General features: G+C 70.8%; 56 protein-coding genes, 4 pseudogenes and 2 riboswitches (1 of these 62 only partly in view). Of the genes and pseudogenes, 24 read left to right on the top strand and 36 right to left on the bottom strand.

What is annotated here, in order from left to right:
* From argG to GA0115234_RS37165, 3 genes are all read left to right on the top strand, one after another.
* Positions 1-205, top strand: the end of a protein-coding gene (gene argG, locus GA0115234_RS37175; protein ID WP_093550593.1) for an argininosuccinate synthase. Its footprint begins 1244 nt before the window's first position; only the last 205 of its 1449 coding nucleotides appear in the window; its start codon lies beyond the left edge, outside the window; it ends in the stop codon at positions 203-205.
* 216 nt (positions 206-421) lie between these two features.
* Positions 422-1795: an alkaline phosphatase gene (locus tag GA0115234_RS37170; protein WP_093550591.1), complete on the top strand. Its 1374-nt coding sequence runs from the start codon at positions 422-424 to the stop codon at positions 1793-1795.
* Positions 1796-1872: 77 nt separating this feature from the next.
* On the top strand, positions 1873-2694 hold the full coding sequence (locus GA0115234_RS37165; RefSeq protein ID WP_093550589.1) for an ECF transporter S component: 822 nt from the start codon (positions 1873-1875) through the stop codon (positions 2692-2694).
* On the opposite strand, the gene GA0115234_RS37160 is transcribed toward GA0115234_RS37165, so the two are convergent.
* Positions 2603-3844, bottom strand: a complete 1242-nt coding sequence (locus GA0115234_RS37160) for an ATP-binding protein (protein ID WP_093550587.1) — start codon at positions 3842-3844, stop codon at positions 2603-2605. The two genes, GA0115234_RS37165 and GA0115234_RS37160, sit on opposite strands and share 92 nt — an antisense overlap.
* A gap of 388 nt (positions 3845-4232) precedes the next feature.
* Between GA0115234_RS37160 and GA0115234_RS37155 the strand changes: the two genes are divergently transcribed.
* On the top strand, positions 4233-4781 hold the full coding sequence (locus tag GA0115234_RS37155; protein WP_093550585.1) for a cysteine hydrolase family protein: 549 nt from the start codon (positions 4233-4235) through the stop codon (positions 4779-4781).
* A gap of 72 nt (positions 4782-4853) precedes the next feature.
* Positions 4854-5401, top strand: a pseudogene (locus GA0115234_RS37150) (GNAT family N-acetyltransferase).
* A 69-nt stretch (positions 5402-5470) separates the two neighbouring features.
* Here the strand turns inward: GA0115234_RS37150 and GA0115234_RS37145 are convergent.
* Positions 5471-6190: a hypothetical protein gene (locus GA0115234_RS37145; RefSeq protein WP_093550583.1), complete on the bottom strand. Its 720-nt coding sequence runs from the start codon at positions 6188-6190 to the stop codon at positions 5471-5473.
* A gap of 228 nt (positions 6191-6418) precedes the next feature.
* Here GA0115234_RS37145 and GA0115234_RS37140 point away from each other — a divergent pair.
* Both GA0115234_RS37140 and GA0115234_RS37135 read left to right on the top strand, forming a co-directional pair.
* Positions 6419-8284, top strand: a pseudogene (locus tag GA0115234_RS37140) (alkyl/aryl-sulfatase).
* Positions 8285-8349: 65 nt separating this feature from the next.
* A complete protein-coding gene (locus GA0115234_RS37135) occupies positions 8350-8568 on the top strand; it encodes a hypothetical protein (RefSeq protein ID WP_093550581.1) in 219 nt (72 codons plus the stop codon).
* Between the two features lie 62 nt (positions 8569-8630).
* On the opposite strand, the gene GA0115234_RS37130 is transcribed toward GA0115234_RS37135, so the two are convergent.
* From GA0115234_RS37130 to GA0115234_RS37085, 10 genes and pseudogenes are all read right to left on the bottom strand, one after another.
* Positions 8631-8900, bottom strand: coding sequence for a hypothetical protein (locus GA0115234_RS37130; RefSeq protein ID WP_093550579.1), 270 nt, complete (start codon positions 8898-8900; stop codon positions 8631-8633).
* Entirely contained in the window at positions 8890-9372 is a 483-nt protein-coding gene (locus GA0115234_RS37125) for a DUF6114 domain-containing protein (protein ID WP_093550577.1), read from the bottom strand. The genes GA0115234_RS37130 and GA0115234_RS37125 overlap by 11 nt, the downstream gene beginning before the upstream one ends.
* 86 nt (positions 9373-9458) lie before the next feature.
* Entirely contained in the window at positions 9459-10136 is a 678-nt protein-coding gene (locus GA0115234_RS37120) for a DUF6230 family protein (protein WP_237542046.1), read from the bottom strand.
* Positions 10137-10394: 258 nt separating this feature from the next.
* Complete coding sequence (locus GA0115234_RS37115) at positions 10395-11264, bottom strand: SAM-dependent methyltransferase (protein ID WP_370804724.1); 870 nt, start codon at positions 11262-11264, stop codon at positions 10395-10397.
* 203 nt (positions 11265-11467) lie between these two features.
* Positions 11468-12571 (bottom strand): NAD(P)-dependent alcohol dehydrogenase, encoded by a 1104-nt coding sequence (locus GA0115234_RS37110; protein WP_093550571.1) that lies wholly within the window; start codon positions 12569-12571, stop codon positions 11468-11470.
* A gap of 2 nt (positions 12572-12573) precedes the next feature.
* Entirely contained in the window at positions 12574-13980 is a 1407-nt protein-coding gene (locus GA0115234_RS37105) for an aldehyde dehydrogenase family protein (RefSeq protein WP_093550569.1), read from the bottom strand.
* Positions 13981-13987: 7 nt separating this feature from the next.
* The gene (locus tag GA0115234_RS37100; RefSeq protein WP_093550638.1) at positions 13988-14764 is read right to left on the bottom strand and encodes a (5-formylfuran-3-yl)methyl phosphate synthase; all 777 of its coding nucleotides are present in this window, start codon (positions 14762-14764) and stop codon (positions 13988-13990) included.
* Positions 14765-14969: 205 nt separating this feature from the next.
* Positions 14970-15395 carry a fluoride efflux transporter CrcB gene (gene crcB / locus GA0115234_RS37095; RefSeq protein WP_093550567.1) on the bottom strand — a complete coding sequence of 142 codons (426 nt, stop codon included), beginning with the start codon at positions 15393-15395 and terminating at the stop codon, positions 14970-14972.
* Positions 15392-15739 carry a DUF190 domain-containing protein gene (locus tag GA0115234_RS37090; RefSeq protein WP_093550565.1) on the bottom strand — a complete coding sequence of 116 codons (348 nt, stop codon included), beginning with the start codon at positions 15737-15739 and terminating at the stop codon, positions 15392-15394. Before GA0115234_RS37090 ends, crcB begins: the two co-directional genes overlap by 4 nt.
* Positions 15736-16115, bottom strand: a pseudogene (locus tag GA0115234_RS37085) (CrcB family protein). Before GA0115234_RS37085 ends, GA0115234_RS37090 begins: the two are co-directional and overlap by 4 nt.
* A gap of 404 nt (positions 16116-16519) precedes the next feature.
* Between GA0115234_RS37085 and GA0115234_RS37080 the strand changes: the two are divergent.
* Genes GA0115234_RS37080 through GA0115234_RS42030 form a run of 3 tightly spaced genes read left to right on the top strand, consistent with a single transcriptional unit; the run spans position 16520 to position 18391 of the window.
* A complete protein-coding gene (locus GA0115234_RS37080; RefSeq protein WP_161275737.1) occupies positions 16520-17005 on the top strand; it encodes an inorganic diphosphatase in 486 nt (161 codons plus the stop codon).
* A 50-nt stretch (positions 17006-17055) separates the two neighbouring features.
* Positions 17056-17850, top strand: a complete 795-nt coding sequence (locus GA0115234_RS43990) for a hypothetical protein (protein WP_107405843.1) — start codon at positions 17056-17058, stop codon at positions 17848-17850.
* 4 nt (positions 17851-17854) lie between these two features.
* Complete coding sequence (locus GA0115234_RS42030; RefSeq protein WP_256088906.1) at positions 17855-18391, top strand: SixA phosphatase family protein; 537 nt, start codon at positions 17855-17857, stop codon at positions 18389-18391.
* 88 nt (positions 18392-18479) lie between these two features.
* On the opposite strand, the gene eno is transcribed toward GA0115234_RS42030, so the two are convergent.
* From eno to GA0115234_RS37055, 3 genes are read right to left on the bottom strand one after another with little or no spacing between them, the layout of a single operon-like run.
* On the bottom strand, positions 18480-19754 hold the full coding sequence (eno, locus tag GA0115234_RS37065) for a phosphopyruvate hydratase (RefSeq protein ID WP_093550558.1): 1275 nt from the start codon (positions 19752-19754) through the stop codon (positions 18480-18482).
* 50 nt (positions 19755-19804) lie between these two features.
* Complete coding sequence (locus GA0115234_RS37060; RefSeq protein ID WP_256088908.1) at positions 19805-20341, bottom strand: 2,3-bisphosphoglycerate-dependent phosphoglycerate mutase; 537 nt, start codon at positions 20339-20341, stop codon at positions 19805-19807.
* Positions 20342-20368: 27 nt separating this feature from the next.
* Positions 20369-20869 (bottom strand): inorganic diphosphatase, encoded by a 501-nt coding sequence (locus GA0115234_RS37055; RefSeq protein ID WP_093550554.1) that lies wholly within the window; start codon positions 20867-20869, stop codon positions 20369-20371.
* 633 nt (positions 20870-21502) lie between these two features.
* A riboswitch (Fluoride riboswitch) is annotated at positions 21503-21567 on the bottom strand.
* A 354-nt stretch (positions 21568-21921) separates the two neighbouring features.
* On the opposite strand from GA0115234_RS37055, the gene GA0115234_RS37045 reads away from it, so the two are divergent.
* The gene (locus tag GA0115234_RS37045; protein ID WP_093550550.1) at positions 21922-22488 is read left to right on the top strand and encodes a hypothetical protein; all 567 of its coding nucleotides are present in this window, start codon (positions 21922-21924) and stop codon (positions 22486-22488) included.
* A gap of 50 nt (positions 22489-22538) precedes the next feature.
* On the opposite strand, the gene GA0115234_RS37040 is transcribed toward GA0115234_RS37045, so the two are convergent.
* Positions 22539-23408 carry a helix-turn-helix transcriptional regulator gene (locus tag GA0115234_RS37040; RefSeq protein ID WP_141718531.1) on the bottom strand — a complete coding sequence of 290 codons (870 nt, stop codon included), beginning with the start codon at positions 23406-23408 and terminating at the stop codon, positions 22539-22541.
* Between the two features lie 56 nt (positions 23409-23464).
* Positions 23465-23941, bottom strand: coding sequence for an SRPBCC family protein (locus GA0115234_RS37035; RefSeq protein WP_093550546.1), 477 nt, complete (start codon positions 23939-23941; stop codon positions 23465-23467).
* A 44-nt stretch (positions 23942-23985) separates the two neighbouring features.
* On the opposite strand from GA0115234_RS37035, the gene GA0115234_RS37030 reads away from it, so the two are divergent.
* Positions 23986-24630 carry a TetR/AcrR family transcriptional regulator gene (locus GA0115234_RS37030; protein ID WP_093550544.1) on the top strand — a complete coding sequence of 215 codons (645 nt, stop codon included), beginning with the start codon at positions 23986-23988 and terminating at the stop codon, positions 24628-24630.
* A 171-nt stretch (positions 24631-24801) separates the two neighbouring features.
* On the opposite strand, the pseudogene GA0115234_RS42025 reads toward GA0115234_RS37030, so the two are convergent.
* Positions 24802-24942 (bottom strand): annotated as a pseudogene (locus GA0115234_RS42025) (peptidase C39 family protein); the annotation flags it as partial.
* A 289-nt stretch (positions 24943-25231) separates the two neighbouring features.
* Between GA0115234_RS42025 and GA0115234_RS44545 the strand changes: the two are divergent.
* Both GA0115234_RS44545 and GA0115234_RS42665 read left to right on the top strand, forming a co-directional pair.
* Complete coding sequence (locus tag GA0115234_RS44545; RefSeq protein WP_107405842.1) at positions 25232-25399, top strand: helix-turn-helix domain-containing protein; 168 nt, start codon at positions 25232-25234, stop codon at positions 25397-25399.
* 180 nt (positions 25400-25579) lie between these two features.
* The gene (locus tag GA0115234_RS42665; RefSeq protein WP_176729382.1) at positions 25580-25744 is read left to right on the top strand and encodes a hypothetical protein; all 165 of its coding nucleotides are present in this window, start codon (positions 25580-25582) and stop codon (positions 25742-25744) included.
* Between the two features lie 107 nt (positions 25745-25851).
* On the opposite strand, the gene GA0115234_RS37025 is transcribed toward GA0115234_RS42665, so the two are convergent.
* The 4 genes from GA0115234_RS37025 to GA0115234_RS43985 all read right to left on the bottom strand — a co-directional run bounded on the left by GA0115234_RS37025 (position 25852) and on the right by GA0115234_RS43985 (position 29747).
* Entirely contained in the window at positions 25852-26487 is a 636-nt protein-coding gene (locus tag GA0115234_RS37025; RefSeq protein ID WP_093550542.1) for a hypothetical protein, read from the bottom strand.
* Between the two features lie 724 nt (positions 26488-27211).
* Complete coding sequence (locus tag GA0115234_RS37020; protein WP_256088905.1) at positions 27212-28522, bottom strand: cytochrome P450 family protein; 1311 nt, start codon at positions 28520-28522, stop codon at positions 27212-27214.
* A 156-nt stretch (positions 28523-28678) separates the two neighbouring features.
* Positions 28679-29440 carry an SDR family oxidoreductase gene (locus GA0115234_RS37015; RefSeq protein WP_093550634.1) on the bottom strand — a complete coding sequence of 254 codons (762 nt, stop codon included), beginning with the start codon at positions 29438-29440 and terminating at the stop codon, positions 28679-28681.
* Positions 29441-29621: 181 nt separating this feature from the next.
* Positions 29622-29747, bottom strand: a complete 126-nt coding sequence (locus GA0115234_RS43985) for a hypothetical protein (protein WP_256088904.1) — start codon at positions 29745-29747, stop codon at positions 29622-29624.
* A 51-nt stretch (positions 29748-29798) separates the two neighbouring features.
* Between GA0115234_RS43985 and GA0115234_RS37010 the strand changes: the two genes are divergently transcribed.
* The 5 genes from GA0115234_RS37010 to GA0115234_RS36985 all read left to right on the top strand — a co-directional run bounded on the left by GA0115234_RS37010 (position 29799) and on the right by GA0115234_RS36985 (position 33687).
* Positions 29799-29984: a hypothetical protein gene (locus GA0115234_RS37010; RefSeq protein WP_093550540.1), complete on the top strand. Its 186-nt coding sequence runs from the start codon at positions 29799-29801 to the stop codon at positions 29982-29984.
* Positions 29985-31294: 1310 nt separating this feature from the next.
* Positions 31295-31588, top strand: a complete 294-nt coding sequence (locus tag GA0115234_RS37000) for a hypothetical protein (RefSeq protein WP_093550536.1) — start codon at positions 31295-31297, stop codon at positions 31586-31588.
* Between the two features lie 91 nt (positions 31589-31679).
* Positions 31680-32330 (top strand): response regulator transcription factor, encoded by a 651-nt coding sequence (locus GA0115234_RS36995; protein ID WP_093550534.1) that lies wholly within the window; start codon positions 31680-31682, stop codon positions 32328-32330.
* 404 nt (positions 32331-32734) lie between these two features.
* Complete coding sequence (locus GA0115234_RS44540; protein WP_365351765.1) at positions 32735-33166, top strand: hypothetical protein; 432 nt, start codon at positions 32735-32737, stop codon at positions 33164-33166.
* Between the two features lie 62 nt (positions 33167-33228).
* Complete coding sequence (locus GA0115234_RS36985; RefSeq protein WP_161275735.1) at positions 33229-33687, top strand: tyrosine-type recombinase/integrase; 459 nt, start codon at positions 33229-33231, stop codon at positions 33685-33687.
* Here the strand turns inward: GA0115234_RS36985 and GA0115234_RS36980 are convergent.
* Positions 33635-34993, bottom strand: a complete 1359-nt coding sequence (locus tag GA0115234_RS36980; protein ID WP_093550528.1) for a peptidase C39 family protein — start codon at positions 34991-34993, stop codon at positions 33635-33637. The two genes, GA0115234_RS36985 and GA0115234_RS36980, sit on opposite strands and share 53 nt — an antisense overlap.
* Before the next feature lie 175 nt (positions 34994-35168).
* On the opposite strand from GA0115234_RS36980, the gene GA0115234_RS36975 reads away from it, so the two are divergent.
* Positions 35169-35798 (top strand): uridine kinase family protein, encoded by a 630-nt coding sequence (locus tag GA0115234_RS36975; protein WP_093550632.1) that lies wholly within the window; start codon positions 35169-35171, stop codon positions 35796-35798.
* A gap of 361 nt (positions 35799-36159) precedes the next feature.
* The gene (locus GA0115234_RS36970) at positions 36160-38070 is read left to right on the top strand and encodes an AAA family ATPase (protein ID WP_176729383.1); all 1911 of its coding nucleotides are present in this window, start codon (positions 36160-36162) and stop codon (positions 38068-38070) included.
* Positions 38071-38143: 73 nt separating this feature from the next.
* On the opposite strand, the gene GA0115234_RS36965 is transcribed toward GA0115234_RS36970, so the two are convergent.
* From GA0115234_RS36965 to ribD, 10 genes are all read right to left on the bottom strand, one after another.
* On the bottom strand, positions 38144-39250 hold the full coding sequence (locus tag GA0115234_RS36965; protein ID WP_093550524.1) for a hemolysin family protein: 1107 nt from the start codon (positions 39248-39250) through the stop codon (positions 38144-38146).
* Positions 39247-40611: a hemolysin family protein gene (locus GA0115234_RS36960; RefSeq protein ID WP_093550522.1), complete on the bottom strand. Its 1365-nt coding sequence runs from the start codon at positions 40609-40611 to the stop codon at positions 39247-39249. The genes GA0115234_RS36965 and GA0115234_RS36960 overlap by 4 nt, the downstream gene beginning before the upstream one ends.
* A gap of 193 nt (positions 40612-40804) precedes the next feature.
* The gene (locus GA0115234_RS36955; protein ID WP_093550520.1) at positions 40805-41269 is read right to left on the bottom strand and encodes a PH domain-containing protein; all 465 of its coding nucleotides are present in this window, start codon (positions 41267-41269) and stop codon (positions 40805-40807) included.
* Positions 41270-41304: 35 nt separating this feature from the next.
* Entirely contained in the window at positions 41305-42153 is an 849-nt protein-coding gene (hisG, locus tag GA0115234_RS36950) for an ATP phosphoribosyltransferase (protein WP_093550519.1), read from the bottom strand.
* Positions 42154-42216: 63 nt separating this feature from the next.
* Positions 42217-42489 (bottom strand): phosphoribosyl-ATP diphosphatase, encoded by a 273-nt coding sequence (locus GA0115234_RS36945; protein WP_018524273.1) that lies wholly within the window; start codon positions 42487-42489, stop codon positions 42217-42219.
* Positions 42490-42523: 34 nt separating this feature from the next.
* Positions 42524-43009, bottom strand: coding sequence for a 6,7-dimethyl-8-ribityllumazine synthase (gene ribH, locus GA0115234_RS36940; RefSeq protein WP_093550517.1), 486 nt, complete (start codon positions 43007-43009; stop codon positions 42524-42526).
* A gap of 28 nt (positions 43010-43037) precedes the next feature.
* On the bottom strand, positions 43038-44336 hold the full coding sequence (locus GA0115234_RS36935) for a bifunctional 3,4-dihydroxy-2-butanone-4-phosphate synthase/GTP cyclohydrolase II (protein ID WP_093550515.1): 1299 nt from the start codon (positions 44334-44336) through the stop codon (positions 43038-43040).
* Positions 44333-44977: a nicotinamide mononucleotide transporter family protein gene (locus tag GA0115234_RS36930; RefSeq protein WP_093550513.1), complete on the bottom strand. Its 645-nt coding sequence runs from the start codon at positions 44975-44977 to the stop codon at positions 44333-44335. Before GA0115234_RS36930 ends, GA0115234_RS36935 begins: the two co-directional genes overlap by 4 nt.
* Positions 44974-45591, bottom strand: coding sequence for a riboflavin synthase (locus tag GA0115234_RS36925; protein ID WP_093550511.1), 618 nt, complete (start codon positions 45589-45591; stop codon positions 44974-44976). Before GA0115234_RS36925 ends, GA0115234_RS36930 begins: the two co-directional genes overlap by 4 nt.
* Positions 45592-46692, bottom strand: a complete 1101-nt coding sequence (ribD, locus tag GA0115234_RS36920; protein ID WP_093550509.1) for a bifunctional diaminohydroxyphosphoribosylaminopyrimidine deaminase/5-amino-6-(5-phosphoribosylamino)uracil reductase RibD — start codon at positions 46690-46692, stop codon at positions 45592-45594. It lies immediately after the preceding gene.
* Positions 46693-46851: 159 nt separating this feature from the next.
* Positions 46852-46982, bottom strand: a riboswitch (FMN riboswitch).
* A 268-nt stretch (positions 46983-47250) separates the two neighbouring features.
* Between ribD and GA0115234_RS36915 the strand changes: the two genes are divergently transcribed.
* Complete coding sequence (locus GA0115234_RS36915; RefSeq protein ID WP_093550507.1) at positions 47251-49572, top strand: chitinase C-terminal domain-containing protein; 2322 nt, start codon at positions 47251-47253, stop codon at positions 49570-49572.
* Positions 49573-49699: 127 nt separating this feature from the next.
* On the opposite strand, the gene GA0115234_RS36910 is transcribed toward GA0115234_RS36915, so the two are convergent.
* A complete protein-coding gene (locus GA0115234_RS36910; protein WP_093550505.1) occupies positions 49700-50890 on the bottom strand; it encodes an ROK family transcriptional regulator in 1191 nt (396 codons plus the stop codon).
* A 147-nt stretch (positions 50891-51037) separates the two neighbouring features.
* Between GA0115234_RS36910 and GA0115234_RS36905 the strand changes: the two genes are divergently transcribed.
* Positions 51038-52270, top strand: a complete 1233-nt coding sequence (locus GA0115234_RS36905) for an MFS transporter (protein WP_093550503.1) — start codon at positions 51038-51040, stop codon at positions 52268-52270.
* Positions 52271-52441: 171 nt separating this feature from the next.
* Positions 52442-53836, top strand: coding sequence for a uracil-xanthine permease family protein (locus tag GA0115234_RS36900; protein WP_093550501.1), 1395 nt, complete (start codon positions 52442-52444; stop codon positions 53834-53836).
* A 59-nt stretch (positions 53837-53895) separates the two neighbouring features.
* On the opposite strand, the gene GA0115234_RS36895 is transcribed toward GA0115234_RS36900, so the two are convergent.
* Together GA0115234_RS36895 and GA0115234_RS36890 are read right to left on the bottom strand one after the other, a co-directional pair.
* On the bottom strand, positions 53896-54828 hold the full coding sequence (locus GA0115234_RS36895) for a GNAT family N-acetyltransferase (protein ID WP_161275734.1): 933 nt from the start codon (positions 54826-54828) through the stop codon (positions 53896-53898).
* Positions 54825-56343, bottom strand: a 1519-nt coding sequence (locus GA0115234_RS36890) for a peptidase C14 (RefSeq protein ID WP_107405840.1), incomplete at its 5' end; no start/stop codon positions are given. The genes GA0115234_RS36890 and GA0115234_RS36895, both read right to left, overlap by 4 nt.

Here is a 56343-nt window from a genome sequence, read left to right as displayed (position 1 = left end):
CTCCCGCGCGCGGCTGGAGCAGTACGCGGGCCTGGGTCTGGTCGGCACCGGCCACCCGACGCCGATCGGCGCCGCCCAGGCCGCCTCGACCGGCCTGATCGGCGCCATGGACCAGGGCGGCGCCCAGGCGATCGCCTCGCGCGGCGAGACCACGGACGAGGAGACGATGCTGGACCGGGCCGCGATGGAGTCCGGCACGGACTGACACCGGCCACCGGGCGTACGCACCCGGTCGGCGGGCCCCGGCGGATTCGTTCCGCCGGGGCCCGCTGCCGTGCGGCCGGGGCCGCCGGGGCGCCGGTGGGCTCCGATGCCATGTTCCGGCAGGACGGACGCGATCTCCACGTCACCGACGGTTCACCCGCCGCTGATGAGCTGCTCTCCGTCGGTGCTCCCCGCCGACCGGATCAAGGAGATTTGCATGCCCAGACAGCGCCTGTCCCGCAGCCACCTGATAGCCACCGGTGCGGTCATCGCCGCCACCGCCACCGCCGCGGTCGCCCTCACGGCGACGGCCGGTGCGTACGGCACCAAGGAGCACGCGAAGGACGCCATCAAGGGCGGCAAGGCGAAGAACGTCATCCTGCTCATCGGTGACGGCATGGGCGACTCGGAGATCACCCTCGCCCGCGACTACACCGTGGGCGCGGCCGGCCGCCTGAACATGGACAAGTTCCCGCTGACCGGCGCCTACACGACGTACGCGGTACACGCGGACGGCACGCCGGACTACGTCACCGACTCCGCGGCCAGCGGCACCGGCTGGGCCACCGGCGTCAAGACCGTCAACGGGCGGATCTCCAAGACGCCGCGCACCGACAAGGCCGTGCCGACCATTCTGGAACTGGCGCAGAAGGGCGGCTACGCGACCGGCTCGGTGACCACCGCCGAGCTGACCGACGCCACCCCGGCCGTCCTCGCCTCGCACGTCACCGACCGCTCCTGCCAGGGCCCCGCCGACATGGCCAAGTGCCCCACCGACACCATCGCCAAGGGCGGCCCCGGCTCCATCGCCGAGCAGAGCGTGAACCACAAGGTCGACGTCCTGCTCGGCGGCGGCAAGCAGCGCTTCGACCAGAAGATCACCCAGGGCAAGTACAAGGGCCTGACCGTCACCGAGCAGGCGCGGAAGCTGGGTTACCAGGTCGTCACCGACAACTCTGCCCTGAAGAAGGTCAAGGGCGGCAAGCCGGTGCTCGGGCTCTTCGCGTCCGGCAACGTCGCGACCGAGTGGACCGGCAAGACCGCCGCGGTGGGCGGCACCGCCCCCCAGCGCTGTGTCACCTCCAACCCGGGCCGGCCCGCGGGCACCCCGAACCTCGCCGACCAGACCACCAAGGCCATCCAGCTCCTTGAGGCGAAGCAGAAGCAGAAGCACAGCAAGAAGGGCTTCTTCCTCCAGGTCGAGGGCGCGTCGATCGACAAGCAGGACCACGCGGCCGACCCGTGCGGCCAGATCGGCGAGACCGCGGCCTTCGACCGTGCGGTGAAGACGGCCCGCGCGTACGCCGCCAAGCACCCCGACACCCTCGTCGTCACCACCGCCGACCACGGTCACAGCAGCCAGATCGTGCCCCTGGAGGCCCAGCCGCCCGGCCTGTCCTCCACGCTGGTCACCGACGAGGGCCAGCAGCTCAAGGTGAACTACTCGACCAACCCGCCCGGTGAGTCGCAGGAGCACACCGGTACCGAGGTCCGGATCGCGGCGCAGGGCCCCCAGGCCTACCGGGTCCTGGGCGTCACCAACCAGACCGACCTGTTCACCACGATCCGCGAGGCGCTCCGGGTGCGCTGACCGCTCCGGTGACTCGTCCTTCGGCCCCGTCGGCCCCCGCAAGGGGTGCCGACGGGGCCGAAGCCGGACCCCGACTCGTGAGCACGTACGCCGCGGCCATTCGCCTGCGCCCCCGGGCCGGGGTCGTCATCGCCCTGGCCGCCGCGCTGGGCGTCGTCGCGTTCTTCTGGCCCTTCCTCGTCGCGCCCGGCACGTTCGGCTCGAACTGCACCCCGCTCCTGGTCTTCGGTGCGCTGCTGGTGATCGTGCTCTGTGTGGTGATCTCCGAGATCGCCGAGGGCGGCATCAACTCCAAGGCGCTCGCCATGCTGGGCGTGCCGTCCGCCGTCAACGCGGCCGTCCGTCCCCTCGGCGCAGGCACGGCCGGCACCGAGACGGTGTTCTTCATTCTCGTTCTCGCGGGCCTGGTGTACGGCTCCGGTTTCGGCTTCACCCTCGGGTGCGCCTCCCTCTTCGCCTCCGCTCTCATCACCGGCGGCGTGGGCCCGTGGATGCCGTCCCAGATGTTCGGCTGCGCCTTCGTCGGCATGCTCGCCGGGTTCCTCCCCCGGGCGACGGGTCGCAGGGAGGTCCTCATGCTGGCCGTCTACGGCTCGCTCTCCGGCTACTTGTTCGGCTTCCTCCTGAACCTCTCCTTCTGGCCGTTCTCCCTGGACTCGAACAGCTCGATCGCCTATCTGCCGGGGCTGCCGTTCACCGAGCAGTTCCAGCGCTACATCGCCTTCGACCTGGCCACGTCCCTCGGCTGGGACACCGGTCGCGCCGTCACCAATCTCGTCTGCGTCACCCTGGCCGGTCCTGCCGTTCTCACCGTCTTCCGCCGCGCCGCCCGCAAGGCCCGTTTCCAGACTCCGGTCCGCTTCGCACGTCGCGATGCGGGCCCGGACGCGGCTGCCTGACGACCCGTCCGGCGACGACCTCGGCCTGCTCCGGGTGGCCCTCCAGCCATCTGCCGATGTGGTCCCGGACCGCCTCCGCGACGCAGCCGCGCACTGCGGCGCCGCCCAGCTGTCCGTGCGTGGCGCCGTGGAACTCCGGGTGGTCCAGCTTCACCGACACCACCGCCGTCAGCCCCTCGCCGATCTGCTCGGGGCCGAGGCCGGGGTCGTCGGCCGTGAGCAGTCGCCGCTGCCGCGCGTACGAGGTGAGTGCGGCCACCACCCCGTCACGGAACCCCCGCACATGGGTGCCGCCTTCGGGGGTGGGGGCGCTGTTGGCGAAGCTCCGGATCCGCTCGTCGCCGGAGTCGCACCACCGCAGGGCCACCTCCACCGCCCCCGCCATCCGCGGGTCCTCGCAAGCGAAGCCGATGACGTCCGGCTGGACGGGATCCCCGTCCCGCGCGCCGCCGAGGAAAGCGACGAAGTCCCTTGCCCCATGCGGGAATTGAAACCTCACCGGCTGGGATTCGCCGGAGGCACGTTCGTCGGTCAGGGAGATGCGGAGGCCCTGGTTCAGGAAGGCCAGCTCCCTGAAGCGCTCCGCCAGCACGGCGAACGAGCAGGTCGCCGTGCCGAAGATGCCGGTGTCGGGCCAGAAGGTGATGCTCGTCCCGCTTCCGGTCGCCGGCCCTGCGGCCGTGAGCGGGGTGAGCGCGACGCCGCGCGCGTACTCCTGGACCCGGCGCACCCCTTCGCGCCGCACCTCCGCCGTCATGCGGCTGGACAGGGCGTTGGTGACGCAGGGCCCCATGCCGGAGAGGCTCACAACCACGGTGTGGCGGCCGCCGCGCCAGGCCCCGGGGCGGGTGCGGGTCAGCAGGGATTCGAGACCGGGCCCGTCGGTGTCCCCGGCGGCATCGTCGGCGGGGACACCCGGCCCGTCATCGGTGACCCGTACGCCGCCGTCGGACGTGAGGGTGACATCGACGGCTCCGGCACGCCCGGCCAGGACCTCGTCCACCGACCGGCCGACGACCTCGAACACCAACTGGTACAGGCCGCGTTCACTCGTCGATCCGATGTACATCCCGGGCCGCTTCCGTATGGCTTCCGCCCCCTCCAGCACCTGGATGCGGCTGGCGTCGTACCTGGTGGCATCCTCACTCACGGACTCCTCCTCCGATGATGTCCGGCAGAGCTCCCCACCCTAGGCGGATCCTGACAAACCGCCAGGTCAGGCCCGATGCGTCGAGGGCGCGGGCGGGCGGGTCGGGGCCGAAGCCGGAGGCGGCCACCCAACGGTCGCGCACCACGGCCGGAGCGCGGCCGAAGGCCCACCGAGGCCGCTCACGCCCCCTTGCCGACGGCCCCCGAGGCCACCGATCCCCGGCGCACCGCCTTCACACACCCCAACACACGATCGCCTGGCGAAAACCGTCCCCGGCGGGCACACTGCCACGTGCCGAAGGCCGCCCGCCGCCGGACCGCGTACCGCCCGAACACCGAGAATCCGGCCCGCACTTCGGAGCCGAACCGACCTCGTTCCTGGAGACCGTATGAGCACCGCCCTTCTCGTGATGGACGTCCAGCGAGCCGTCGTGGACATCGCCGACGACGGCTCCGGATACCTGCCGCGCCTGCGCAGGGCGATCGACGGCGCACGGGCGGCGGGCATTCCCGTCATCTACGTGGTCATCGCACTGCGCCCGGGGTTCCCTGAAGTCGGCCCGCGCAACAGGGCGCTCACCGCCGTCGCACGGGCCGGGCTCCATGTCGAGGGCGACCCCGGTACGGAGATCCACCCCGATGTCGCGCCCCTGCCGGGCGAGGTGGTGGTGACCAAGAGGCGGGCGAGCGCGTTCTCGGGCAGCGATCTCGACGTGGTGCTCCGGGCGCGCGGCATCGACAGCCTCGTCCTCACCGGCATCGCCACCAGCGCCGTGGTGCTGCACACCCTGTGCCAGGCCAACGACCTGGACTTCGGCCTCACCGTCCTGGCCGATGCCTGCCTGGACCTCGATGCCGAGGTCCACCGTTTCCTCACCGAGAAGCTGTTCCCGCAGTGGGCGGATGTCGTCACCGTCGACGACTGGCTCAATTCCTGACGGGGCAGGGGCCGTTGCCGCCGCCGATCGGGGAAGGCTCCCACCCGGCGGGCGCACGGTAGATTGCCCGCCATGACTGATCCCGGAGCTTTCGCCTGGCCGCCCGCCCCGATCAGGACCAAGCGCCTCGTCCTCCGCGAGTCCGAGGCCCGGGACCGTGCGGCGTTCGTCGAGCTGCTCTCCTCGCCGGAGGTGGCACCTACACGGGCGGCTCCCGACCGCGCGACGAACTCGAACGCGCCATGCCCGGGATACCCGGGCGACGCCCCGGCCTCTTCGTGATCGAGCTCGACGGGGCGATGATCGGCATCATCGAGCTCAACCGGCGCGCCCCGGAGCACCGCAGTGACGTCCGTCCGGACGGAGGGGAGGCCGAACTCGGCTACCTGCTCCTGCCGGAAACATGGGGGTGCGGTTACGCCGCCGAGGCATGCACGGCGGCACTCGGCTGGTTCGCCGACGCGGTTCCCGGCCGGCCGGTGGTTCTCGCCACCCAGACCGCCAACGACCGCTCGATGCGCCTCGCGGTGAAGCTGGGCTTCACCGAGATACGACGGTACGAGGCATGGGGCGCCGAGCAGTGGTTCGGCATGTGGTCCCCGGTCACGCCGTCCGGTTGAGACACCGCAGAGCCCGCTTCGTCGACCAGCGCCGCCGAAGAGTCCCGGCCGGCGTACCACCGCACTGCGTCACGAGTGGTAGAGCACCCGTACGACCATCGTGTCGCCGGGCAGGCCGTCCAGATAGGCGTTGAACATCCGCTTGTAGTCGAGGCCGCCGGCCTCCACCCACCGGCCTTCGAGGGTGAGCAGGGCGGGCGTGGGCAGCACGGCGGCCACATGGCGGGTCACGTAGGTCTCCCGGTCCTCGTCGAAGTGGAGGGCGGGGTCGAAGGTGAACCGTTCCTCCAGGGCGGGGTCGGCCTCGATCGCCTGGATCAGGGGCTGTTCACGGAAGGCGACGGCAGCGGCCTCCCTGGCGTGTTCGGGCTCCAGGTTCCTGACCCGCTCGGCGAAGTGGCGGAAGGGCAGCGCGGGCGGGTAGCGGTCGGCGAAGGCGTGGTACGCCGTCCAGGTGCCGGCCGCCCGGCGGGCCTCTGCGGCGCGGGGCGTGTCGAGGTCGAGGATGCCGCGCGGACCGCCGTGACAGCGGGAGAGCGGCAGGTCCACGGGGGGGGGGTTGACCCAGTCGTCGTACCGCACGAGCCGGGGGTCGTCCTCGTGGCCGGGAAGTACATCGAGGAGACAGCCCGCCCCGGAGACAAACCAGTAGCTCCACTCGCCCACCCAGTCCGGGTGGGGGCGGTCCTCACGGTCGTACCAGAAAGGGGCCATCGCCTGTTCCATCGCCTGCTTCAGCCCGTCGGGGCCGACGGGCTGAAGACAGACGGTGATGCGTTGTTTGCCCATGGTGTCCCCTTGTGTGGTGCGATGTGTGCCGGGTGCCCGCCCTGTCACGGCGGTCCGCGCGCCACCGAGGCCCGCCCCCCTGTGCCCGGGGTCCCCCGAATGGCCGAGGTGAGTGGCTCGGGTCGTGGCCTTGGGGAAGCGTGACAGGCAGCGTTCTCCGGGTACCCGTCGACGTGATGGAGCCCCACCTTGACCGATACCAGTGAGTCCAGAGCCGCGGAACCCAGCATTGTCGCGGGCAATGCCGAGGTCCGCAAGCGCTACCCCTTCGACGACACACAGGACTTTGAAGACGCGCAAAGGTGCTTCGTCGGAACGGCCGCGGAAACCACGGTACGCGGCAACGGCAACGGGGCCGGTGTATGGGACCTGGACGCGTACGGCTTCCTCGACGGGGACTGCTCGGACACCGCCAACCCCAGCCTGTGGCGGCAGGGCCGCCTGGTGGCCGGCACGGTCTGTTCGAGGTGGTCGAGGGCATCTACCAGGTCCGGGGCTTCGACCTGTCGAACATGACGATCGTCGAGGGTGACAGCGGCATCCTCGTCATCGACCCCCTCATCAGCGCGGAGACGGCCGCGGCAGCCCTCGCGCTGTACCGGCGTCATCGTGGGGACCGGCCGGTGACCGGAGTGCTGTACACGCACAGCCACGTCGACCACTTCGGCGGTGTCAGAGGGGTGGTCCGCCAGGAGGACATCGACGGCGGGGTGCCGGTCATCGCCCCCGAGGGCTTCCTGGAGCACGCGGTCAGCGAGAACGTCTACGCCGGGACGGCCATGGGCCGCCGTTCCGCCTACATGTACGGAGCCGCTCTGCCCACCGGGGCACGCGGGCAGATCGGCGCGGGGCTCGGACAGAGCACGTCCACCGGTGCCGTGGGTCTGATCCCGCCCACTCTGGACGTCACGCACACCGGGCAGAGCGAGACGGTCGACGGCATCCGGATGGTCTTCCACCTCACCCCCGGTACCGAGGCCCCGGCCGAACTCAACATCCACTTCCCCGACCACTCGGCGCTGTGCATGGCCGAGAACGCGACGCACAACCTGCACAACCTCCTCACCCTGCGCGGCGCCCAGGTCCGCAACCCCCATGTGTGGGCCCACTACCTCACCGAGGCCATCCGGTTGTTCGCCGGCGGCGTCGATGTCGCCTTCGCGTCCCACCACTGGCCGACGTGGGGGCGCGAGCGCGTCCTCGCCTTCCTGTCGGAGCAGCGAGGCCTCTACGCCTACCTGCACGACCAGACCCTGCGCCTGCTCAATCAGGGGCTGACCGCGCTGGAGATCGCCGAGACCATCCAGGTGCCACCGGCTCTGGAACGCGCCTGGCACACCCACGGCTACTACGGTTCGGTCAGCCACAACACCAAGGCTGTCTACCAGCACTACCTGGGCTGGTTCGACGGCAACCCCGCCCACCTGTGGGAACACCCCCCCTGTCGAAGCCGCCACCCGCTACGTCGAATTCATGGGCGGGGCCGACACCATCCTGCGCCGCGCCCGCGATTCCTACGACGCCGGTGATTTCCGCTGGGTCGTCCAGGTCGTCAACCACGTCCTGTTCGCCGAGCCCGACCACACCGAGGCACGGGCCCTCCATGCGGACGCGCTCGAACAGCTCGGCTACGGCAGCGAGAACGGCACCTGGCGCAACTTCTACCTCACCGGTGCTCTGGAACTGCGCAAGGGACCGGTCGGTACACCCACCGTCGCCGCCTCCCCGGACCTCCTGAGCGCCCTGACCCTCGACCAGCTCTTCGAGTCCCTCGCCATCCGGATCGACGGGCCCCGCAGCTGGCACGCCGACCTCGCGATCCGCTTCCGGGTACCCGACGCGGCCCCGGTCACCCTGCGGCTGCGCAACGGCGTCCTCATCCACACCACCGGAACAGCACCCGGCGAACGCGCCCCCGACCCCGAGATCGCCCTGACCGAGGCCGACCTGCGCGCGATCCTCATGGGCACCGCCGACCTCTCCGACCTCGCCGGCCAGGGGCGTGCCGAGATCTCCGGCGACCCCGGCACGTTCGCCGAACTTCTCGGCTACCTCACCGCCCCCGACCCCGACTTCGCCATCGTCACTCCCTGAACCACTCATCACTCCCTGAATCACTCGTCACCGGAAGGACCCCGACGCGCAAGGAGGGCACGCAGGTGGCCGACAGAACCGGCAGGGCGATGCGGCTCCCGGTGCTGCGGGGCCTTCCGGGCCCGAGCGGCCGCGACGTACGTGGCGATGTGCTCGGCGCCCTGACGACATGGGCGCTGATCGTCCCCGAGTGCGTGGCGTACGCGCAGATCGCGGGCGTGCCACCGCAGAACGCCTTCTACGCCGGACTGGCGGCCCCGGAAGCACCGACGCGGCGGGAGTGAGCACGGCGATGCCGCACATCCGGCCGCTCCGGCGGGGGACCTGACGGTCGTGGGCCCGCCGGTCACCCGGCCCACGAGCGGAGCTGCGGCCCCGAGACGGACAGGTCGCCACCGAATCGCCCGACCGGTGAAACGGTCGCGTCGGCGAAGGCGATCGTGCGGGCGGGAGCGGCCGGGTGCGCCAGCCAGGGAGGTACGGAGTCGGTGGTGACGGTGACGGTGCGGTCGTGCGGCGGCGGGGCGTCGCCCAGCGCAGTGACCGTGCCGGGCAGCTGGTGGACGTGGAGCGTCAGTACGCCGTCGCTGCCGTGGGTCCGGTTGTCAGTTGTCACGTAGGCCGTCTCCTGCCGGAACGGCGGCGGGCGCGTGGTCCGTCGATACCGGCAACGGCTCGTCGGCCACGGGTGGAAGCCAGGCGCAGGCCAGCGCGCCGCCGATCAGCCCGGAGACCAGCCCGAGGAAGAGGCCGCCGAAGTTCGCGACGGGAAACGAGATGAGGGCGAGCAGGAGGGTGGCGATTCCGGCGAATACCCGGAGCTGGGGGCGGTACCAGAGGGTGACGCCCAGGGTCACGAGCAGGACTCCGATGACCAGCGATCCGGCGCCGGAGGTGGTCGACAGGGCCAGCGGAATTCCGCCCAGGTCCAGGTTCGCGTAGGGCCAGTACAGGATGGGCAGACCTGCCGCCGAGGTGAAGAGCCCGGCCCAGAAGGGACGTTCACGACGCCAGGCTCTGAACCGGTGCCGGGCGTGAACCGCCGCAGGGCGCAGCCGGTGGTGTCCGCCGGAGATGTGCGTGGTCATGTGTCGTCCTCGTCGGAGGTGCGGCGTGCGCAGGGACCGCGCGAGGCGGATACGGGAGAACGGGTGCCGTGCTGTCCGCTGCGGGGTCAGAGGCATTCGTGGCGGCCCTGCTGGATCTGCACGTGCAGACCGGGCACATTGAACGTGCCGGCGGAGATCGCGACCGCGGTCACGTGCACATCGGTCAGGGTGGCCGACTCGGCCTGCTGCGCCAAACCGTTGGGGTCGAAGGAGCGCGCGTCCCTGTCACCCGGTGAGACCGGCCCCTTGGTGATCTCCCCCTGTGCGATACCGATGTCGATGCCGTTGAAGTTCGCCTGCCCGACCGACTCGAACGTCGCGTCGAGGAACATGTTCGACGCTTCGGCCGGACGCTCGTTGCCGCCGGTGAGCTTCAACGTCTGCGGGCCGAGTACCGGGACGTCGACCGTCACGGACTGGCACAGCCCGCTGATCGCCGCGTGTCCGGCTCCGGTGACCAGGACCGGCACGGCCTCGCCCTTCCTGGAGACGTCCACCATGCTGTAGAGGCTGAATCCACGGATGGTCAGGGCGTCGGCGGTGACCTGGAACCTCTGGCCGGAGATGAGGAACGACGCGGCCAGCGCACCCTGTGCCATGGCGATACCGAGGGCCGCACAGGCCGCGACGCTCGGTACCAGGATCACCGCGAAGCGCCGCCAACGGGTTCTACCGGCGCGGTGCGGCATCCCGTCTCCTTCGATCGCCCAGCGGGCCCGCCCGTACCGGGGCAAGACGGGCATCGTTCCGTCGTCCGGTGACGGATCCTAGGCTCGCGGGCAGCGCGATCAGCTGCACGCCGGGACCGCCGCACGGGTGACGCAACTTCTGTCGCGCCCTTCGGGCGACCGCCGAACGGGTCGCCCGATCCGGTCGATCGGCTCACCTGCCCGGCCGCCCTCGGGTGGCCGGCCGGACGGGCGAGCGCGTCAGGCGCGAGTACCGCCGTGCAGGTGCTTCGTTCCGCCGGGCGCGGCCGGCGGCCCGGTTGTCCGACGGTGTCACGGCCGGGGCTTGTTGGCGAACACCCATCGGTTGCCCGCCAGTGCGTCGTTCTGCTCGGGCAACGGGCCGCGTCCGTGATGGCGGGTGTAGTCGAAGGGCGTCCGGACCGATGTGGACCAGCCCTTGCCCGCCAGATCACCGGCGGAGTCGGGGCGCTGCTCCCGGGCGAACAGGTGGAGCAGGTCGATGCCGATCTGGTCCGCCGTCGAGGTGTAGAGCGGGCTGTCGCGGTATTCCAGCAGGTCCTTGTCGAGCTTGACCTCGAACGCCAGGGCGCTTCCTCCCGCGCTCAACCGGTCCACCGTGTCGATGAGGTGCGTCTCGGCCGCGGCGGGCAGGTAGAAGAGCAGACCCTCGGCCAGCCAGACACTCGGTACGGCCGCGTCGAAGCCTGCGGCGGCCAGCGCCCCGGCCCAGTCGTCGCGCAGATCGGCCGGGACGGGCACGCGCGCCGCCTTCGGAGCGGCCGACAGGCCGTCCAGCACCTTGTGCTTGAACGCCAGCACGCCTTCCCTGTCGATCTCGAAGACCGTGCAGCCGGCAGGCCAGTCGAGCCGGAACGCCCGCGTGTCCAACCCCGCGCCGAGCAGCACCACTTGGCGGATGCCGCCGGTGTACACCGACCGGAGGAGGAAGTCGTCGAGAACCCTCGTCCGCAGACCGAAGTAGCGCGCGAACCGCCCCCACAGCGGGTTGGCGTCCCCGTCCGGAACCTGTTGTAAACGGACGGGCCAGTCGGCGGATGCCGGTGCGGCGAGCACGAAGTGTTCCGCGTAGACGTCCCGTGCCAGGGCGTCGTCGCGGTGGGTCTCGATCGCGCGCGCCGCGGCGACCAGGAGTGCGGTCAGGCCGACACCTCCTTCCACGCCTTCCACTCCGGTGTTCACAGACGTTGTGCCGACCACAGGTGCTCCCTTGGGCGAGTTGAGACCGCGAACTGCGAGGATCGCGAATGATGGATCAGCGGCGGACGCACGGCGCCACCGCTCGGGGCGCTCCGTTCATCGAGGAGCGCTGGATGGTGCGGGGTGCCGCGGCCACCGGACGGGCAGGGCATCGGGTACCTCGTTCATCCGCTTCTCCCCTCCGGAAGCAGGACGGGTTTGACCACGCGGCCCGCGTCGCAGTCGCGTTCGGCCTCGTTGATGTCGGCGAGCGGGTACGTACGGATCAGCTCGTCGAAGGGGAACCGCCCGGCCTGCCACAGCCCGGTCAGTCGCGGGATCAGCAGGCCCGGGACCGCGTCCCCCTCGCAGATGTGGGACATGGTCCTGCCCCGGTCCAGTGCCCCCGGTTCGAGCGGCAGCGCGGTGCGGAGCCGTGCGACCAGGCCGAGGCGGCCGGTCGGGCGCAGGGCCCGGAGCGCGTCGTTGATCAGCGGGGCGGAGGCCGTGGTGTCCAGCGCGTACTGCGCACCGCCTTCGGTCAGTCGCTGGATGCGGCCGGGCAGGTCGGCCGATGCGGCGTGCAGTGGGATCGCGCCGAATCGTTCGGCGAGGGCCAGCCGTTCGGGGTGCCGGTCGACGGCCACGGTCGTCGCTCCGGAGGCGGACGCCGCCATCACCGCGGCCAGGCCCACCGCGCCCGCGCCGAAGACCGCGAGGGTGTCGCCGGGTCCGGCGCCGAAGGAGTTGAAGACGGCCCCGGCGCCGGTGAGGAAGCCGCAGCCGAGCGGCCCGAGCAGTTCGATGGGCAGCGCGGGGTCGGCCCGGACGGCGTTGCGGGCCGGAACCACCGCGTACTCGGCGAACGCGGACTGGCCGAACCACCGGGGGGCCAGTCCGCCTCCGGCCGCGTCGGTGAACCGCGCGGCGTTCTCCTCGCGTCCTCCGAAGAGGTTGAGCGAGGCGAAGGAGTCGCAGTAGGCGGGGGCGGCGGCCAGGCAGTTCCGGCAGTGCCCGCAGGAGTCGAAACTGAGCACGACGTGGTCGCCCTTGTTCAGGCCGGTGTCCGGGCCGCCCGTCTCCACCACGACCCCGGCCCCCTCGTGGCCGAGCACCGCGGGCAGGGGTGTGCGGCCCGCCGAACGCCGGACCGCGAGATCGGTCCGGCACATCCCGCAGCCCGCGATCCTGACCAGGATCTCGCCGTCGGCCGGTCCGGTGTTCAGGATCACCTCCTCTACGGCGAACCTGCTCTCGTACGAGCGCAGCACCGCCGCGCCGAACCTCATCGTCATGCCTCCTCCGGGCGGTGCACGACGAACGGCCGGAGGTTCCCGTAGAGCCCCCACGGCCCGCCCGCGACGCCGAGGCCGCTGTCCTTGATGCCCGCGAAGGGCTGGGCGAGGGAGAGTTCGGCGTGGTGGTTGATCCATGCCGTCCCGCACTCCAGCCGGTCGGCGACCGCCTCGGCCCGGTCGAGATCGGTCCCCCACACCGAGCCGCCCAGTCCGAAGCCGGTGCCGTTGGCCGCCTCGACGGCTTCGTCGAGGCTCCGGTACGGCAACACCGGCAGCACCGGCCCGAACTGCTCCTCCGTCACCACCGGACTGTCGGGAGGGACATCGGCCAGGATCGTCGGGGCGTGGAAGTAGCCCGGACGGTCCAGCCGGTGACCGCCGGCCGCGGCTCGGGCGCCGTCGGCCAGGGCCTGGGCGGTGTAGCGCTCGACCCGGGCCAGTTGGGGGGCGTTGTTGACCGGGCCCAGTTCCGTGCCCGGGTCGAGGCCCGCTCCGACGACGGCGGCCTTCGCGCGCTGGGCGAGGGCCTCGACGACGTCGGAGTAGAGCCGGGCCGGGGCGTAGACGCGCTTGACCGCCATGCAGACCTGCCCGCAGTTGCGGAACGCCGCCCAGAACAGCCGGTCCGCGATGCGCTCCACGTCCACGTCGGCCAGGAGGACGGCGGCGTCGTTGCCGCCCAGCTCCAGGGTGACGCGGCCGAGCGAGGCCGCCGCGCCCGCCGCGACGGCCCGTCCGGTGGGAACGGAACCGGTGAAGGTCACATGGCGGATCCCCGGGTGGGAGGCCAGGCGGGCCCCGAGGGGTTCATGGCCGCTGACGATCGTGAGTACGTCCTCGGGGAGGGCGGTGGCGAGGACGGATCCGAGCAGCCGGGTGGCGAGGGGGGTGAAGGGCGAGGGCTTGAGCACCACCGTGTTGCCTGCGGCGAGCGCGGGCGCCAGTTTCGCCGACGCCAGTTGGAGGGGGAAGTTCCACGGGACGATCGCGGCGACGGGCCCGAGCGGTCGCCAGCGGATCTCGCTGCGTACCGGGCGGCCGTCCGAGAGGGGCCGGGGCCCGGGGTCGAGCTCGGCGAAGTAGCGCAGGCGGGCCGCCGTGCGGGCGATCTCCGCGTACGACTCGGCCAGGGGTTTGCCCTGTTCACGGGTGAGCAGAGGAGCGATCTCCGTGCCGGCCGCCTCCACGGCGTCGGCTGCCGCGCACAGGGCGGCGGTGCGGGCGTCGCGGTCGGCGCGCCAGCCGCGCCAGGCCTCGTGGGCCCGGCCGACGACGGCGTCCAACTCGTCCGGCTGCTGGTCGGGGGCCTCCCCGAATGCCTCGCCCGTTGCCGGATCGAGGACGGCGAAGCGCTCGCCGACGGTGCCGGGCGTCGGCTGACGGAGCTGACTTGTCGGCATGTCGCGGTCAACTCGCGGCGGTGACGGCAGCCGTGTGTTCCCGGGCATGCCGGTCCATCTCCGCCCGGAAGGCGGCCACCAGGTGCGGCTGGATCCGTCCGGTGGTGCGGTCGCCCCCCTCGCAGACCGCCCCGCGCACCCCCACGATGTCGGTGCCGATGCGAGTCAGTGTGCCGAGGTCCTCCACCTTCACACTGCCCGCGAGGGCGGCGAGCAGCTCGGCCTCGTGGGCCCGTCGGACGAACTCCGCGCAGACCTCCGGCGGAACGTGGTCGAACAGCCGGGTCCCGTCCTTGACGGCGGTGTCGAGCATGGCCGCGTCGGAGCCGGAGCGGCGGGCGATGTCGGGCAGGGCGAGCGGGTTGACGCAACCGATCCGGTGGGCGTCGGCGTAGCCCGAGGCGACGACGAACGCGTCCGGCCGGTAGTCCTTCACCGCCCGGACGACCCCGCGCATGACGTCGATGGCCTGGTCGGGCGTCGTGCATCCGTAGAGGCCGACCTTGATGTACGTGGCTCCGGAGACGGCAGCGCCGAGCGCCGCCTGGGCCACCGTGCCGGGCTTGTACGGCACGTCTCCCACGGTGGCGGACACCGGCTTGTCCCCCGGGACCGCGTCACGGATCTCCCTGATGACCCACGGGTAGTTCGCACCGAGCGAGCCCTCGTCGGGCTTCTTGACATCGACGATGTCGAGGTGGTCCGCCGCCTTCGCGCAGTCGAGGGCTTCCTCGACGCTGTCCGGGGAGATGAGAAGCAACAATGTGGACTCCTTCCACCGCATGTCCACCTGGCCGGGAGGCAGGTGCGCGGTGTCGTCTGGATCCCTTGCGGTCAGCTCATCATTCCCAGGGCCCATGACCCCCGGTAGGGCGCACAGGGATCGAACGGTGTCGTCCCGGCCCATCGAGCGCGCCGTGCACGCCGGTTCGCACCAGTCCCACCCGACGAGGTCAGCCTCATCGTCCACTCCCCTCCCCCGACAAGAGCTACCGACAGCGGCGAGAAGCCACGACCCCTCGCGGTGCTTCGCGGGACGGCTGTCCCCGGATGGCCCGTGCGAGCGCCGCGCCGGTGAAAGCGGCTCCGAGTCCGGCCACCACGCTCGCCGTGACGTTGGCCGCCGCGTAGAAGCGTGCCCCGTCCTCGGCCGGGCGCAGCGTCTCGTACGAGAAGGTGGAGTAGGTCGTCAGGGCGCCGCACAGCCCGGTGCCGGCGAAGAGCCGTACCGGGGACGGCGCGGCCCCGGCCGCGACCGCGCCGGTGAGCAGCCCGAGGATCAGGCAGCCGACCACGTTGACGGTGAAGGTGCCCCAGGGGAAGAGGGGGTCGTGCCGGGACTGGACGGTGCGGTCGGTGAGGTAGCGCAGTGGGGCGCCGATCATGGCGCCCGCGATCACGAGCAGCCAGTTCACTGCCCCTCCTTGTCACGGCCGGCGCAGCGGATGACTTCGCAGTCGTCGAGGATGACGAAGCCCTCGGGGACGAGCTCGTCGAGCTGCGGCAGGAAGGCCCGGATCCGGTCGTGGGTGTCGACCATCACGATGGCGACGGGCAGGTCCTCGCTGAGGGACGGCAGGCGCATCGTGTGGATCGGCGAGGAGGCCCCGAGGCCTTCGATGCCGCGGAAGACGGAGGCTCCGGCCGGCCCGGCCCTGTGGGCCCGGTGGACGATCTCGGTGAAGAGGGGTTTGTGGTGCCACATGTCGTTCTCGCCGACGAGGACGGTGACGCGCGGCGCGGAACCGGTGGGTCTCATGGCTGCCTCCCTTCGACGACGCGGCGTGTCACGGTGACCGCGATCCGGACGGAGGCGAGGGCGGCGAGCAGGGTGAGGGCCAGGTAGGCCAGGCCGGTGCGTGCTTCGTCGTCCTCGACCGGGCGCTGGATGTCGGTGGCGTACGTGGAGAAGGTGGTGAAGCCGCCGAGAACACCGGTGCCGAAGCAGGGGCGTACCAGTCGGTGGGCCGCCCGGACATCGGTGATCACCACCATGAACACGCCGGTCACCGCGCAGCCGACGGCGTTGACGGCCAGGGTCGTCCACGGGAAGGCATGGGCCGCGGTGGGCCACAGCAGCGATGCCCCGTACCGTGCGGCCGCCCCGCCGCGCCACCGAGCGCGACGGCGACCATCACGGGACCCTGTCGCGGCCGCTGGTCGTCGTGTGGCCCGGGGACGGGGAGGTCGACATCGGGGTCGGCCTGCTCGTGCAGCACCGGGGTCCGGGGCTCTTCCACGTACGTCTCCTACTCGCCGGGCGCATCCGTACACGGGTGCGCGTCGCAAGTAGGGACCGTTGGCGGCGTTGTTGCCGCGGTTCGGGTACGGCGGGCCCCACCGCCGTGCGATGGGATCGAACCCACCGCTCCGGCGAGCTTACCGGGCGCCTGGAGCGTTCTCCCACCCGGCCGGGACCGGCAGTTGTACCGCCCGGCCGTGCGCGGGACACTGGACACATCGGGCGATGAGGCTCGCCGATGCGGCGCTGACGGCCTCTGCGTGATCCAGCCGACTGGCATGACAGGAGGTGGGCACGGTGCCTCGCATCACGGTCGACGTCGAGTCGACGATCGGGTCCTCCATCGGGAGGCACGGCGGTCCGGGGGCCGGCATACGTGACGCGCCGAGTCGCGCCGGTGGCTGGCCCGTGGGCGAAGGCAGCGTGGAGGACACCCTGGACACGGAGGGCCGGTCCGTGCGGACCATGGTCCTGATGCAGGAGCCGGCACGCCCGGGGGACGAGGTGAGCGCCTGGCCGGTGGCGGTGCTCCACCTGAGCGACGGCCGACATGACCTGGACGAAGTGGTGTGCGTGGCCGAGGCCGAACCCTTCGTCGATCTGGTCGACACCACGGATCTGGGCCGCCGGCACGCGGAGCCCGCCGCATGGGCGGCGGCGCTCGGCCGACTCTCCCCCGACACCGCCTACCGGGTGACGGGCTGCGGCAGCCGGAGGGAGGCCGACCGGCTGGTGGCGGATGCCCGGCACACCTATCTCCAGCTCACCGGCTGCATGGAGTGAGCCACACACGGGGAGTGACGGGGACCGGACGGAGCGAAAGGAGTCGGGCGGTGACGACGATCATCGACGGCCGTACGCGTCACGCGGTGGCACTGCCGTCGGCTCGCCATCGGCTGCTGCGGATGAGCGTGCACCTGCCGATCACCAACGGCGCACCGGGACCGGTCCACGCACGGGTACTCGTCGTCGCGGACGTGCTGATGCGCACGCTGGAGGCGGACGGCCGCCAGCTGATCCGGGCCTGCGTGCTCCCTGAGCCGTCACCGGAGCGGGTCAGGACGGTGGAGACCTTCATGACCGCCCTCGGAGTGCACCCCCCGGCCGTATTCACCGGCAGCGTCGAGGATGCGCTCGATGTCCTCGGGGGCCCGGCCGACGTGAACGTCTTCGGCGACGGACGACACGATGCCGAACGAGGGGTGTGGGTGGAGGCGGGGCGCGTGGACGGGGCCGGGGCCGGGGCGCAGGGCCTGTCTCCGGCCAGGGGCGAGGATCTGCTGGCCGTCAGGCTCGCATTGCTCGGCCACCCGTACCACCGGCCCGCCACGCTCACACCGGACGATGTGGCCGGTGCCGAGCGGAGACTACTGCGCTGGCGGGAGCGGGTGGCGCACTGGGCGTGCTCGCCGTCGAAGCCGGTACCGCGGGAGTTCGGCCGCGCGGCGGCCGACGCTCTGGCGGCGGACCTCGACACCCCGGCCGTACTCGATCTGCTGCTCCGTGCCGAGGTGGCCGACAGCATGCCCGAGGGCGCGAAGTTCGAGACCTTCGTGTCCCTGGACCGGATGCTCGGCGTGGAACTCATGCGCGAGATCGGGTGCGCCCCGCTGCCGGAGGCGGGGTGAGACGGTGTCCGGACCGAGGGCGGCGAGGCTGATCGTGCTGCGGCACGCCAAGTCGGCCCGGCCGGAGGGTGTGCCCGATCACGAACGCCCGCTCGCGGGCCGGGGCCGCCGCGACGCCCCGGCGGCCGGGCGACTGCTGCACGAGACGGGTTGCGTGCCCGACCTGGTCATCTGCTCGACCGCGCGGCGTACCCGCGAGACCTGGGATCTGGTCGCGGCACAGCTGAGTGCGTCGCCGGAGGTGGTGTTCGAGCAGCGGGTGTACGGGGCGAGCGCGGCCGCCCTGGTGGGAGTTGTGCGGGACGTGCCGGAGCGACGCCGGACCGTTCTGCTGATCGGCCACCAGCCCGGGGTGCAGGACCTGGTCCTGTCCCTCGCGGGAGACGGGGACGCGGAGGCGTTCGGGCGGGCCCGGGTCAAGTTCCCGACTTCCGCGGTCGCCGTTCTGGAGCTGCCCGGCCCGTGGGCGCATCTCGCGCCGGGCACGGCGGAGTTCACGGATTTCGCCGTGCCCCGCGGTGTGCGCGTCACGCCTCGATGAGCCCCGTCCCGGCAGGCCGACCGTGAGTCGGGACCGGCGCGGGGGGGGTACGCCCGGCCGACCGGTTCTCCTGGCCGCCTCGTTCGGTTCAGGCGTCGTCGAGCCCGAAGGGGAGCGTTCGGGGGGGTGCGTCGGCGAGTTCGAGGAGGCGGTTGTACTTGGCGACGCGCTCGCCGCGGGCCGGGGCGCCGGACTTCAGCTGCCCGCAGCCGGTGCCCACCGCCAGGTCGGCGATGAAGGCGTCCGGCGTCTCACCGGAGCGGTGGGAGACCATCTGCGTGTATCCGGCCTCGCGGCAGATCCGCATGGCTTCCAGCGTTTCGGTGACGGTGCCGATCTGATTGACCTTGATCAGTGCGGAGTTGCCGACCTTGCGGTTGATGGCCCGGGTGATGACGGCCGGGTCGGTGACGAAGATGTCGTCGCCCATCAACTGGACGCGGTCGCCGAGGCGTTCGGTGAGCCGGACCCAGCCGTCCCAGTCGTCCTCGGCGAGGCCGTCCTCGATGCTCCACACCGGGAAGCGGCCGGTCATCTCCTCGTAGCGGTCGATGAGCTGGTCGGAGGTGAGCTCCTCGCCCGCCACCCGGTATCGCCCGCCCTCCCGGAATTCGCCGGCGGCCGGGTCGATGGCGATGGCGACGCCGTCCCGGCCGAGTGGGTAGCCGGCGTCCTCGATCGCCTCCACCAGGACGGTCAGTACGTCCTCGGGGCGCTCGATGTCCGGCGCGTAGCCGCCCTCGTCGCCGAGCCCGGTCGGATGGCCGTCCGATGCCAGGCGGGCCTTGAGCCGTGCGTACACCTCCGCACCCGCCCGGACGGCTTCGGGAAGGCCGGGGGCACCGAGTGGGGCGAGCATGAATTCCTGGAAGTCCAGGTTGTTGGCGGCGTGGGTGCCTCCGTTGACGACGTTGAAGTGCGGAACGGGCAGCCGGGGAATGGTGCCCGCGACGCCCGCGAGGGACCGCCACAGGTCCTTGCCCGCGGCGACGGCCTCGGCGCGGGCCGCCGCGAGCGAGACGCCGGTGATCGCGTTGGCGCCGAGCCGCGCCTTGGCGTCCGTGCCGTCCAGCGCGATCAGCGCGGCATCCACCTCGGCCGCGGACGCGAAGTCGCGGCCCACCAGGGCCTGCGCGATCTCCCCGTTGACATGGCCGACGGCCTGGGTGACGCCCTGACCGGCGAACCGGGCGGGGTCTCCGTCACGCAGTTCCACCGCCTCGCGGGTGCCCGTGGACACCCCGGAGGGGACTCCCGCCCGGATGCGTATGCCGTCCGGGGTGATGAGGCTGACGGCGGGGGTCGGGCGGGCGCGGGAGTCGAGAATCTCCACGGCGCGCAGCCCGGACATACGCAGTGACATGATGTGCGTCCTTCATCGGTCGGCAGTCGGCCGTGGTGCGGGAAGCGGCGTCAGCCGTGCCCCTCGACGGCCACGGCCTCGGCGGCGGTCCGCGCTGCATCGGGCTCCGCGTAGCGCCCGCCGCACACGGTGGAACGCAGCGCGGCGTCGAACCGGTGGAGCAACGGGGCACCGGTCGGGATGTTCAGGTTCTCCACCTCCCGCAGGCGGGCGAGTTCGTCCTCCGCGAGCGGAGCGGGGGCCCCGGTGAGCGACCGGCGCCACGCCTGATACCGCGAGAGGCCGGCTTCCCGGCGTACCTCGCGTTCGACGCGCCCCGTCAGTGGCCCGTACTGGCGCTCGTTCAGCCGCCAGGTGCGGTGGACGGGAACCCAGGCACGGTCCAGGTGCGACAGGAGGATGTCCGCGGTGCGGATCGACCTCCGCAGCACCGAGGTGAGCACGAGGCCGGGTACGGGACCGTCGCGGGCCGGCAGCCCTGCCGCCCGTACCGCCTGCTGCTCGCCGTGCGGTGTCAGGGCGACATCGGCCCAGCCGGTGAAGCGGCCCTCCGCGTTGGTGGTGCTCTGCCCGTGCCGGAGGAGGATCAGCTCGCCCGGAAACGCCCATGGTGGTCACGAGGGTGCTCCGGCTTCCCCTCCGAGGGCGCGTACGCGGGATGCTTCGATCTCCGCATACGCCGCGTCCCGTCCTTCCCAGTGGGACCCCTCGACCGACTTGCCTGGTTCGAGGTCCTTGTAGACCTCGAAGAAGTGGGTGATCTCCAGGGTGTCGAAGGTGGGGATGTCGGTGATGTCCTGCACGGTGGCGTAGCGCGGATCGTGGGCGGGCACGCAGAGGACCTTCTCGTCGGGCCCTTTCTCGTCCTTCATGACGAACATGCCGACGGCCCGGCACTCGACGACGCAGCCCGGGAACGTCGGTTCGCCGACCAGGACGAGGGCGTCGAGCGGGTCGCCGTCGCGGCCCAGCGTGGCCTCGATGTAGCCGTAGTCCGCCGGGTACTTGGTGGAGGTGAACAGCAGCCGGTCCAGGCGGATGCGGTGCAGTGTGTGGTCCATCTCGTACTTGTTGCGGGATCCCCGGGGGATCTCCACCGTCACGTCGAACTCCATGATTTCCTCCTGGCATGGGGGCTTGGCCATTCGGTACGTCATCGGAAGGGGCGGGGGCGACGTCATGCGGTGGGGCCGGCAGTCCGGCGTGGATCCGCCCGTCGAGCAGCGTGGGTGCGCGACGCACCACCTGTCTCTCGGCGCCCTCGATCTCGTGCCGGGTGCGCCGGTTCTGCTTGCGCAGCACTTCATCGGTCTCCCGGCGCAGCAGCGCCGTTCGGCCGGCCGGCACCGCGTGAACGGGGCCCTCCCGCGTGCCCCGCCAGTTCACGGCGCGGCGCAGGCAGATGCCGTGCGTGCGCGTGTACTCGTCGGCACGCACGGGGTCGTGGAGCAGCAGCGTCTCCGACGCCCGCTCGGTCGCGTCGTCGTCCGCCGCACAGCACGGACGCCGGGCACGGCGTGCGTCCGGGGCATCGAGCAGCCGTGTCCATCCGGCGAGTGCGAGATCGTGGACCTGGGGCATCTGCCATGAGGCCGAGGCGTCGGCGAGCAGGCGCCGGGTGTGGGCGGGGCAGAAACCGGCGGCCGCCTCGACCCGGGCGCGGGCGCCCTCCTCCGTATGGCTTTCGATGACGAAGTACGACAGCCGGGGCGCGGTGGGCGTGGGCATGGCTCCTCCTGGTCGCAGTACGACAACCAGGGACCGTCAGCGGTCATCGACCGCGGTTGCGGTGAGCCCCATCACCGGCACGCTCGGCGTGCACTTCCAGTGTGCGCCTCCCGCACGGCTCCAGCAGCACGGCAGGGCCGGGTCACGAGTTCCGTACGCACGCTCCCTCAGCACAGTCGTCGGGGAGGATCGCCGAGCATGCCGGGCTGAGCATTACCCGGCCGATCTCGTACCACGTCAAGGGCAGGACCGGGCCCCGGTCGACGCCGTGCTGGGCGAGACCGACGGGACCGGAACCAGCCGTGTCGGCGGGCGTGGCGGACCGACGACGAACGTACGCACTTGTGCGTATCGCGAGCCCCTTCTTGCTCCCTCATGGCCATGCCATCCTGCCGCTCGGGGCCCGAAGACCTCGGGCCGGAAGGAACGGGAGAGAGCGATGCTGCGTAAAACCGCCACCCTTGCCTCCGTATGCGCACTGCTCACCGGCTTCACCGTCGCCGGTACAGCGTCGGCCGCCGCACCCTCCGGGGAGTCCCGGGCCGCGACCTTCGCGGCTCAGGCGCACAAGGAGGGCCTCACCGATGCGGACGCCGCCGCCCTTCAGCGCCGAGTGGACGGCTATCTGACCACCATGGGCGGGAAACAGGTCGCGGCCAACAAGATCGACCTCGGCGGCGGAAGCTCCGTCGTGCTCACCCTGCCCGGGGAGAAGCGCGCACGGGAACTCACCGGGACGAAGAGGATCCTCGACAGCTGCGACAGCAAGACCTTCTGCGCCTTCCAGAACTCGCAATGGTGGGGCGACCAGATCCAGATGTACAGGTGCGACGACTACATCATCCCGTGGACCACCATCGGATCCTGGATCAACAATCAGACCACCGGGACCGTCGCCCAGTTCAAGGACAACACCGCAACGGTTCGATGGGTCGATGGCGGGGCCTTCGCCCAGGACGACACGGCCGACTGGAGTTGGGTGCTCTTCGTCAACAACTGCCGGTGAGCGGCCCGGCGAGCGCCCCCGGTGTGCAGGGGGTGGGCGGTCCGGAGCCCTCACGACTCCCGGTGTGAGGGGCAGGGGGTCGACAGCAGTCCGCTCAGCCGGGCACTGTGCACGGTGGAGAGCCGGTCGCGGGTACCGAGCTTGCGGTAGATCCGCTCGATGTGTTTGTTGACGGTGCGGGCACTGATGCCGAGCCGTCGGCCGATCGCGGTGGTGGTGAGGGCGTCCGCGAGGAGGAGCAGCACCGTCGTCTCACGGGGTGTCAGCCCGTACGGTGCCGCGTCCGCCGGCATGGGCGCCCGGCAGTCGTGACAGCCCGACGACACGGCAGCCGCACCGGCGCGCCACTGGCTGAGCAGGATGCGCTGCCGGTCCACGGCCACCAGGAGCGGCTGCACCTCGATGCCGTAAGCGAGGGCCGCCGGGCCGAAGACCGCGTCAGGCCGGAACAGTACGTAGCCGCGTACGGGCGCGTACGAGCCCGGCAGCGGGATACCGAAGGCGAAGCGCCGTCCGGGGGCGAAGCGGCGCACATCACGCAGGTGCTGGAGGCGGCCCAGTGCATCTGCCGGTCGGGGGCTGGAGTCTCCCGTCGAGGTGTAGTGCTCGGCGAACGGGCGGCCGAGCCTGATGAGCCGACGGGCCTGCGGCTGGTCGAACTCGGATCGCGCTGCCGGGACCGCGACGATGGACATCGCGCCTTCGTCCGGCCGCCAGTCGCTCTCCTTGCACACGGCGGCTTCCGCGTCGCAGGCCCTCAGCAGCTCCGCCAGGACGAGGGGGTGCAAGGCGTCGGGGTCGCGTTCGTGCATGATCTGGACAGCGAGGTCCCGCATCCTGCGCAACTGCGCCGCCGCGCCGGTCATCGTCTCGCCCCCTGCCTCGAACCGCTCCGCCCCCGGATCCCGAGTCTCCCCCACAGGCGGACACCGGCTCGCGACGGTGGCGGGTTCACGCCGCCCTCGTGACGAAACCGCTACGGGACGGGCGGGGCCTCGGACCGCGCCGCCTCTTGCGCCAACGCCTCGGCCAGCCTCAGCATCACCGTGCGGTTGGCCCGCCTCATCACGGCTCGGACGGCGGGGGCGAACAGCCGGTCGGAAAGCGGGGCGCGTGCCCAGGAGTACGTGAACGAGATACGGCTCCCGCCGGTCGCCGAACCCTCCACCAGGTAGGTCCCGTTCGCCTGCCGTCTCCCGGCCGCGCTGGTGTTCCGCTCCACGATGCGCCGGGGCGCCCGCGCCTCGACGACCTCGATCGTCACGTCCGTCCGCCGCCCACCCAGCGTCGCCGTGACCGTCGCGCGGGAGCCGACGCCCCGAGCGGGTCCGCTGTAGCGCCAATCGGTCAGGTAGTGATCGGTGAACCGCTCGTGGTGGGCCATCACATCAAGGAAGTCGTAGACCTGCTCGGGCGTCTGCGCCACGTCGGTCGACACGATGACGGGTCTCATGTACCGAACGGTACATGAGATGTACCACTTGGTACACTCCCGGCATGGAGAGCAGCGACGACCGGCGGACCGAAGACGGCGAAGGTCCTCGTCAGACCGGTGACCGGCGCGCGCGGATTCTCGATTCCGCGGTGGACCACGTGGCCGCCCACGGTATCGCCGATCTGAGTCTGCGCCGCCTCGGCGCGGGAATCGGCGTCAGCCACCGCATGCTGATCCACTACTTCGGCACCAAGGAACAGTTGCTGGTCGAGATCGTCCGGGCCTCCGAGCGACGCCAGCGCGACCTGCTCTCCCGGCTCCGCGCCGAGCCCGGTCTCTCGCCCGCCGATGCCGCCCGGAATCTGTGGCGGCAAATGGCCTCCCCCGAACTCTCCGCCCAGACAAGGCTCTTCTTCGAGCTGTACGGACAGGCGGTTCAGGGGCGCCCCGAGGCAGCCCCGGTCCTGGACGGTCTCATCACCGACTGGCTCACCCCTCTCGCCGCCGTCGAGACCGCCGGGGGCACCGATCCCGACACGGCCCGCGCCCGCGCCCGCCTCGGGCTCGCCGTCGTCCGCGGGCTCCTGCTCGATCTGCTCGCCACGGGCGATCGCGACGGCGTCGACGCGGCCATGGAGGAGTTCCTCGCGGTGTACTACCCGGCCGATGCGGGCGACGAGGCCCCGGTCGCACCGAAGAGGCCATGAGCGAGCCGCGACCGCCAGAACCGCCCGGGTCCGGAACGCCCCGCCCCGTCTCCGCATCCCTGCCGGCGCCCGCATCGGCGCCCTCCCGGTGTTTCGGCCGGTCACTCCGCCTGCGCCCGCGCCGCGGGATACGGCCGCCTCCCCCCGGGGCGGCCCTGGCGCCGCGCCCGCTCAGAGCAGGCCGAACGACCTCAGCACCCGGCGCTGGGCCGGACTCGGGCGAGCGGGCCAGTAGAGGTAGCACACCCCGTCCGTGCCGCTTCTGACCTTGCCGTTCGCGTCGTAGCGCTTGGTGCGGAGCCAGATGTTCTCCAAATGGGAGGGCGATCTTTGACACGTATCGCCCTCCCACACAAATGAGCAGGTCAACGGCATGGAGCGCGTCAGACTCATCGGGCGAAGAACCCCTCGTGCTGACCTGGTGCCGGGTTCCACTGGAGCCCATTCCGGCCCGTTCGGGTGCAGCGTGCTGGTTTCGTGCTGACCGGCCCACGGTTCCCGGGGCTCAGTCCTCCACCCGTTTGGTACGGCCGTCGTTCCTCACTACCATCCGTCGCGAGCAGCCGAAGCAAGCCAATTGGGGTTGTCTGTGCGTGAGCCGATGCGGGACGTAAGGGAGCTGGCCACTCTTCTCGGTAAGCCGACTTCATGGGTTTACGACAATTACGTCAAGGAAGGAGTTCCGAGCTTCCGAGTAGGCCAGCAGCTGCGCTTCTCTCCAGCGGAAGTCCGGCTGTGGCTGGAAGAACGGTGCCGAGTGGCCACGTGAACGTCAAGTACAAGGAGACCGCGCGCGACGGGCTCGCGGTCAGCATCATCAGGTACTAAGCCTTTCGGCCATGACCAACGCCCAGGGCGACCGCACGATTCGCCTCCACTCGCGCAGAGAGCACCCCAGCATCCGTTTGCCGCTGACCGTCTGACGCGGTTCACCTCCGCTCGAGCGGAGGTGAACCGGCGAGCGGGCGCCGAGAACACCGCCCTCAAGCAGCGCGTCCGCCAGCTCACGGCCGACAACCGTAACCTCGACGAGCGGCTGAAGGCCGCCCGGTCCAACCTCCGCTTCCAGGACCGGCGGGTCGCCGACCTCGAAGCCCAAATCGCGGGCACCTGACGACCCGGTGCAGGGCCGCTACGTCCGGCCCGATGGCCACGGGGACAATACCGTGGTCTCGGACCGGACAACACGGCAGACTCCGCGCATTTGCGACGCCTGACAGGTCAGCCGTCATCGGTCGTCCGCTTCCGGTGGCGATCAGGGTCGTAGATCGCGGTAAGAAACGGCGTGATTCCCAGGGCATAGAAGCCGTACTCCAGTTGCTGGTACCACGCTCGTTCCTTCTCAAGCTCCTTGGACACCTGAACGGGTACTCCGCCGGTGTGGTCGCTGGTCGACACCATGACGACGAACGACGTGCCCTCGTCTGCTGGGTCAGACGGATTAGCAATCACTGTGAAGTCCCAGGTTGCTGCGCCGGGGACGTCCGAGCCGGCATCCAGGCACCGCAGGACGAACGTCGGCTGTCGCAGCAGTACTCCGCACTGTGCCCGGATCGCCATCGCCCTCTGTCCCACGATCCGCCAGGGTGGCTCCGGGCCCGTGTGGTGAACGTCGGAAAAGAGTTGGTCCCGCAGTTCCGAGTACTTGGCGGCTGTCTGAGCGAAGGCCCTTGTGCACTCGGCCAGTTGATGTCTGGTGTCGCAACTGTCGAGCAGACCACCCAGTGAGTGAAGTCTGTCCCGGATCCATGGCTTGAGGAAGCGTTCAAGGGCACCCAGCCGGTAGGCGTCCTCGGCAGACTCAGCAACCAACAGCGCACCACGCGCCAAAGCCTGATATCTGTCTGCGAGATCCATCGGCTCCCCTCCCCGAGACGACAATCGCCTCTCACCGTATCGATCAACAAACCGACAGCGAAGGCTGATCGGACAGAACGCGACGGTCCGTTGCAGTGACCCGTTCCCGGCACCCTTGGTGACAAGCAGCGAGCCGATCTTGTGACGCACACTGCGCCGCGGGACTCTGCTGCGCACGGTCGGTGACCTCCTAGACCGCACTCGCGCACGCGAGTGCACCTACCACCGACGCCGGCGTCAGAGACGCCGGGCCCGATTGACCCCCGTCGAGTACGAGACCATCATGACCCCAGCCGCAGCCCTGGCTGCATAAACCCGCTGTCACCCAAGCCTGCAGCAGTCCCCACCGACGTCCGTCAAGGACCGATGGCACACAATCAAGGTGCGATGGCACAGGACAACAGCCACATGCCTGTGACTGAATCAACCCGCCAACACGGTAAGGGGCGTGCTACTTGGCCACAGTGGCCAAGTAGCACGCCCCTTTAGCCCCGCACCCCGCCGAGTCTGCTCACGAGAAAGCGCCCTGTTCAATTGCTGACCTGGCTTTTTTACAGGCCAGGAATTGAACAGGGCGCTGATCACATGTACGGGTAAGACGGCAAGAGTGACTGCTGACTCAGTGAGCGTCTGGTTCGCCTATCAGCGACCCGTCCTCGGCCCAGGGCGCTCCCCGCGTTCGGGGACGGGCGCCCGACGTTGATCCGCCGGACAGGACCAAGCCCTACCGCTGGTGGCCGGGGGCGCCGGTCGCGGGGGCGTCAGGGAAGAGGCGTACGGGAAGTGCTTTGAGGTGCCAGTTGACGGGGTTGGCGCCGCGTGGCAGATCTGCCGGGTCGGTGGCGAAGCCCAGACCGGGGAAGCGGTCGAGCAAGGCGGCCAAGGCCACGGCGGCCTCCTCCTGCGCGAGGTGTGCGCCCAGGCAGCGGTGGGCGCCGTGCCCGAATCCGAGATGAGACTGCCTGCTGTGCCGAGAGCGGCCGACATCGAGACGGTCAGGTTCTGTGAAGGCGGCGGGGTCACGGTTCGCGGCGGACACGATCGGGAGAACGGCTTCCCCGGTCCGAACCGGAGTGCCACCGACGGTGGTGTCGCAGGTGGCGTAGCGCGGCAGCGCGCGCACGACGGGTCCGCAGTAGCGCATGAGTTCGTCGACGGCGTGGTTCATGAGCGTGGGATCTTCACGCAGAGCCGCGATTTGGCCGGGGTTACTGAGGAGCGCTTCGGTGCTGTTCGCGATGAGGTTGACGGTGGTGATGTGCCCGGCGACGACCAGGTTGGTGATGAGAGCGACCAGCTCGTCCGTGCTCAGCCGGTCGCGGTGATGGGGTGCGAGCAGCTCGGAGATGAGATCACTGCCGGGATGGGCGGCGTGGAGATCGACGAGGGCGTGCGCGTCCTCGACCATGCCGGCCAGCGCGGCTCCCAGTTCGTCACCGCAGACGCCGGCGGTCAGTGTGGCGCTCCGGGTACGCCAGCGATCGCGGTCTGCCTCGGGTACGGCGATGAGCTCGCAGATGACAGTGATGGGCAGTGGGCGGGCGAAGTGTTCGATCAGGTCGACCACGCCGTTCTCGGCGTGGTCGGGAAGCCGATCCAGCAACTGGGCGGCGATGGCCTCGATCCGCGGGCGCAACGCCGCCACCCGGCCCGGAGAGAAGGCCGCGGTGACCAGACCACGCAAGCGGCGATGGTCCGGGCCGTCCGCGTCGAAGATCCCGGCGCGTAGGTACTTCTCGTGCCCCGTGTACATACCGCGGGCTTGCCAGGTCTGTTCGGTGCGGTGGGCGACCGGTGCGCCGGGAACCTGTGTGGCGTCAATCGTGAAGTGCGGGTCGCTCATGACGGTGCGGATGTCGTCGTGGCGGGTGGCCACCCACATGGGGTCGACCCCCTGCACATGTCCCCGCACCATCTGCTCCTGCTCACGAACAGGACCGTAAGCGGTGAACGGGTCGCGGACCAGTTCCTGGTCAGCCAGGTCCAGTAGCTCGCCATCTGCCGCGATGGTGGTGCCTTCGTCGTGCACGGTCACGTCGGGCCTCCCAGAGGTAGGTATTCCGTGACAAGCATCATCAAGGCCGAATCACTCCCTATGCGGCGATAGGGATTTCAATCCTCCGAAAGAATGCACCTGATGCACCTGCGGCATACTTCCGGACAGGTACTCGCTCAATGCTGGGCGGATGCGTCACAGGGCCCGCAGGGCGCCGCCATCGATGTGGATCATGCTGCCGGTCACATAGGACGCCGTCGGCGACAGAATGACGGCAGCCAAGCGTCCGAACTCCTCGGGTGATCCGTAGCGTCGCAGCGGGATTGCGGCGATTCGCCCGGCGCGCGCCCCCTCAGGATCGCCGTGCGCCCGCTCCAATTGTTCGAGACGATCGGTCGCGATCGGGCCGACGACGAAGCCGTTGACCCTGATACCACGGGGACCCAGTTCATCGGCCAGCGTCTTGGCCGCCATGGCAAGCCCCGGCCGCAATCCGTTCGAGATTCCCATATTCGGCAACGGGGATTTCACGGACACGGACAGCACGAAGCCGATCGCCCCGTCGGCCGGGAGTACGGGCGCGGCGGCACGGGCAAAGCGCAATGCGCCGAGAAAGACCGACTCGAAGGAATCCCGCCACTGCTCATCAGTGATCTCGGTGATCGGCCCCGCAGGCGGCCCGCCCACACTGATCAGCAAGCCATCCAGACGGCCGAAGCGCCGCAGCGCCGCAGCAACCAACTGGTCTGCCGCACCGGCGTCGGCGTTGTCGGCGGCCAGACCCAAGACGCTCTCGGGACTGCCCAATACCGCGACGGCTTCATCGACAGCGCCTTGGTTCCGCGAGGAGACCACCACCCGCGCGCCTTCGTCCACAAGCACGAGGGCGGCCGCGAGGCCCAGCCCCTTGGTCCCGCCGGTAACCAGAAAAACTTTGCCGTCAATTCCCAAGTCCATGATCACTCCGCTGTGTTCAGACGTGCAGGGCGCCCCTCATCCCACTCACTAACCGACGATGAAGGAAAAGCGCGCCCTGCGGCGGCCCCGGGGCAGATCCCGGGACCGCCGCAGGAGAGCGGTGTTCGAGTCGGGCCGCCTCGAACACATGCGGGCGGGTATCGATGGTCCTCAGCGGGCCCTACTCCTGCCCGAAGTCCTCGACGACCACGGAACCACTCTGCGGCAGCAACCTAGCCACGAACCCATCACGCGGGGGTTCGCCAGGCAGGTTCTCCACGATCGCGGCGTCCCGTGCAATCGCCATCGACCACCCACGGGTCCTGCTGAGTCAGGAGGCGAACCCTCCACTCCCACGGTGAAACTCGAACGGTTCATCGACATCGTGGACCCGAAGGGCGAGGTGATACCCGAACATCAGCACCGCCAGTTCCTCCAACGAGCCTTTACGCACACATGCCTTCGGCCGCTGCCGAACGGCATCCAGCAGGTCATGAACATCCCGCCGGTCTTCGACAGGCCGTACCTTCAACCGTCCACTTGACGTCCCCACCACATCCTCCCCCAGCCAGCCGGCATAAGCAGCAAGCCAACCCGCCACCTTGACAAACTACATAGGGCCCTCGCCGGCGCGGGGACTTCCCGGCGGACTGGCCTTCCCCGTCCGCGATCCGGCGCGGCGCGCGTTCCAGGTCCGCCTGGGCTCATCGAATCCAGAATGACCACCACTGGTGGAAATGGAGCAAGACCGAAGGCAACACGTATGCCCTCCGCAGCGTGGGCACCGGACGTTGCCTCAGCATCAATGACTACACCATCGTCGCCGCCGTCTGCGACAGCACCAAGAGTGAACAGCGTTGGAGGGTCAACGCTGACCGCAAACTCCAACGTCTGGTACTTCGAACTGTTCAGTGCCAAAAACGGCCGTTACATCCAACTGGACCGCCGCAACGGCAGCATCGGCGGCAATGCCGGATACGGTGGCACGTTGAAGGCCCCTCTCATCCAGCAACCGGCAAGTTGGCGGGAATCCCGCTGCCCGCACCGGCGGCCGCCGCACCCTCGGCGCCATCCTCACGCGCCTCGCTCTGTCCACCGTCCTCGCCAGAATCCCCCCGCGCCTGCCCCGCCTGCGCCACGCAACACGCAACACACTGACCGCCAACGAGAAGGTGACCGGCGGATTGCGCGCGCTGCCCGTCACCTGGTGACCTCCGAACGAAAAGGCACCACCTGTAATCCAGAACTGAGGTCCAGCGACCCCGGCAGAAGGTGACGCCTGCCTGCCGCAGCGCGGCCCGCCCGGCTGTCGGCCTGGCTTGATGGTGGTCTGCCCGCTGGCCCTGGCGTTGACCTTCCGCCGCTGCGGCTTGCCGGGGTTGTCCGCGCAGGACATCATCCGGACGTCGTCGGCGGCGACGGCCTTGAGGCATCCGCCGCCCGAGGACTCCATCTGGTAGACCCCGGCGGGTTCTAGAAGCTGCCGTCCTCGGCGCCGATCGCGCCGTTGTGGTCCACCATCCTTACTACGCGCCCCGCTCATCGACTGGACCCGCCAGGTGTTGACCCCCGGGGCCCTGGCCAGGTACCAGCGGCTGCCCGCCAGCCTTTGGGTCATGTCCCGCCCGCTGAACGCTTACGGGTGGACTTCATCGCTCAGCACGGCCGGTACGCCGATGTCACCTCTGCACTCAACGGCACCGAACACCTGCACACCGGGGATATCTGCGTGGCCTTCGCTGACAACGTGGATCCGAGCCACTCGGGGCTCTCCGAACTCATGGCCGCAGCCACTCCACGCACCCCGCGGTCCTCGCCCGACCGTTCGACTTTGAAACCGCAGGCAGCCACGGAGTGATCATCCGCGCCGGCACCGGACCGGACTGCGCCATGGCCGGGCTCGTCGAGAAGCCCGACCGCGCGCACGCCGCGCGACTGGCCGCGCATCACGGAACGGATCGCCTCCGCCTGCTTCAGGGCCGAGTCCGGCTGACACCTGAACTGCTGCACCACCTGCGCGCAATCGCGCGACACTCCGCCTCGGAACCGAAGCTCTCCGTCGCCCTGGCCGCTTACGCCCGCAATCACTCTGTCCGCGTCGTCACCAACACCAACCCCATGATCGACCTCGGCACCCCAGACACATGAACCGCAGCCTGGGCAGCGGCTCCGCAGCCACTTCGACCTTCTTGTCCCCACCCCGCGTGCCCCGATCGCACAGAAGAGAGCAGCCTGCGGCATGTCCCTTCCCACACCACGAGTGTCCATTGCCGTCCAGGCCGATGAGCCGGTCTCCTTGGCCGGAATCACCGACCTGCTGCGTCGGCGGTCCGAAGTCAGCGTTCTCTGCGATGCCCATCCGGACGAGGCGGACGCGCTCGTTCCCGGTGTGATGGTCGTCGTGGCCGATGCCGTCGACGAGACGACGCTGAACCGTCTGCGCCGCATCCAGCACACCAGCACCTCGCGCACCGTTCTGGTCACCACGGACATCGACGAACAGAAGCTGGTGAGTGCCGCCGAGTGCGGGGTCGCCGGTGTGGTCAGGTGCTCCGAGGCGACTCCGGAGCGTCTGGTGCGGGTCATCGGGACGGTGGCGCGGGGCGAGGGCCATCTCCCGTCCGACCTGCTGGGACGGCTGCTGGAGGAGGTGGGTCGCCTCCAGGGGCAGGTGCTCGGTCCGCGAGGTCTGCACTTCACCGGTCTCGCGGCGCGCGAAGTGGATGTGCTGAGGCTGGTCGCGCAGGGGTACGACACCGTGGACATCGCGACGAGGCTGGCCTACTCCGAGCGCACCATAAAGAACGTGCTGCACTCGGTGATGACCAGGTTGCAACTGCGGAACCGGTCGCACGCTGTGGCGTACGCGATGCGGCAGGGGCTGATCTGAGCCCACCCGCGCGGGGGGCGTCAGCCGCCAGCCACCCGAACCAGGCTGGCGGCTGACATGCACAGCTACCGGCGGCAATCTCTCGGCGCGATAGCCACACAGAGCGCCCGCCTACGAGCCTCTTTCTCTTAACCATTTGGCGCGGCCGGAATCATCGACTGCAACACCACCTACGGCGAACAGTCCTAACCATCAGGAATTGACGTAGAGACAGGTGAACGAATTGGCTCAGATAATCGACCAGGGTTCTGGCGCGTCGCGCAAGCGGTGGACTGTCCGATACAGGGAGCCGGGCAGGCGCACAGCGCGGGAGCGGGAGAAGTCGTTCGATCGGAAGAAGGACGCGGTCGACTTCGCCACCAAAGCAGAGAACGACAAGCGAGAGAACATATACGTCGATCCCAGTGCCGGCAAGGTCTCGTTGCGCTCGTACGCCTCGGATTGGCTTGCGCAGAAGACCGCTTTCCGCTGGAACCCTTGAGTCCTACGAGCGCATCCTCCGCCTCCATATCGTCCCTCACCTGGGGCGCAAGATGATCTCCCAAGTCACTGCAGGGGACATCGAGGGCCTGTACGCGCGTTGGCACCGGGAGGGGGCAACTCTCAGTACCATCGAGTCCCGCCACATAGTCCTCTCGGCCCTCTTCTCCCACGCTGCACGCCGCAGGCAGATCCCCGGCAACCCGGTGAAACAGGCCGAGAAGTTGGAAAACCCTGTCATCCCCGTCGATGACAGGAGTCTTCCCAACTTCAACGAGATAGCTGCCCTGGCTCAGGAGATCGGCCCCCGTTTGTCTCCGGCTATATGGCTCATGGCCTGTTGCGGCCTCATATAGGGGAATCCCTGGGAGTCTTCCCCGAAGACGTTCGTGGCGGCACTCTGCGAATAAGGAGGCAAGTGATTCGCTACAAGGACGCCGACGGAAAGTGCACACCCCGGTACGCCCCTTTGAAACATCGAGAAGAAGGCGAGTGGCGCGATATACCCGTACCTAATTCCCTTCAGCCATTCATCGATGGACTTCCGGTCCGTAACGCAAGTGGCGGCCTGCCGTACCCCGATCTCCTGCGCAAGTCGTGGGATCGGTCCATCAAGCGACTCGGGCTGCCCGAATACAATCCGTACGATTTGCGACACAAGTGGGCCACCGTGACCTTGACGAGCGGCGTGTCCATTCACGAAGTGTCTCGCCGGCTCGGGCATCGCTCGATCAAGGTCACGGTGGACGAGCACGGCCACCTGAGTCAGGACGGCCGGGAACGCTGCCGTCAGGTGGTCGAGGCGGCCGTGGCGCCGCACATGCTCACAGCAGGCCGAGCGCCTTCAGAACCCGGTGCTGACTTGGTGCTGGGTTAGCGGGCCAGTACAGGTAGCACACCCCGCCCGTACCGCTTCTGACCTTGCCGTTCGCGTCGTAGCGCTTGGTGCGGAGCCAGATGTTCTCCCACTCCCTGCGCCGGTAGACCCGGCGCACGGCGTCGTCGTCCGGTGAGGCGGGGTCGTTCGCGATCACGTCGCCGTCCTCGGTGAACCCGATCACGGTCATCAGATGGCCGGAGGTCCCGTACCCCGCGCCGGTCAGCTCCTCCTTGAGGAAGGACTGCGATGTGATGGCCGGGATGCCCGCGCGGATCAGCGCCTCCAGGTCGGCGAGCGAGTCCAGCCGGGTCACCGCCGCGCTCATCTCGTCGTACGTCGCGGCGTACGCGGCGTTGAACGGCCAGTTGCCGCAGCCCTCGTACTGGTAGTCGTAGGTGAACCGGGCGGCATGGCAGACCTGCGGGTCGGCCAGGCCGGGCTCGACCCAGGCGAGGTCCTCGGCGGTCGGCCGGCGCCCCCAGTACTCGATGATCATCTGCGAGGAGGTGGGGCTGCACCAGGCCTCGCCGCCGTTGTCGTACTCGGGGTACTGACCCGCGTGGATGTTCTGCGAGTAGCGCGGCACCCGCAGCTCGCGGGCGAGGCGGGGGGTGCTGGCCGGGACGGTGAAGCGGTCCGGGATGTCGGAGGCCATCGCGCCGAGCCTCCGGACGGTGGGCGTCCGGCGGCTGCCCGGGGTGCGGTGGAGGGTGAGCCGCAGCCGGTACGAGACCAGCCGCAGTCCGCTCGCCGCGTCGTCCACCGAGAAGGTGTCGGTCCAGATGGAGCTCTTGCCGTCGCTCTGGTCGTCGACGGAGGTACGGCGGATGTCGCCGTCTCCGGAGGCCCAGCGGCCCATCACGTACCAGGGCGTCGAGGTGCCGTCCGAGTAGCGGCCCCGGAGCTCGATCTGGATCCAGGTGCCCGCCGGGGTGTGCGCGTTCCAGGAGGCGATCACCTCGGTCGCCGGGACGGTGGACCGGTGGACCGGCGAGGTCCAGGTCGCGTACTCCCAGGCGGCGGTCGTTCCGGTGTGCGGATCGGTGTAGTCGGTGCGCCCCTCGGCGTGACCGATCACCAGGCCGGGGCGGAGGCCGGCGACGACCCGCGTCCCGGCGCCGGAACCGGCCCGCCAGTCGGTGTAGGTGTGCCAGGCGTGGTTGTCCACGGCAGGGCCCGCCGCCGAGGGGGCCGCGGAGGGAGCGGCGGCGGTCGCGGGGCCGGCGGACGACACCGCGCCGGCGGTGGCCGCCGCCGCGAGCGCGGCGGTCAGCACGGTTCTGCGTGAGGTCGGTCTGTTCATGGGCTGGACCCCCGGTCGTAAGCGGAATGGGGCTGCACGTGCACGACAGTGCGCCAACTATCGCGGGTCGTGGCCGGATCCGGCCAGCGATTCGACTCGCGCCGATGAACCAATATTGGTCTGGTCCACTGGCGTGACCTGCGGCTGCTCCGGAGCGGCTCGTAGGCTGGTGGACATGAACGACCTCTCGCTCCTCGCCGCGCGGCTCCGCGCCCTGGCTCCGTCCTGCGGACCGGTCCGGCTGGTCGCCGTCGACGGCCACGCGGGATCCGGGAAGAGCACCTTCACCGCCCGCCTGGCGGCCGCCCTCGGTGACGCACCCGTGCTGCATCTGGACGATCTGGCCACCCACGAGTCCTTCTTCACCTGGGTGGACCGACTGCGCGAGCAGGTGCTCGGACCTCTGGAGCGCGGCGAGCGGGCGCGGTACGCGCCGTACGACTGGACCGCGCGGCGGTTCGGAGCGCCGCGCGGTCTGGAACCCGCACCCGTGATCCTGATCGAGGGGGTCGGGGCCGGTCGCCGGGCGCTGCGGCCGCAACTGGCCCGGCTGTTGTGGATGGACCTCCCCGCGGCGGAGTCCTGGGAGCGCGGCCGCCGCAGGGACGGGCCGGCGCTCTCGGAGTTCTGGGACGGATGGACGGCGGCCGAGACGGAGCACTTCTCGGCCGATCCCTCGCGCCGCCATGCGGACACTCTGGTACGGCAGTTGCCGATGGGGTACGCGTTGCTGGACGGCCCGGGAACCGCAGCAGGAACGAACCATTCCGTCACGGAACGTGAGCGCGGCACGGCGCCGTATTGAATGGTGAGATATCGCCCGGGAAGTACCCCAACTCTGCTTGACCCGAGGGCGGTACAGGTCTTACGTTCTCAATGTGCGGCTTTTCGGAGCCCCTCAAGGACACGAAGCCCCCGATTGTTCCCCCGTGATCGGGGGCTTCGTTCTGTCCTCACACCCCTCCGCCGCGCCGGACCGACGGATTCCGCTCACCCTGGGTCACGGCATCCCTTCGGCCTGCGCCGCTCTTAGTCGCACACTCCCTGCGCAGGTACGATGCCTCTCGGTGCGGTCAATTCCCGTCCGCGGCAAAGTGATTCGGCGCGCCCCGGTGGGCAGAATCGTGCGGCGGGACATCCTGGGGGCACGGTTTGTGGGGGACCAGATGGACAGCGGCACGCAGGGCGCACAGGCCCCGGCCGACCTCGCCTGGCTGCGCGGCGTGGACGCCTACACCATGGGCGCCTACCCACAGGCCGAAGAGGAGTTCAGGGCTGCGGTGCGCCTCGATCCCGGCATGGCGGACGGCTGGCTCGGCCTCCATGCGCTGAGGGTCGACACGACGACCGCGCTGCTGCGCATGTACCGCCATCGCGAGCGCTTCGGCGAGCAGCGCACCCGCCATCGGCGCACACTCAACTCCTGGTACTGGCTGGGCTGGTGGGTGCAGCCGGTGCTGGAGAGCGCGCGCGATCTGCTGCTCGCGCACGCCTCGCACTGGCTGGACGGCCGCCATGTTCCCGAGCTGGACCGGGCGCTCGCGGGCCTGCCGCCGGTGGACGCGGACCCGCAGGTCCGCTTTCTGCACGCCTGCCGCTCGTATCTGGTCAAGGACTGGGAGCAGCTCGTACGCAACACCGAGCAGCTGATGGACGATCCGCTGCTCGGCATCGAGGCGGGGCTGTTCGGCGGCATGGCACGGGTGCGCCTGGAGATGTACGGGCAGGCCGAGCCGATGCTCGCCACCGCCCTGATGCGCTGCCGCAGCGAGCAGCCGCAGCGCAAGGAGCTGCGCTACTGGCTGGCCCGTGCGCACGAGGGCACGGGTCGCAGCGCCGCCGCCCTGCCGCTCTACCGGGCGGTGCACCGCATCGACCCCGCGTTCATGGACACCTCGGCCCGGCTCGCCGCGATCGCGGACTACGACGGTCTGGAGGGCTCCGACGAGGCAGCGGGGCTGGCCGCCGTGTCACTGGCCGGGTTCGGCACGGACGGCACCGCCTCGGAGGCGCAGCCGGACGCGGATCCGCTGCTCGGCGATCCGCCGGACGGCCGGGAGCTGCGGCCCGGCGGCGAGGTGCCCGGCCTTCCGGGCACCGGTATGCCGCCGCCGTCCGGCGGGGCGCGGCGCAGGGCCGCGGTGCCCGGTCAGCCGCCGTCCCCGTTCCCGGCGGGGCCCAGCGATCCGGTGCTGCTCGCCGAGGCGCTGGCCGAGCTGGAGCGGATGGTGGGGCTGGAGCCCGTCAAGCGCCAGGTCAAGGCGTTGTCCGCGCAGCTGAACATGGCGCGGCTGAGGTCCGGCCAGGGGCTGCCGGTGCAGCCGCCGAAGCGCCATTTCGTCTTCTCGGGCCCGTCCGGCACCGGGAAGACGACGGTGGCCCGCATCCTGGGCCGGGTCTTCTACGCGCTGGGGCTGCTCGGCGGTGACCATCTGGTGGAGGCCCAACGGGCGGATCTGGTGGGCGAGTTCCTCGGCCAGACCGCGGTCAAGGCCAATGAGCTGATCGACTCCGCGCTCGGCGGGGTGCTCTTCGTCGACGAGGCGTACAGCCTCGCCAACAGCGGCTACAGCAAGGGCGACGCGTACGGCGACGAGGCCCTTCAGGTCCTCCTCAAGCGTGCCGAGGACAACCGGGACCACCTGGTCGTCATTCTCGCGGGCTACCCGGAGGGCATGGACCGGCTGCTGGCCACCAATCCGGGGCTCTCCTCGCGTTTCACCACCCGGGTGGACTTCCCGAGCTACCGGCCGCTGGAGCTCACCTCGATCGGCGAGGTGCTGGCGGCGGAGAACGGCGACGCGTGGGACGAGGAGTCCCTGGAGGAGCTGCGGTCCATCAGCGGCCATGTCGTGGAGCAGGGCTGGATCGACGAGCTGGGCAACGGACGGTTCCTGCGCACCCTGTACGAGAAGAGCTGCGCCTACCGCGATCTGCGGCTCTCCGGCTACGCGTCGGTGCCGAGCCGGGACGATCTGGCCACCTTGCGGCTGCCGGACCTGATGCAGGCGTACGGCGAGGTGCTGTCCGGCCGGGGGCCGGTGGACCGGGGGCCGCAGGAGCCGCCGGTCCTGTGAGCCCCGGACCGCCGGAGGAACCGGGCCGCCGGAGGACCGGCGACGGCTCCTCCGGCGGACCGGGACGGCGCGGCTAGCGGACCGATGCGGTGAGTTCGCCGAAGCCGGTCGTCGTGCTCGCGGGCTCCGCCGCCCGGCGCGGTACCGCGACCCGGTGGGCGGGGTCGCGCACCTCGCCGACGAGCGTCTCCAGGACATCCTCCATGGCGACCAGGCCGAGGATCCGGCCGGACGCGTCGGCGACCTGGGCCAGGTGCGTGGCCGCCCTGCGCATCACGGTCAGGGCGTCGTCCAGGGGCAGTTCGGCCCGTACGGTCGCCATCGGGCGCCATACGTGCTGGGGGACGGCCCGCTCGCCGTCCTCCAGGTCCAGGACGTCCTTGACGTGCAGATAGCCCATGAACGGACCGCCGCCCTCCGCGCACACGGGGAAGCGGGAGTAGCCGGTGCGTACGGTCAGCTCCTCGATCCGGTGCGGGGTGACGGACGGGTCCACGGTCACCAGGGCGGCCCGGCGGAGCAGCACATCGGTGACGGGCCTGCTGCCCAGCTCCAGCGCGTCCTCCAGCCGCTCCTGCGCCTCCGGCTCCAGCAGTCCGGCCTGGCCGGCGTCCTCGACGAGCCGGTTGAGCTGCTCGCTGGTGAAGACGGCCTCCACCTCGTCCTTCGGTTCGACGCCGAACATCCGCAGCACCAGCCGGGCGCAGGCGCCCAGCGCGGCGGTGACCGGGCGGCAGATCCGGGCGAAGCCGACAAGGCCGGGACTGAGCCAGAGCGCGGTCTTCTCCGGCGCCGCCATCGCGAGGTTCTTCGGGACCATCTCGCCGATGACGAGGTGGAGGAAGACCACGAAGACCAGGGCCAGGACGTAGCCGAGCGGATGGATGAGGCCCTCGGGCAGGTGGACCGCCTGGAAGACCGGCTCCAGGAGATGGGCGACGGTCGGTTCGGCGACGGCGCCGAGGGTCAGCGAGCAGACGGTGATGCCGAACTGGGCGGCGGCCATCATCTGCGGCAGGTTCTCCAGGCCGTACAGCACCTGGCGGGCCCGGCCCGACCCGGCCGCCGCGAGGGGCTCGACCTGGCTGCGCCGTACGGAGACCAGGGCGAACTCGGCTCCGACGAAGAAGCCGTTCGCCAGCACGAGGAGTGCGGCGAAGAGCAGTTGGAGCAGGCTCATCGCACGGCCTCCAGGACATCGCGCCTCACCGGGTCACCGGTGACGGCCTGCTCGGCCGTGCGTACGAAGCGGACCTTCTCGGCGCGGTAGTGGCCGACCTGGCGCACGGAGATCCGCCAGCCGGGCAGCTCGGCCCGGTCGCCGGGGGCGGGGATGCGTCCCAGCAGATCGGCGACGAGTCCGGCCACGGTCTCGTACGGCCCGTCGGGGACGTCGAGGCCTATCCGGCGCAGGGTGAGCACCCGGCAGCTGCCTTCGGCGTCCCAGGCCGGGCGGCCGTCCTCGGGGGCGGCGGGGGCCAGTTCGGGGCGGTCGGCGCCTTCGGCGTCGTGCTCGTCCCTGACCTCGCCGACGAGTTCCTCGATGATGTCCTCAAGGGTGACGACGCCGGCGGTGCCGCCGTACTCGTCGACCACGACCGCGATCGGCTGCTCGTTGCGCAGCCGCTGGAGCAGCTGTTCGACGGGCAGGGTCTCCGGGACCAGCAGCGGCGGTACGGCGATCCGTCCGGCCGGGGTGCGCAGCCGGTCCTGGGCGGGCACGGCGAGCGCGTCCTTGAGGTGGATCATGCCGACGACCTCGTCGATCCGCTCCCGGTAGACGGGAAAGCGGGAGAGGCCGGTGGCGCGGGTGAGGTTGAGGACGTCCTGAGCGGTCGCCGAGGACTGGAGCGCGCTGACCTTCACCCGCGGGGTCATGACGTGCTGGGCGGTGAGCCCGGCGAGCGACAGGGTCCGTACGAAGAGGTCCGCGGTGTCCTGTTCGAGGGTGCCGGCCTCGGCCGAGTGCCGGGCCAGGGAGACCAGCTCCCCGGGGGTGCGGGCGGAGGCCAGCTCGTCGGTGGGTTCGACGCCCAGCAGCCGTACCAGCCGGTTGGCCACGGTGTTCAGCAGGCTGATCACGGGCCGGAAGGCGGCGGAGAAACGGTGCTGGGGGCCGGCGACGAACCGGGCGACCTGGAGCGGCCGGGAGACCGCCCAGTTCTTGGGCACGAGTTCGCCGATCACCATCTGGACGGCGGAGGCCGCCATCATCCCGATCACCACGCTGACCCCGGGGACCGCGCCCTCGGGCAGCCCGGTCGCGGTGAGCGGGCCCTCCAGCAGCTGGGCGAGGGCCGGCTCGGCGAGCATGCCGACGACCAGTGAGGTGATGGTGATGCCGAGCTGGGTGCCGGAGAGCTGGAAGGAGAGTTCACGCAGGGCCCGGACGACGGTGCGGGCCCGCCGGTCGCCCTCGGCCGCGGCGCGCTCGGCGTCCGGCCGCTCCACCGTGACGAGCCCGAATTCGGCTGCCACGAAGAATCCGTTGGCGAGGATGAGAAGGAATGCCGCGCTCAGAAGCAGCAGGGGGGTGGTCATGCCGCCGCCTCCGGGGAAGGGGCGGCGCAGGTACTACCGGACGATCCGTCCATTGCTGGAAGGAGTCACTCCTTGGGTCGCAGGAAAGCCCCGCCGGTCCCGGTTCTCCTGGACCTCTGGGTGCGGGGCGGGGTGCACTGGTGCACCGCCGTTCTCCAGAGTAGTCAAGAACGGGCCGTACGGGGCAGGGGGCTCAGCCGTTGTCCGTTCCGGTGCCGTGGTTCTCGGCGAGGGCGCGGAGCGTACGGGCGTCGCGGATGGCCTGCTGCTTGGCGATTCCGGGCTGGATGCCGAGGGCGGGCATGCTGGTCCCGTCGCTGAGGTCGAGGAAGACCCAGGGGTCACCGGCACGCAGGTTGACCCGGAGGATCTCGGCCCAGGACAGCCGGCGCGTCCGGGTGAGATTGACCACGGTCACCCCGTCCTCGTTCGCGACGACCTTCGGGCGGCTGAGCAGCGCGAGCACGCCGAAGAACAGCAGCGCCGTGAAGACGAAGCTGGCCCGCTCCCCCGGGCTCAGCTGCTCCAGGGTCAGGGCGATGACGGTGAGGACGAGGAACATCGCCGCCCCCACGGTCAGCAGGACCACCCGGGTTCGGGTCGGCCGGAACGTGACCGGGAGGGTGGGGAGTTCGGGCCGGGGCGCGGGGGCGGACATGATGTTCTTCTGTCTTCCGGGTGGTCGCCCGGCCGTCAGAGGCGGCAGGCGTGGATGGCGGTGGTGAGGATGGCGCGGGCGCCGAGGTCGTACAGATCGTCCATGATCCGCTGGGCCTCCCGGGCGGCGACCATGGAGCGGACGGCGACCCAGCCCTCGTGGTGCAGCGGCGAGATGGTCGGCGACTCCAGGCCCGGGGTGAGGGCGACCGCGCGCTCCAGGTGCTCGACGCGGCAGTCGTAGTCCATCATCACGTAGGAGCGGGCGACCAGGACGCCCTGGAGGCGGCGGAGGAACTGCCGCACCTTGGGGTCGTCGTCGGGTGCGCCGGTGCGGCGGATGACGACGGCCTCCGACTTCATGATCGGCTCGCCGATGACTTCGAGTCCGGCGTTGCGCAGGCTGGTGCCGGTCTCCACGACGTCGGCGATGACCTGGGCGACACCGAGCTCGATGGCGGTCTCGACCGCGCCGTCGAGGTGGACGACGGAGGCGTTGACGCCGACGTCGGCGAGGTGCTTGGCGACGATGCCCTCGTAGGAGGTGGCGATCGTCTTGCCGTCGAAGTCCTGTGGGCCCTCGGCCGTGCCGGGCTTGGTGGCGTAGCGGAAGGTGGAGCGGGCGAAGCCGAGCTGGAGGATCTCCTCGGAGTCGGCGCCGGAGTCCAGCAGCAGGTCGCGGCCGGTGATGCCGATGTCGAGGCGGCCCGAGCTGACGTAGATCGCGATGTCGCGCGGCCGCAGGTAGAAGAACTCGACCTCGTTCTCGGGGTCGACGAGGACGAGTTCCTTGGACTCCTTGCGCTGCTGGTATCCGGCCTCATGGAGCATCGCCATCGCAGGCCCGGAGAGTGAACCCTTGTTGGGGACGGCGATGCGCAGCATGAGGTCAGGTTTCCTTTGCGAGGAGGGAGTCTTCTGCGGACGTATGCGGTGCGGGGGTGGTGCTCAGAGGTGGGCGTAGACGTCGTCGAGCGAGATCCCGCGCGCGACCATCATCACCTGGACGTGGTACAGCAGCTGGGAGATCTCCTCGGCGGCCGCGTCCTTGCTCTCGTGCTCGGCGGCCATCCAGACCTCGGCGGCCTCCTCGACGACCTTCTTGCCGATGGCATGGACGCCCTTGTCCACGAGCTCGGCGGTGCGGGAGGTGGAGGGGTCGCCGTTGGCGGCCTTGAGCTGCAGCTCGGCGAAGAGCTCTTCAAAGGTTTTGTTCGCCATGATGGTCTTAGAGTACGGGGTCCGTGCCCTGCGCTCAGCGCCAGGGCTCGCTGACGGTACGCAGTGTGGCGGCGGTGGCAACGGCCGCGGTGACCGCTTCGTGCCCCTTGTCCTCGTTGGAGCCTTCCAGGCCGGCCCGGTCGAGCGCCTGCTCCTCGGTGTCGCACGTGAGTACGCCGAAGCCGACCGGGACGCCGGTGTCGACGGCGACCTGGGTGAGGCCGTGCGTGACGCCGTGGGAGACGTACTCGAAGTGCGGGGTGCCGCCGCGGATGATCACGCCGAGGGCGACGATCGCGTCGTAGCCGCGGCCCGCGAGGACCTTGGCCACGACCGGGAGTTCAAAGCTGCCGGGCACCCGGAGCAGGGTCGGTTCGTCGATGCCGAGCTCGTGCAGGGCGCGCAGGGCGCCGTCGACGAGTCCGTCCATGACCTTCTCGTGCCACTGCGCGGCGACGACCGCCACGCGCAGGTCACCGCAGTTGCGTACCGACAGTTCGGGTGCGCCCTTGCCGCTCATGTCTCTCCTACCGCTCGTTTCCGTGATCTCACTGGTTGCCGCAGGTCGACGCCGTGGCGGTGTCGAGCCAGGGCAGGTCGTGCCCCATGCGGTCGCGCTTGGTGCGCAGGTAGCGCAGGTTGTGTTCGCCGGCCTGCACGGGCATCGGCTCGCGGCCGGTGACGGCGAGGCCGTGCCGCAGGAGCGCGGCCGTCTTGTCGGGGTTGTTGGTCATCAGCCTGAGGCTGTGGACGCCGAGGTCCCTGAGGATCTGGGCGCCGGCCGCGTAGTCCCGGGCGTCGGCGGGCAGGCCGAGTTCCAGGTTGGCGTCGAGGGTGTCGATGCCGCGCTCCTGGAGTTCGTAGGCGCGGAGCTTGGAGAGCAGGCCGATGCCCCGGCCCTCGTGGCCGCGCAGATAGACGACGACACCGCGGCCCTCCTCGGTGATCCGGCGCATGGAGGCGTGCAGCTGGGGGCCGCAGTCGCAGCGCTGCGACTGGAAGATGTCGCCGGTCAGGCACTCGGAGTGGACCCGGACCAGGACGTCGTCGCCGTCGCCGAGCTCGCCGTGGACGAGGGCGACGTGCTCGACGCCGTCGGTGGTGGAGCGGTAGCCGTACGCGGTGAACGCGCCGAAGCTCGTCGGCAGCCGTACCTCGGCCTCGCGGCGGACGGTCGGCTCGGAGCTGCGTCGGTAGGCGATCAGGTCCGCGATGGAGATGATCGTGAGGCCGTGCTTGCGGGCGAACGGGACCAGCTGGGGCAGCCTCAGCATCACGCCGTCCTCGCCGGCGATCTCCACGATGGCCCCGGCGGGCCGCAGCCCGGCGAGCCGGGCGAGGTCGACGGCGGCCTCGGTGTGGCCGTTGCGGACCAGCACGCCGCCGGAGCGGGCGCGGAGCGGGAAGACGTGGCCGGGCCGTACGAAGTCGCCGGGTCCGGCCTCGCCGCCCGCCAGCAGGCGGAGCGTGGTGGCCCGGTCGGCGGCGGAGATGCCGGTGGTGACGCCGTGGGCGGCGGAGGCGTCGACGGAGACGGTGAACGCGGTGCGCATCGACTCGGTGTTGTGGTCGACCATCTGCGGCAGTTCGAGTCGTTCCAGCTCGTCGTTCTCCATGGGCGCGCAGATCAGACCGCGGCACTCGCTCATCATGAACGCGACGATCTCGGGGGTGGCCTTCTCGGCGGCGACGACGAGGTCGCCCTCGTTCTCCCGGTCCTCGTCGTCGACGACCACGACGGGCCGGCCCGCGGCGATGTCGCGGACGGCCTGCTCGACGGGGTCCAGGCGGAGGTCCTCGGCGGCGTTCTCGTGTTCCCGGTGCAGCCAGGTGGGCTGGGCAGTCATGCCGTGGCTCCTTCCAGAGCGGGTGTCCGCGAACGCAGCCACCAGTCGCGCATGCCCCACAGGACGAGGGCGCCGTACACGACGTAGATGAGACCGGAGAAGGCGAGTCCGCTGTGGAAGTTCAGCGGTACGCCGACCAGGTCGACCAGCAGCCAGGCGAACCAGAACTCGACCATGCCGCGGGCCTGGGCGAGCATCGCGACGAGCGTCCCGGCGAAGATGTACGCGTCCGCCCACGGGCTCCAGGAGAGCGAGGGGAACGCGGTGAACAGGCCGCCGACCGCGAGGGTGCCGAGCGCGGCGCCGCCCAGCAGGTAGCCGCGCTCGCGCCAGGTGGCGAACCGTACGGCGATGGAGCCGTCCTGGGCCTGCTTCCTGCCCCGGGTCCACTGCTGCCAGCCCCAGACGGCCACGGCGATGACGACGAGCTGCTTGCCGACGCTGCCCGCCTGGTGCACGGAGGCGTTGGCCGCGACCAGCACGACGCCGGAGAGCAGCTGGGCGGGCCAGGTCCAGACCGAGCGGAGCCAGCCCAGTGTCAGCGCGATCAGGCCGACGGTGTTGCCGATCATGTCGGACCAGATGATGTGCTGGCCGAAGACGGTGAACGCCTCCGAGTTCAGCCAGTGCAGGGCGCTCACTTCACCGGCTCCTCGGGGTCTCGTGCGGAGGTGCCGAGCAGCCGCTCGACGTACTTCGCGATGACGTCCACCTCCAGGTTGACCGGGTCGCCGGGCTTCTTGATGCCGAGCGTGGTCAGGGCGAGGGTGGTGGGGATGAGGCTGATGGTGAAGTAGTCGGGTCCGGCGTCCACCACGGTGAGGCTGACGCCGTCGACGGTGATCGATCCCTTCTCCACCACGTAGCGGGTCAGCTCCGGGGGCAGGGAGACCTTGACGATCTCCCAGTTCTCGGAGACCTCGCGCCCGACGATGTACCCGGTGCCGTCGACATGGCCCTGGACGATGTGGCCGCCGAGCCGGCCGCCGACCGCCATGGGGCGTTCCAGGTTGACCCGGGAGCCGGTGTCCAGGGCGCCGAGGCTGGACCGGTTCAGGGTCTCGGCCATCACGTCCGCGGTGAACTCGCCGTCGCCGAGGTCGACGACGGTGAGGCAGACGCCGTTGACGGCGATGGAGTCGCCGTGCTTGGCGCCTTCGGTGACCACGGGGCCGCGCAGGCGGAATCGGGAGGCGTCGCCGAGCTTCTCGACGGCGGTGACCTCACCCAGTTCTTCGACAATTCCGGTGAACACTCAGTTTCCCTTCCGGGCAGGGCCGGGGACGGCGGTGATGCGCAGATCGGGGCCGATCCGGACGGTCTCGGTCACATCGAGGCGCAACGCCTCGGAGATGGTGGAGATTCCGGCGTCGGCGAGGGCCGCGGGACCTGCGCCGAGGAGCACGGGGGCGAGATAGCCGACTACCTTGTCGACCGTTCCCGCGGCGACGAAGGCCCCGGCCAGGGTCGGGCCGCCTTCGAGGAGTACGGAGCGGACGCCGCGCCCGTGCAGGGCGCGGAGCAGGGCGGGGATGTCCAGGCCGGTGCCGGTGGCGGCGCGCGGCAGCCGCAGTACGGCCGCCTCGGGCAGGTGCCGGGCGTCGGCGTCCTCGGCGACGGCGATCAGGGTGGGCGCGGTGCCGTCCAGGACGCGGGCGCCGGGGCGGACGGCGGTGGCGGCGGTGTCGACGACCACCCGCAGCGGCTGCACGGCGTCCTCGATGCCGCGTACGCCGAGCTGGGGGTCGTCGGTGCGGGCGGTGCCGGAGCCGACCACGACGGCGTCGGACTCGGCGCGCAGCCGGTGGACGTCGGCGCGGGACTCCGGGGAGGTGATCCAGCGGCTGGTGGCGTCGGCGGCCGCGATCCGGCCGTCGAGGGTCGCCGCGTACTTCCACAGGACGTATGGGCGGCCCAGCCGCACCGAGGTCAGCCAGGCCGCGTTGCCTGCCTCGGCCTCGGCCGCGAGGAGCCCCTGCTCGGCCTTGGTCCCGGCTGCGCGCAGGGTGTCGGCACCGCCGGTGGCCTGCGGGTTCGGGTCGCCGACCGCGTAGACGACCCGGGCGACCCCGGCCTCGATGAGCGCCTGGGCGCAGGGGCCGGTGCGGCCGGTGTGGTTGCAGGGTTCGAGGGTGACGTAGGCGGTGCCGCCCCGGGCCCTCTCGCCCGCGTCGCGCAGGGCGTGGATCTCGGCGTGCGGTCCGCCGGCCCGCCGGTGGAAGCCCTCTCCGGCGTGGCGGCCCGCGGCGTCGAGGACGACGCAGCCGACGACGGGGTTGGGGCTGGTGGAGCCGAGACCGCGGGCGGCGAGTGCGATCGCACGGCGCATGGCGGTGGTGTCGGCTGCGGTGTCCACCGGGTCCTCCTGCCTCTTCGGGCACGGACTCCGGGGCCTGTCGACGAAGACAGATGAAACGGGAACGCCACGGGGGAACGCCGGAAATGCCGGAAAAAACGGATGGACCGGTTGCCCGAAAACCATCCGCCGACGGCGGCGTACCCGCGAAACGGCCCGCCGCGCACTGCCTCCCATCCGGACTTTAACCGTCGGTCCAGGAATCCCACCTGGTCAACCGGCCGCTGGATGCGGACGGGTCGCGGACTATAACCGCCGGTTCGGAATTGCACCGACCCCGGAGTGCGCTGCTGCTGGTACACGATCAGTGTGCCACGCCCGGCGGCGGGCCATGCGGGTGAGTGCTTGTGGACTGGCTCACAGGGAGCCCGTCGACAGGGGCGGCATCGAAGAAGTTGATCCTTAAAGGTCCAGACCTATTGACGCACTGGTCTAGTCCTTTTAATCTCTGCGTCACCTCCGAGGAGCGGTCCCGCGGTGTGCGCACACCCGGGACATCGACACGACCCACCCCCTTGCCAGTTGTGTTCTGCCGAACCTCCCCGGGAGGAACCGAACGTGCTGTCCCCCACCCGTGCGAGAGCCACCCTGCTCGCAGCCGGCGTAGCCGTCGCCGGTCTGCTGATGGGCTCGCTCGCCGCCACCCCGTCGGCCGCCGCCGACCAGGAGTCCTGTCGTCCCGACGGGCTCTACGAGACCCCCGGCGTCGCCGTCCCCTACTGCTCCGTCTACGACACCGAGGGCCGCGAGAAGATGGGCGCCGACCATCCGCGGCGGGTCATCGGATACTTCACCGACTGGCGGACCGGCAAGGACGGCAAGCCCGCCTATCTCGCCTCCGACATCCCCTGGGACAAAGTCACCCATCTGAATTACGCGTTCGCCCACGTCGACGGCGCCAACAAGCTCTCGGTGGGCGCCGACGGGCCGGACAACGCCGCGACCGGCATGACCTGGCCGGGTGTCGCGGGCGCCGAGATGGACCCGGGCCTCCCCTACAAGGGCCATTTCAACCTGCTCAACACGTACAAGAAGAAGTACCCGAACGTGAAGACCATGGTCTCGGTGGGCGGCTGGGCCGAGACCGGCGGCTACTTCGACGCCAGCGGCAAGCGCGTGGACTCCGGCGGCTTCTACTCGATGGCGACCAACGCCGACGGCTCGGTCAACCAGGCCGGCATCGACACCTTCGCCGACTCGGCCGTCGCGTTCGTCAAGAAGTACGGCTTCAACGGCGTCGACATCGACTACGAGTACCCGACGACCATGAAGGACGCGGGCAACCCGCTGGACTGGACGCTCTCCAACGCGCGCCGGGCCGGTCTGGTCAAGGGCTACGCCGCGCTGATGAAAACCCTGCGCGAGAAGCTCGACCGCGCCTCCGCCGCCGACGGCACCCACTATCTGCTGAGCGTGGCCGCACCCTCGTCCGGCTATCTGCTGCGCGGGATGGAGACCTTCCAGGTCCAGAAGTACCTGGACTACGTCAACATCATGTCGTACGACCTGCACGGCGCCTGGAACGAGTACGTCGGCCCGAACGCCGCGCTGTTCGACGACGGCAAGGACGCCGAACTCGCCCAGGCGAGCGTCTACTCGACCTCGCAGTACGGCGGCACCGGCTATCTCAACACCGACTGGGCCTACCACTACTTCCGCGGCTCCATGCCGGCCGGCCGGATCAACATCGGCCTGCCGTACTACACCCGCGGCTTCAAGAACGTGCAGGGCGGCACGGACGGGCTGTGGGGCAGGGCGGCCACCACCGACTGCCCGGCCGGCGCGGGCCTGACCAAGTGCGGCGACGGCGCCGTGGGCATCGACAACCTCTGGCACGACCAGGACGCGAACGGCAAGGAATCCCCGGCCGGTTCCAACCCCATGTGGCATGCGAAGAACCTGGAGAAGGGCATCGTCGGCGACTACCTCACCGACTACGGATTCCCCGCCGGCACCGAGCTGACCGGCACCTACGCCCGCAAGTACGACCCGGCCCTGGTCGCGCCCTGGCTCTGGAACGCCGAGAAGAAGGTCTTCCTGTCCACCGAGGACGAGCAGTCGGTCGCCGCGAAGGCGGACTACGTCGTCGACAAGGGCATCGGCGGCGCCATGATCTGGGAGCTCGCGGGCGACTACGGCTGGAACGCCGCCAAGGGCCAGTACGAGCCGGGCTCCACGCTCACCTCGACGATGTACGACACGTTCAAGTCGGCCGCCCCGTACGGCGCGAAGCGCTCCACCATCGATCTGCCCACCGAGGCACTCGACATCGACGTGTCGTTCGACCAGTTCCCGCTCGGTGACTCCAACTACCCGATCAGCCCCAAGCTGAAGATCACCAACCACACGAAGGCGACGCTGCCCGGTGGCACGGAGTTCCGGTTCGACTACGCGACGTCCGCGCCCGCCAACGCCAAGGACCAGTCGGGCTTCGGCACGACGATCGTGCGCAGCGACCACACCGCCGCCAACAACATCGGCGGGCTCAAGGGCGACTACAACCGCGTCTCGCTGAAGCTCCCGGCCTGGCAGAGCCTGGCTCCCGGCGCCTCGGTGCAGGTCGACTTCGTCTACTACCTGCCCACCTCCACGCCGTCGAACTGGACGGTGACCTTCGGCGGGAAGTCGTACGCCCTCGCCGCCGACCTGGCACGCGGCACCACCCCGGTCGACCCCGGCACGGGCACGTCGACGCCGTCGCCGGACCCGTCGACCGGTGGCGGGTGCACCGCGCCCGCCTGGAGCGCGGGCTCCGAGTACGGCGCCGGTACGACGGTGAGCCACGGCTCGCGCCAGTGGAAGGCCAAGTGGTGGACGAAGGGCGAGACGCCCGGCTCCACCGGTGACTGGGGCGTCTGGCAGGACCTCGGGGCCTGCTGACCTCCTCCCCGAACCGCCCGGCGGTGACCGGATCGCCCCCGGTCGCCGCCGGGCCCGGCCGTGCCGCGCGAGGCACCGGCCCGGCATACGGGCGACCGCCCGCCGGGCGGTTCAGCCGGACGGCGGTTCAGCCGGACGGGGTGAACAGCTCGTCCTGAGCCGCCTCCCGGGCGGCGAGCAGCGCGCCCCGGAGCACCGCGGCGCCGCCCAGACGCCCGGCCCTGACCTCGGTGCGCAGCGGTGACATCAGGGTCAGCCGCTCCTCGACCCGTGCCGCGAGCGCGTCCCCGCCCGCGTGGCCGACCTCGCCCGCCAGCAGCACACAGCCCGGGTCGATGACCGCGGCGATGGCGGCGGCGCCGACGGCGAGACGCCCGGCGAGGGCGTCCAGGAACGCCTCGCCGTCCCCCTCCCCCGCGAGCGCGGCCCGCACGGCGGACGCCGCGCCCGGTTCCTTGTCCCCCTCGGCGGCGCCCGGAGGCACGGCGATGCCGTGGGCGGCGGCCAGTTCGCAGACCGGGGCGGAGCCCACCAGCGCGTGGAACCCGCCGTCGCAGTTGAGGGCCGAGGGCGGGCCGGGAATGCCGGGCACCGGCAGGAAGCCGATCTCGCCCGCACCGCCGGAGGCTCCCCGGCGGAGCTTCCCGTCCAGCATGACGGCGGCGCCGACGCCGTGGCCGAGCCAGAAGAGCACGAAGGTGTCGCGGTCGGTGGCCGCGCCGCCGCGGTGTTCGGCGACGGCGGCGAGATTGGTCTCGTTCTCGACCAGCACGCTCGCGGGCAGCCGTTGCTGGAGCACCCGCACCAGCCGCCGGTGCCAGGCGGGCAGCCCGGTGGTGTCGCGCAGCTCGCCGGTGACCGGGTCGATCAGTCCGGGGGCGCCGATGCCGACGCTGTGCAGCGGGCCGGCCCCCGCCTCGCGCGCGGTGCGTTCCAGCAGGGCGGCGGCCTGTTCGGCGGCGGCCTCGGTGTCGGTGTCGCTGCCGATGGGCAGGGTCGCCTCGGCCAGCGTGGTGCCGAGCAGATCGGCGACGACCACCGCGACGCTGCCGGTGCGTACGTCGAGGGCGGCGAGATGGGCACGGTCGGCGGCGATCCCGTACAGCCGGGCGTTGGGGCCGCGGCGCCGGGCACCGGCCTCGCCGACGACACGGATCAGACCGGCGCCCTGCAACCGTTCGACGAGGTCGGCGACGGTGGGCCGGGAGAGGCCGGTCAGGGTCTTCAGCTGCGCGGCCGTCAGCGGACCGTCCTGCTGGAGCAGTCGCAGGGCGAGCCGGTCGTTGATGGCCCGTGCGGTGCTCGGTGATGCGGGCATGCCGGGATCCTTCCAGATCGCAGACGCACTGGATGCACAGGCGCACTATTTATCAGGCAGGGTTCCTGATAGTTTACGGCCCGCACCGTGGAGACGGGCACCGGGACCACCGGCGACAGAGAATTTCCCAGGGGAGGGCACGGCGGTATGACAACGGATCCCACAGACACGGCCTTCGGCATGGAGCAGGTGAGACGGGCCAGGTTCGCCGTCGCCGCCGTCTTCACCGTCCACGGCGCGGTGACCGGCAGCTTCGCCACCCGGGTGCCCTGGATCCAGGACCACGCCGGGGTCAGCGCCGGACAGCTCGGCCTCGCCCTCGCCTTCCCGGCGATCGGCGCCTCGCTCGCCATGCCGCTGGCCGGTGCGATCAGCCATCGCTTCGGCGCGAAGACCGCGCTGCGCGGGCTGCTCGCCCTGTGGACGCTGGCGCTGATCCTGCCCGCGACGGCGCCCAACCTGGTGACGCTGTGCGCCGCGCTCTTCGTGTACGGGGCGACGGCCGGCATGTCGGACGTGGCGATGAACGCCCTCGGCGTCGAGGTGGAGAACCGGCTCGACAAGTCGATCATGTCCGGGCTGCACGGGATGTGGAGCGTGGGCGCCCTGATCGGCTCGGCGGCGGGCACGGTGGCCGCGCATCTGGGCACCGACGCCCGGCTGCACCACACGCTGGCCGCCCTGGTGCTCACCGTGCTCGGTCTGATCGCCTGCAGGGGCGTACTGGATCTGCGCAGCGAGCCGGACGAGGAGCCGCCGCCGCGCTTCACCCTGCCGCCGAAGTCGGCGCTGATCATCGGCGCGGTGGGCTTCTGCGCGGTGTTCGCCGAGGGCGCCAGCCTGGACTGGTCGGCGGTCTACCTCCGGGACATCATGGACACCTCCGCCGGGCTCGCCGCCGCTTCCACGACCGCGTTCGCGCTGACCATGGCGGTCGCCCGGATCGCCGGCGACAAGGTCGTCGACCGCTTCGGCGCGGTCCGGACCGTACGGGTCGGCGGCGCCCTCGCGACGGTCGGCGGGCTGCTCGTGGTCGCCTCGCCGGACGCGGTGCTCGCGATGTGCGGCTTCGGGCTCCTGGGCCTCGGCGTGGCGGTGGTCGTGCCGCTCGCCTTCGCGGCGGCCGGGCGCAGCGGTCCGAACCCGAGCCAGGCGATCGCGGGCGTCGCCACGATCACGTACACCTCGGGGCTGATCGCCCCGTCCGCGATCGGTTCGCTGGCCGAGGCGACCTCGCTGGTCGTCTCGTTCGGCCTGGTGACGGTGCTCGCGTTCGGTCTGGTGCTGGGGGCGGGGGTGCTGCGGGCGGGCGACCGCAAGCAGGTGCCGTCCTCGGACGCCGGTGCCCCGGGCACGGCGGCCGCCGAGCCGCGTCCCTGAGCCGGGCGGGCGGGGGCTCCTCCCCTCCGCCTCCCGCATCGGCCGTGCTCAGGGGCGCGGCCCGGCCGCGAGCGGGCCACGATCCGGCATTACCATGGCGCTGATCATTTCTGCGGCAACGACGTGCCCGGCGAGGCGCTCGGCTCCGCACCTACACCACAGGGAGCGACCATGGGCGGCCTCGGCGTGCGCTGGACCTTGCACGGCGACGGGAAGACTCCCGCACCGGGGGCCGTGGTCCGGCCGGACGAACGGCTCACCTGGCCCCGTACGTTCGGACTGGGCGCCCAGCACGTGGTCGCGATGTTCGGCGCGTCGTTCGTCGCTCCGGTGCTGATGGGCCTGGACCCGAACCTGGCGATCATGATGTCGGGCATCGCGACGGCCATCTTCCTGCTGGCCACCCGCGGCCAGGTGCCCAGCTACCTCGGCTGTTCGCTCTCCTTCGTCGGGGTCGCGGCGACGATCCGGGCGAGCGGCGGCAGCAGCGCCGTGGTCACCGGCGCGGTCTTCGTCGTCGGCGTGGTGCTCTTCCTCGCCGGTCTCGCGGTGCAGCGGTTCGGCGCGCGGATCATCCACGCGGCGATGCCGCCGGTGGTCACCGGTGCCGTGGTCATGCTGATCGGTTTCAACCTGGCTCCGGTGACCGCGTCGACCTACTGGCCGCAGGACCAGTGGACGGCCCTGCTGGTGATGCTGTTCACCGGACTGGCCGTAGTGTGCCTGCGCGGTTTCTTCTCGCGCATCGCGATCTTCCTGGGCCTGGTCTTCGGGTACGCGCTCTCCTGGGTCCTCGACCAGGTCTTCGGCAAGATCCACTCCCCGGCCGGGGGTGCCGAGGCGGTGGACCACTGGCGGCTCGACCTGTCCGGAGTCGCCAAGGCGGACTGGATCGGACTGCCCTCCTTCCACGCGCCGAGCTTCGAGTGGTCGGCGATCCTGGTCGCCCTGCCGGTGGTCATCGCGCTGATCGCGGAGAACGCCGGGCATGTGAAGGCCGTCGGCGAGATGACCGGCGCCTCGCTGGACGACAAGCTGGGCACCGCGATCGCCGCCGACGGTGCCGCGTCGATGCTGTCGACCGCGGTGGGCGGCCCGCCGAACACCACGTACTCGGAGAACATCGGCGTGATGGCCGCGACCCGGGTCTACTCCACCGCCGCCTACTGGGCCGCCGCCTGCTTCGCCCTGCTCTTCGGCCTCTGCCCCAAGTTCGGCGCGGTCGTCGCCGCCATCCCCGGTGGGGTGCTCGGCGGCATCACGGTCATCCTCTACGGCATGATCGGCCTCCTCGGCGCCCAGATCTGGCTGAACGCCAAGGTCGATCTGCGCAACCCGCTGAATCTCGTACCGGCCGCCGCGGGCATCATCATCGGCGTCGGCGGGGTCAGCCTGAAGATCACCGACAACTTCGAGCTGAGCGGGATCGCGCTGGGCACCATCGTGGTGATCACCGGCTACCACGTGCTGCGCGCCTTCGCCCCGGCCCACCTCAAGACCCAGGAGCCCCTGCTGGACTCGGGCACCTCGGCGTACGACGAAGGGTCCTCGAAGGGCGACGCCTGACCGAACCGGTGGGGCGCCGCCCGCGCACGCCGCGCGGCTGACGGCGCCCCACCGGGAGCTCAGAAGCAGTCGCCGTACCAGTGGACCGCGCCGGGGGCCGTGACCGTGGCCCGGACGTCCGCCGCGGAGGCGTGCAGCGGGCGGGCCATCCCCACGTGCTCGGTCATCTGCCGGGCGTCCGTCAGCAGGGCGGGCAGCGCCGCCCTGATCTCCGGGTCGTCGGGCAGCCGGACCCGGGCCCGGTCCAGGCCCGCCGCGCGGCCCCGTTCGCCGACGGCGGCGAACAGCTCGCCCAGGCACTCGGGGGCGCCCGCGAATTCGCGCACCTCCACGCACTCCCCCTCGTACTGGGCCACCAGCCGCCCGACGAGCGCCCCCGATCCGGGGTCCTCGGCCACGAGCGACCGGTCGAGCGGGCCGCACCAGGCGGGCACGCGCACCGCCCAGTCCTCGGGCGCCCGCACCGAGCTGAGCGGCCGGCCGGTGTTGTACGCGTGGTGCAGCGCGGCCACCTCGGTGGCGGCCCGCGCGGTGGCGGCACGGATCCGGAACTCCCCGGCGGCGGCCGGCGGCGCGAGCGTCCCCTCGGTGTACGTGCTCGCGAACTCCTGCCATCCCGAACCCCGGTAGACGCCCGGGGTCCCGGTGAACAGCAGGGACCAGTCGCACCGCTCGGCCTTCATGGTGTGCTCCGCCGCCTCCAGCAGCCGCCGCACCAGGCCCTGTCCCCGGGCCTCGGGGCGGGTGGCGACGCTGCCGATGCCGCCGACCCGGCGCGGGGTGCCCCGCGCGTCGCGGATCAGCCTCGGTACGTAGACGACGACCGCGTCGATCCCGTCCCCCGCGGCGTTCTGGGCGACGAAGGTGTGCCGGTGGCGGTCCGGGTCGAGTGCGTGCAGGTCGAGGATGTGCGGGGCGTCGAAGCACCGCCGCCACAAGGCGGCCAGGGCCGGGTCGTCGGCCCCCGTCGCGGTGCGGATCACGGCGGTCACAGGATCAGGTTCCCGTCCGTGCGCACCCGGTCGCCGTTCGCGGGCATGGCGCCGCGCTTCGTCCCGTCCTCCACGCACGTGGTGTGCAGGACGGAGCCCAGTGCGTCGGGGGCGAGGTGGAGCGTGCCGCCGGTGAAACGGCTGCCGGTCGCCGCGTAGTGGTTGGTGCCGTCGCCGATCCGGACATGGGCGGTGTCCGCTCCGGCGGCGGTGCTGCTGAACCCGGTGATGTCCCAGGTCACCTTCCCGGGACCGGCCGCGCGGCCGAGCAGCGCCTTGGCCTTGTTGCCGCCGGTGAACCGGGCGCCGCCGGTGACGGTGATCCGCTGGTCGCGCACGGCACTGAGCTCGATGCCGGTGTTCTCGTAACTCCCGCCGTCGATCCGCAGATCGGCCGACCCGACCGAGAGCGGGGCCGCGTTCTCCGCGCCGGTGACGGTGCAGTCGGTGAAGTGGACGGGTCCCGCGCCTCGCAGGACCGCGCCGTCGACCCCGGTGAACGTACAGCGCACGAAGTGCACGGGCGCGGTGACCGGGGTCTGGACGAGGACGGCCCCGGCGGGCGGCTCGAAGGAGCAGTCGCTGATGGTGGTCGGCCGGGTGGAGCGGGCGGAGCGCTGGGCGACGGCGAAGGTCCTGGCGGTGCAGCCCCGCACCTGGGCCCCGTCGGCGTTGACGGTGAGGGTGCCGGCCTGGTCGAAGGTGGGGCGCGCGATCACCGTGATGTCTTCGAGGGTCAGATCGGTGATCTTGGTGTTGGCGGTGAACCAGGAGCAGACATGTCGGCGTACGGTGATCCGCTTCGCGGAGATCCCCCACTGGGCACCGGAGTTGGCGATGTCCATCAGCCCGGAGTTGCCGTCGAAGAGGAGGTCGTGCTCGTACTGCCCGTGTGTCGTGAAGGGGTTGCCGCCCGCGTCGTCCCCGTCGCCGTGGCAGTTCACCACGGTGCAGTAGGCGGAGGCGGTGAGGTCGTTGAGGTGGCGCACATTGCTGGTCGTGCAGTCCGCGACCCGTCCGTACAGGCAGTAGATCTGCTGGGTGAGATAGCCCGCGCCGCCGTACTCGACGGTCGGCGGGTTCTTCAGGGAGCACTCCTCGGTGCGGAATCGGGTGCACCAGCGGCGCATGATGACCGGCCAGAACGTGCCGGTGGCGTGGATCCCGGAGACGTCGCAGCCCACGGCGTACTCGAAGCTGACGGGGTGCGAGCCGGTGTACTCGTCGAGGCCCGCGCCCTCGAAGACCATGTTGCGGATGTGGGTGTCCCGGACCGGTTCGACGCGGGTCCAGGTGAGGTGGCGGCCCGCGGCGAGTTCCCAGCCGTTGAGGTAGCCGATCCGGATGTGTCCCGCGTCGACGATCTCGGTGATCTCGACCAGCTTCTGCAGTTCGCGTTCGTCACCACCGCCGCCCGCGACCGGGGCCACCTGCACGGCCCACCACTGACCGACCTCGAACGCCTTGGCATCGGGGACCGGGAAGGTGTCGGTGAGCTCGATGACCTCGCCGGAG

The organism is Streptomyces sp. DvalAA-43, assembly GCF_900091725.1.
Classification (GTDB): Bacteria; Actinomycetota; Actinomycetes; order Streptomycetales; family Streptomycetaceae; genus Streptomyces; species Streptomyces pulveraceus.
The sequence above is the reverse complement of the archived record's forward strand: the minus strand, read 5'-3'. Positions and strand labels throughout refer to the sequence as shown.

Coding starts and splice junctions, on each gene's coding strand:
- GA0115234_RS37155 (WP_093550585.1), top strand. CDS start 4,233: ATGAGCACCGCCCTTCTCGTGATGGACGTCCAGCGAGCCGTCGTGGAC.
- GA0115234_RS37035 (WP_093550546.1), bottom strand. CDS start 23,941: ATGAGACCCGTCATCGTGTCGACCGACGTGGCGCAGACGCCCGAGCAG.
- GA0115234_RS36975 (WP_093550632.1), top strand. CDS start 35,169: ATGAACGACCTCTCGCTCCTCGCCGCGCGGCTCCGCGCCCTGGCTCCG.
- GA0115234_RS37170 (WP_093550591.1), top strand. CDS start 422: ATGCCCAGACAGCGCCTGTCCCGCAGCCACCTGATAGCCACCGGTGCG.
- GA0115234_RS37015 (WP_093550634.1), bottom strand. CDS start 29,440: ATGGACTTGGGAATTGACGGCAAAGTTTTTCTGGTTACCGGCGGGACC.
- GA0115234_RS36955 (WP_093550520.1), bottom strand. CDS start 41,269: ATGTCCGCCCCCGCGCCCCGGCCCGAACTCCCCACCCTCCCGGTCACG.
- GA0115234_RS36995 (WP_093550534.1), top strand. CDS start 31,680: ATGTCCCTTCCCACACCACGAGTGTCCATTGCCGTCCAGGCCGATGAG.
- ribH (WP_093550517.1), bottom strand. CDS start 43,009: ATGAGCGGCAAGGGCGCACCCGAACTGTCGGTACGCAACTGCGGTGAC.
- GA0115234_RS36900 (WP_093550501.1), top strand. CDS start 52,442: ATGGGCGGCCTCGGCGTGCGCTGGACCTTGCACGGCGACGGGAAGACT.
- GA0115234_RS36970 (WP_176729383.1), top strand. CDS start 36,160: ATGGACAGCGGCACGCAGGGCGCACAGGCCCCGGCCGACCTCGCCTGG.
- eno (WP_093550558.1), bottom strand. CDS start 19,754: ATGTCACTGCGTATGTCCGGGCTGCGCGCCGTGGAGATTCTCGACTCC.
- GA0115234_RS37055 (WP_093550554.1), bottom strand. CDS start 20,869: ATGGAGTTCGACGTGACGGTGGAGATCCCCCGGGGATCCCGCAACAAG.
- GA0115234_RS44545 (WP_107405842.1), top strand. CDS start 25,232: ATGCGGGACGTAAGGGAGCTGGCCACTCTTCTCGGTAAGCCGACTTCA.
- GA0115234_RS36945 (WP_018524273.1), bottom strand. CDS start 42,489: ATGGCGAACAAAACCTTTGAAGAGCTCTTCGCCGAGCTGCAGCTCAAG.
- GA0115234_RS37145 (WP_093550583.1), bottom strand. CDS start 6,190: ATGGGCAAACAACGCATCACCGTCTGTCTTCAGCCCGTCGGCCCCGAC.
- GA0115234_RS36965 (WP_093550524.1), bottom strand. CDS start 39,250: ATGAGCCTGCTCCAACTGCTCTTCGCCGCACTCCTCGTGCTGGCGAAC.
- hisG (WP_093550519.1), bottom strand. CDS start 42,153: ATGCTGCGCATCGCCGTCCCCAACAAGGGTTCACTCTCCGGGCCTGCG.
- GA0115234_RS37105 (WP_093550569.1), bottom strand. CDS start 13,980: ATGCCGACAAGTCAGCTCCGTCAGCCGACGCCCGGCACCGTCGGCGAG.
- GA0115234_RS37090 (WP_093550565.1), bottom strand. CDS start 15,739: ATGAGACCCACCGGTTCCGCGCCGCGCGTCACCGTCCTCGTCGGCGAG.
- GA0115234_RS43985 (WP_256088904.1), bottom strand. CDS start 29,747: ATGGCGATTGCACGGGACGCCGCGATCGTGGAGAACCTGCCTGGCGAA.
- GA0115234_RS36960 (WP_093550522.1), bottom strand. CDS start 40,611: ATGACCACCCCCCTGCTGCTTCTGAGCGCGGCATTCCTTCTCATCCTC.
- GA0115234_RS36910 (WP_093550505.1), bottom strand. CDS start 50,890: ATGCCCGCATCACCGAGCACCGCACGGGCCATCAACGACCGGCTCGCC.
- GA0115234_RS36935 (WP_093550515.1), bottom strand. CDS start 44,336: ATGACTGCCCAGCCCACCTGGCTGCACCGGGAACACGAGAACGCCGCC.
- GA0115234_RS37125 (WP_093550577.1), bottom strand. CDS start 9,372: ATGACCACGCACATCTCCGGCGGACACCACCGGCTGCGCCCTGCGGCG.
- GA0115234_RS36980 (WP_093550528.1), bottom strand. CDS start 34,993: ATGAACAGACCGACCTCACGCAGAACCGTGCTGACCGCCGCGCTCGCG.
- GA0115234_RS37045 (WP_093550550.1), top strand. CDS start 21,922: ATGCTGCGTAAAACCGCCACCCTTGCCTCCGTATGCGCACTGCTCACC.
- GA0115234_RS37120 (WP_237542046.1), bottom strand. CDS start 10,136: ATGCCCGTCTTGCCCCGGTACGGGCGGGCCCGCTGGGCGATCGAAGGA.
- GA0115234_RS37030 (WP_093550544.1), top strand. CDS start 23,986: ATGGAGAGCAGCGACGACCGGCGGACCGAAGACGGCGAAGGTCCTCGT.
- GA0115234_RS37100 (WP_093550638.1), bottom strand. CDS start 14,764: ATGCGGTGGAAGGAGTCCACATTGTTGCTTCTCATCTCCCCGGACAGC.
- GA0115234_RS37110 (WP_093550571.1), bottom strand. CDS start 12,571: ATGAGGTTCGGCGCGGCGGTGCTGCGCTCGTACGAGAGCAGGTTCGCC.
- GA0115234_RS37025 (WP_093550542.1), bottom strand. CDS start 26,487: ATGGATCTCGCAGACAGATATCAGGCTTTGGCGCGTGGTGCGCTGTTG.
- GA0115234_RS36905 (WP_093550503.1), top strand. CDS start 51,038: ATGACAACGGATCCCACAGACACGGCCTTCGGCATGGAGCAGGTGAGA.